Genomic DNA, 57,671 nt, shown 5'->3' with positions numbered 1-57,671 from the left:
CAGGCTGGTGACCGGGAGGTCCGTCACACTGTTCGGGTAGAACTTCAGGGGGTCGTCCGCGAGCCGGTATCTCACGTTCGCGCCGCCACCCCAGTACTCGTAGGTGAGCAGCCATTTGCCATCGGTGGTCTGGGCGATCGTGGTCATGCCGGGGCGGCCGTTGCCGATCAGCGTCTTTCCACCCAGGTTCTCGGTCGTGCCCGGGACATCGACGATCGGCTGGCTGCTCCAGGACGTACTGCTGGTGCCGTTCCAGGTCTTGTGCACGAGGATCTGGTTGTAGGAATCCGTGGCTGTGTCATCGTCCGGGTCACGAGTCGGTACACCGGTGTCGGCGTTGAATCCGAGGTAGTCGTGCTCGTCGGAGTAGTAGGCGACGAGCTGGCCGTTCCGGGCGATCAGGTAGGGCTCCCAGACCGGGTCGGACTGCTTGTTGGTGTTGGCGTTCGAGACACGACTTCCCGACCATCCACCGGCGGCGATGATGTTCTGGAAGCTCCAGGTGGCGCCGTCGTCGGTGCTGGAGTACAACGCGATCGCCACATCCTTGCGGTCGCCGTCACCGTCCGGTGTCCAGTTGGGGTCGGCGGCCTTGTGCTCCTTGTAGTAGTAGTCGTCCCCTGAGACGACGCTCGCCAGAAGCAAAGTGCCAGCCGTCAAGGATCCGACGTCCTGCGGGAGCACGTAGAGATACGGGTTCGTCCAGTTGCTCGTGTACTTCGCGTACTGGGAGTCGCTGGACATGTAGGCGGGGGCTTGGAGATCGGTCAGCTTCTGCCATGTGGTGCCGTCGTCGTCACTCTTGTAGACGGGCAGTTTCTGTCCCACCGGGTCGCCCTTGCTGTTCTCGAACGACGCCACGATGCGGCCGCTCGGGAGCTGGGCCGACTTCGGGTAGAGAACGCAGGGCTTCTTGTTGCACGCGGCGCTGTCCTGCGACACGTACAGGTTCGTCTGGCTCGGCTGATACGCCGACGCACTGCCTGAAGAGGCGATGGCCAATGCCACGCCGACCCCGACGGCTGTCGCTGTCGCAAAAGCCTTCCGCATGAATGTCTGAATCATTACGATTCCTCTTACTTTAAGCGGTCATTGAAGCCGGAAGATCGGCTGGACGACCGGGTGGGAGACCCTTCGTGACTCGCTCGCTGCGTGTTCGCGTGACAGAGCGGGGGTGAATTCAGGTAGCCGACGGCGGCTGTCGTCACGGATGATCCGACCGTGATTCAACCCGAGGCGGTCCCTGCCACCGGGCACAGCAAACCGTTTTGCGGGGCGTCATCGAAATACTCTGCATTGAGGGCCGGAATGCCGTGCACCTGTGGGGTGATCAGCAGTGGAATGTCCGCACCCGCTCTCGCCGTGATGGCGGTGAAACGGTTTCTCCTAGGTGCACATGCTGTTTCCTCGCGTTGGGTTCGTGCCGCAGGGCTGTGGCCGCCCGTGCACCATCTGATGAACGCTCGCTGGGCAATGCGCGGGTGAACCACCTGAGACTGGGTGAGATCAGGCCGCGGCAATTCCTCAGGGATACGCCTTGCGGTCGATGAGACGTGACCGGCTGGAGCAAGTATTAAGGGACGCGGCGGCTCCGTGTCACCAGTGTGTTTCCGAAAGTGTTTCGTACATTCGCCGTTCACGGGTGTTGACAGCCCGGAGCGAAAAGCACCTTCGTCGGATTGCAGGGTGACGAACCGCAGCAGCGCACTCCCGTCGGCAGGACCCGTCGTGGTCAGCATGCTGATATCGGCCGGGCCGGGGCGCGGCGCTCTGGCTGCATGTCGCGTCTCCGGGCGCGGCCTGTGCGAGATCTCATCTTCGTCCGCAGGAGCGCGACTCCGACGGCGGCCGGCCAAGACCGTTCCGGGCCGGCCGTGGGAGAGCAGGAAAGGCTGTGCCCCCTTCGGGGCTGACACGGGCATGAGACGCCTTCGCCGGCGAAGGCGTCTCATGCGGGTCCGTAGGGCATCGGATCCCACTGGACAGCGAGGGAGACATCAGTGCTTCTTTGCGAAGCGGGGGCGCTTTGAGAGTCGGCCGCTCCACCCTGTTAGGCGTCGGGAGTCGGCAAGGGACGGACGGTCAGGATCTGGTGGGCGTGTCCGACGGGGCCAGTGAGGTCATGCAGGACGGTACTGGTGACGCCCTGGCCGGTGGGGCCGAAGGTGACGGTGGTGTCGAGTCCGGTCCAGTGACCTTGGGGCTGACGGTGGAGGTGGATGGTGAGGTCGACGTTGGGGAACATCCAGGCGGTGGGTGGCTGGCGTACGGCGATGCCGTTGGCGGTGTCGACGAGCGCGATGTAGGACGACAGCGAGCCGACGGTCTGCCCGGCGACGAGGTCGAGGTCGGTGGAGATCCAGGCCGTCGTGCGGCCTGGCTGAGGGGGCGCGAGCGGGCGCATGTCCAGGGAGGCGATGTATCCGCCGGGCCATACGGACGTCAGCGGCCAGGCGTCGAGCGTCTCGGGAGGGGCGAGCGGGACGGCGGGGCTGCCTGCCACAGTGGCGGTGTCGGAGGGATTGAGCAGCCAGGCCCGAGCGCGCACGACAACACGGCCGGCGATGACAGCGACGGCTTCGAGCAGTTCGATGGTGCGGCCGGGTCGGATGGTCTCTACCCGGATCTCGCACTCCTCGAGAGCGAGGCGGCCGAGGATGTCGAAGCTGATCCGGTACAGATCCGGACGGGGGTCCGGCCGTTCGGCCACGTGACGGTCGATGGCGTGGACGATGAGACCGGCGAGCGGGCTGAAGTGCTGTTCGTCGGGGTCCCATGCGCCGCCGGCGTGCGAGGTGGGCTTGTAGCGGTGTTCGTCGATGGCCTCGAAGTAGCTGCCGGTGTTCAACTGACGCTTGCCTTCCTGGCTGGCGGGATCGGTGTGACAGTCGGCGTTGACACGCGCGGCGGAGTGTCCTGCGCGCCGATCGGGGTGCCTCAAAGGGCGAAGACAGTACCCAGGGCCGCCTGCACGGCGGTTCCGGCGAGGACGCTCACGGGGCGTTGCTGCGCCACAAAGCACATCGCCTGAATGTGGTCCATCGAGAAATTTTCAGGTCCTCTGCACCAGGACACGCGGCTGTCCAACGTCGAGCCGACCCAGCGGCTGGGCGCCTTCCCCGTCCCCGAGCCCTCACCGGGCAGAGCGCCTGGACGTGGCCTGTGCCCTCACCGGTCACCGGGCGGTCACCGATCCCAGATCGCTGGGGCGCGAGCAGGGGGCAAAGGCCTCACCGGACGGACGCCCGCGCACACCCATGGTGATCGCCTGCACCCTCGCGGTGGGGCCCTGCGCCTTTCATGCCCGAGCCGAACGACCCTGGATCGGGTGGTCTGACGGGGTGTCACCGTGGTCGGGGCCGGGACGCCGGGCTGAGGCCCCATGTGTTCGGGAGCGGACGCGGCGACGCCATAGGAGCGTGACCCCGAGGGCGGTCAGGACGACCAAGGCCAGGGTGGGGCCGCCCAGAGTCAGGACGGGTTGAAGGGACGCCGCGGCGGCGTATCCGACACCGGCTTCGGCGGTGGCCCACAGACAGGCGGCGATGATGCTGTAGGGGGCGATGCGCCAGTAGGGCAGACGGGTGGCGCCTGCGAAGTGAGGAGCGAGCGTGCGCACCACGGGAAGAAAACGGGCGAGGAAGACGGCTCGGCCGCCGTGGCGCGTCATCAGCGCCTCGGCTCGCCGCCAGGCGGCGTCCGGGATACGGCGGCCCACGCGACCCGCCCGCAGTTGGGCTCCGAGGAGCCGACCGGTGCGGTGAGCGAGGAAATCGCCCGTCACTACGGCTGCAACGGCCACGACAATCACGACGAGAAGGCTGACATGGCCGGTGCGGGCCAGCGCGCCGGCGGTCAGCAGCAGAGTGAGCGTGGGGACGAAGGCGCCGACCAGCAGAACGGACTCGGCCAGGACGGCTACCGCCACCATCGTGTAGGCCGAGGTGGGGGAAAGGTGGCCAAGGATGTCCGACAGTGCGTTCACCGCCGTGCTGCCTGTATGGACCGCTGTTGCTGCGTGGGCACGAGGGGGCCCTGCAGGTGCCAGGCGTAGGCGGGGGGCACGTTGGCCCAGACCGTCCAGCGGCCGACGGCATACCTGCGCTGGTAGCCGGTCATCACCTCGTCCACCGCCGCGTGCCGGCGTGCCTCCGTCCTCGAGGCGGTCAGCGCACGTGCCCTGCGCGTTCCCAGGTAGGCGAAATAGGTCAGGATGCCGCCGGGATGCAGCAGTTCCATGTAGCGCGACATGATCTGCTCCACCTGCGCGGGGGTGAAGTTCGTCAGCGGCAGACCGGAGACGATCACGTCGTAGCGCTCGTCGGTTGCGAGGTTCTCCAGAAGTGTCTGATGCACTGTCACCTGCGCGGGCCGGTCCGCCAGAGCCGGATGGGCGGCCACCAGGCTCCGCAGCCGGGTGGCGAAACGCGGGTTGGCCTCCACGATGTCCAGCCGGCTCCCCCGTGAGAGCTGCGGTATCAGTACACGCGTGATGGCCCCGGTCCCCGCGCCGACCTCCAGCACCGAGAGCGGGCGAGGGCCCTGGGCCCGTACGGGGTCTGTCAGGGCGCGGGCGAGAGCCTTGCCGCTGGGAGCTACCGCGCCGGTGGTCCGCAGGTCGCGGGCCGCTTCGGCCAGGAACATCCAGCCCTCGCCATGACGGGATGCCGGGACACGGTCGTCTGAGGTGATCCGGTCGTTCATGGTTTCGACGCTAGAAACCAGCTCCAGGCATCGGATCCGTCATTGTGCGACGCCCTCCCCCTACGAAAGTCGGGGGTGAACATCGCAGATCGTCCAGGGGAGGGCTCGTCCTGAACTACCTAGGATGACCAGGGTGAGCAGGAAAGAAGGTCGCAGGTGGGCTGCCTACGGGCGGGTGAGCCTGGTGTCCCTGTGCGTAGTGGCGGCACCGCTGAACGCGATGTCGCTCGGCGGCGGCGCTCCTCTCGTCGCAGTGACCCTCGCGGCTCTTCTGAGCGGCGTGTGCCTGCTCGTGCCCCGGCTCCGGTGGCCCGTGGCGCCTCTCGTGATCACCGTCGCCACCGCGTGGTGGGGGTGGCCGCTGCTTCCGCTGATGGTGCTCGCCCTGTTCGCGCTGGCCGTGGACCGCCGGGCACGGGCGGCGGTGGGATGTGCCGTGGCAGCGCTGGGGGGCAACCTCTTCAGCTACCGGAGCACATCTCTGTGGACGGCACAGAGCTACGCTTCCACGCTGCTCCTGCCGATACTGGCCGTCGTCGTCGGTCTGTGGCTGGGCAACCGGCGGCGTCTGCTGGAGGCCCTGGCCGCCGACGTCGAACACCTGCGGGTCGAGGCGGATCTCCGTGAGGAGGCGGCGCAGGCGGCGGAGCGGTCACGGATCGCCGCGGAGATGCACGATGTGCTCGCCCACCGACTGAGTCTGATCGCCCTGCACACCGGTGTCCTGGTCACCAGGAGCGACACACTGCCCGCCCCGGTCGCCGAACGGCTCGGGCTGCTGCGCGGCACATCGGTCGAAGCCCTGGCCGACCTTCGCGACGTCCTGGGCGCCCTGCACGACACCGCAGGCACGCAGTCCGGTGCCGGGCTCGCGCCCGTCCTCCGGGAGGTGCGGGAACTGACCGACGAGGCCCGCGCCGCGGGTCAACATGTCGACCTGGTCATCGAAGGCGTTCCCGGGCAGGCTCCCACCACTCACCGTCTGGCCGCCTACCGTCTCGTTCAGGAAGCGCTGACCAACGCCCGCAAGCACGCCGCCGGAGCCCCGGTCACCGTATGCGTCGACTACCGGCCCCCGGCCACTCTCGTCGAGGTCACCAACGCTCCCGGCACCCCCCGCACGGACACCGTCAGCTCCGGGTACGGCCTCGTCGGGCTGCGCGCACGTGTCACCGCCCTCGGCGGCCGCCTGTCCGCAGGGCCCGCAGGCGGCGGAGCCTGGCGCCTGACCGCCCGTATCCCCCACCCCACCGGCACCGGACAGAACGGCACCCCCACATGATCCGAGCCATGATCGTCGACGATGACGCCCTGGTCCGCCTCGGCCTGACCGACCTCCTCACCACGGACAAGGACATCGACGTGGTCGCCCAGGCCTCCGACGGCCTCCAGGCCATCGAACAGGCCACGGCCCACCGTGTCGACGTCGCTCTCGTCGACGTGCGCATGCCGGGCATGAACGGCATCACCGCCACGGCAAGGCTCCGAGCGCTTCCCCACCCCCCGAGGGTGATCACTTTGACCACCTTCGACCTCGACGAATACGTCTACAACTCCCTTGCCGCCGGCGCCGACGGATTCCTGCTCAAGGACACCGAACCCGCCGAGATACTGCGCGCCGTCCACCTCGTCGCCGACGGATCCGCCATGCTGCACCCCACCGCGGCCCGCCGCCTCATCGACCGCTACCACGCCGACAACCAGCCTCAGACAACCGCCGCCCAGTCCCTGCTCGGCCGCCTCACCCCCCGCGAGCGCGACGTACTCGCCCTCCTCGCCCAAGGCGACACCAACGCCGACATCGCCGCCCGTCTCGCCATGCGCGAAAGCACCGTCAAGGCCCACGTCAGCCGCATACTGACCGCACTGGAGGTCACGAACCGCGTCCAGGCCGCCCTTGTGGCCCGCGACGCCCAACTCGGCGGCTGACGGCCGGCTTGCCGTTTCCGGCGCTCCTGCGACGGTGCAGCAGTGAAAAAGCGGGGGGATTCCCCCTCCTTTCGGTGTCTGGATTACCCAGCAGCCAGACCGGTCCGAAGGCGGCAAACGCGCCTCGCGGAACGGGAATCTGTGGGTCAAAAATCCACTTCCCCTGAGATTACCGATAAGTTTCTGAATTTCGTCCGCAAGCATTAAAGGGCAGCCTGGCGCCCGTAGGTAATCGCTCAACGGGCCCGCAGGACGAAGGCAGCTAGTACTGCGGTACTAGTCGTCGGCGAAGGTTCGTCCCGGGGTGCCGGGGCCGGGCGGGAATCCGCTTCTAGTTTGAGACACGGGGCTTCCAGGCCCCTTCTCGTACCAATGTCTTCCCTGCTGGGAGTAACACCGTGGCTACGTTCCTCTACCGGCTCGGCCGGTTCTCGTTCCGGAGACGACGGCTCGTTCTGATGCTGTGGATCGTCGTCCTCGCCGCCATCGGCATAGGGTCCGTCAGCGTCGACAGCAAATCGTCGGACGCGTTCACTCTCCCCGGTACCCAGTCGCAGAGGGCGATCGACCTGCTGCAGAAGGAGTTCCCGCAGGCCTCCGCCGGCGGGGCCGCCGCGCGCGTGGTGTTCGAAGCTCCCAGCGGGGAGAAGCTGACCTCGGCCGCGAACAAGTCGCAGATCGAGGCGCTGGTCGCCGAACTGCGGACGGCTCCCCAGGTCTCGAGCGTCTCCGATCCGTTCCAGAGCCGCCAGGTCAGCAAGGACAGCACGATCGCCTTCGCCGGTGTGACCTACAAGGTCGCCCAGGCCGACGTCAGCGACGCGGCGCACGAGGCGCTGAACAAGATCGCGGAAGAGGGTGAGAAGAGCGGGCTCGACGTCAGCCTGGGCGGAAACGCCGTCAAGGCCAAGGAGGCCAGCAAGGCAGCCGAACTGATCGGCCTCGCGGTCGCCGCAGTCGCGCTGGTCATCACCTTCGGCTCGCTGCTGGCAGCCGGACTGCCGCTGCTGACCGCGGTTCTCGGCGTCGTCGCCGCCGTCTTCTGCATCACCATCGCCTCCTCGATCTGGGATGTCGCCTCCACCGCCTCAACGCTGGCGCTGATGCTGGGCCTGGCGGTGGCCATCGACTACGCCCTGTTCGTCGTCTCCCGCTATCGCAACGAAATCCGTGACGGCCACGATCCCGAAGAGGCTGCCGGGCGCGCCTTGGGAACCGCCGGCTCAGCCGTCGTCTTCGCCGGCCTGACCGTCGTCATCGCGCTCGCCGGACTGAGCGTCATCGGTATCCAGATGCTCACCTCCATGGGTCTGGCATCCGCCTTCGCGGTGGTGATGGCCGTCGTCATCGCCCTGACCCTGCTGCCCGCGCTGCTCGGATTCGCCGGCATGCGGATCACGAAGGGCAAACTGCTGACCCGCCGCATGAAGAGCCTGGAACGCGGCGAGGGCGAGGCCTGGGGCGTGCGCTGGGCGAAGCTCGTCACCGGTCACCCCGTCAAGGCGCTCCTGGTCTCCGTGATCGGGCTCGGGCTCCTCGCCATCCCCGCCATGTCACTGCGCCTGGCTCTGCCCGACGACAGCATGAAGGCGCCCGACAGCACACAGCGCCTCGCCTACGACACCATCAGCAAGGGCTTCGGGCCGGGCGTCAACGGCCCGCTCACCGTGGTCGTCGACGCCCGTGGCAGCGACGACCCCAGGACCGCCGCCGCCGACGCGGCCACCGCACTGGGCAAGCTCGACGACATCGCCTCCGTCCGCCCCGCCGCCTTCAACCAGGCCGGTGACGTCGCCATCATCGGCGTCATCCCGCAAAGCTCGCCCAGCAGCCAGGCCACCAAGGATCTGGTCTCCGCCATCCGGGACCAGAACAGCGCCCTGCACAAGGAGACCGGCGCCGAGCTGATGGTGACCGGCACGACCGCCGTCAACATCGACGTCAGCACCAAACTCGGTCAGGCGATGGTGCCCTACCTCGCCATCGTGGTCGGTCTCGCCCTCGTTCTGCTGCTGTTGGTCTTCCGCTCGATCGTGATCCCGCTCAAGGCGGCACTGGGCTTTCTGCTCAGCGTGGCCGCCACGCTCGGCGTGCTCGTCGCGGTCTTCCAGTGGGGCTGGCTCGCCGATGTCTTCGGCGTCAGCCAGACCGGGCCCATCGTGAGCGTCCTGCCCATCCTCCTCATCGGGGTGGTCTTCGGGCTCGCCATGGACTACGAGGTCTTCCTCGTCACCCGGATGCGAGAGGAGTACGTGCACGGCGCCGAACCCACCCAGGCGGTCATCGAGGGTTTCCGGCACAGCGCCCGGGTCGTCACCGCCGCAGCCGTCATCATGATCTCGGTCTTCTCCGGGTTCCTCCTCGACGACACCGCGCTCATCAAGTCGATCGGCCTCGGTCTCGCCTCCGCCGTCCTCTTCGACGCCTTCGTCGTCCGTATGACCATCATCCCCGCGGTCATGGCCCTCATCGGCCGCCGCGCCTGGTCGCTGCCCAAGTGGCTGGACCGCGTCATGCCCGACGTCGACGTCGAGGGTGAGAAGCTGCGCCACAAGCTGGAGGCGGAAAAGGCCGCGAGCACGCCGGAGGACCGCTCCGTGCAGACCGCCCGCGCAGAAGCCTTCGCCGCCGCCGCGAGCGGGCCGGTCGTCCGGTCGTCCGGCCGATCCACCGGGGAATCCCACGGCGGGGGCGCTGTCGTGGTCAGCGAACCGGCCGAGGCGGACACGCCGGCGGCACCGTCCACGCCGGAGCCCAAGGTCCGCGGACTGCGTGGCCGGATTCAGCAGCGCGGCTCAAGTACATCCGCCGCGAACGACGGGGACCCCGCATCCGAGGGATCTTCCGCCGGCGAACAACGCAATCCCCGTCGCACGGGGTTGCGCAAGAGGCTGTATCGCAAGAATTGACAGCGCGGACCCCGGTCCCGCTCCCGGCCCCGCCCGCCGGCCTCCACTCCCCCCGGGGCCCGGCGGGCGGTCCCCCACCGCACCGTGAAGGGCTTCCTCCCGTGACCGCATCGCACGCAGCCGCACCCACGCCTCACTCCGCCGAGGCTGCGGCACGGTTGCCGGAGCCCCTGACCAGCGACCCCGACCAGCGTGTCATCGTCTCGCTCATCACCCGGCTGGCCGGATGGCGCGCAGCCGACCGGGCCCATCCCGCGTTCCGGCGCTGGGGTGTTCCGGCCGCCTGCGCCGCGATGGGCGTCCCTTCCCTGCTCAACCCGGCCAACCATGCAAACGTGGTGGTGCAGATCGCGCTGATCGCCGGATTCACCGTGCCCTTGCTGTGGCGGGAGCGACGGCCCCTGCCGGTGTTCTGGATCACGACCGGGGTCTCCGTGCTCGCGCTCTTCCTGGGCGTCTTGAACGGCGCCGACTCCGCGCGTGTGGCAGCCCTGTTCAACGTGGGGCGCTGGTGCACGCCCCGTCAGTCGGTCATCGCCACCGGCGTGACGGTGGCGCAGCTCTCCGCGTGGGCCGCCGTCTTCTACACCGGCGGCCAGTTGCACTATGTGACCCGTCCGGAGGTGGTGACGTTCCTCGCCATGGTCACACTGGCGGCGTTCGCGGGGCTCGGCCTGGCGGGGAGGCTGGCCAACGCCTACATCGCCGCCCTGGAGACGGAACGGGACCAGCGGGCCCTCCTGGCGGCGGCGCAGGAACGGGCCCGGGTCTCCCGGGAGATGCACGACATCCTCGGTCACACCCTCGCCGTCATCGTGGGTCTCGCAGACGGCGCCGCCGCCCTGGCCGCGACCCGGCCGGAGCGCGGCGCCGAAACGCTCCGCATCATCGGTGACAGCGGTCGTGACGCTCTCGGGGAGCTGCGGCGTCTTCTCGCGGTCATCGGCGACGACGGCGTCGCTCGCAGCGACGCGCCGCTCGCCCCCCAGCCGGGTATCGCAGACCTCGAGGCCCTGCTGGACAGGTTCCGGGCCGCCGGCCCCTCCGCCGTCCTGCGCACCGAGGGTGACCTGAGCGGTCTGTCACGAGGGCTGCAGCTAGCCGTGTACCGCATCGTCCAGGAGGCCCTCACCAATACGCTCAAACACGCTGCCCTCGCGACGACCGTCTCCGTCACCCTTACCGCTGACGCGGAAGCCGTCCGCGTCGCCGTCGAGGACACCGGGCCCCCGCGGGCCAGGGGCTCCGACCGGCGGGGCAGCGGCAAGGGCCTTGTCGGCATGCGCGAACGCGCCGCCCTCTACCAGGGCGACGTCACCTCTGGCCCGAACCCCCGGGGCGGCTGGAGCGTCCGCGCCCGGCTCGTCCCCACCACCCCCGGCATCCCCGTCACCCCTTCGGAGAGTCACCCGGCATGACCACCGTTCTCATCGTCGACGACCAGACACTGCAACGCCTGGGCTTTCGCATGCTCCTGGAGGCCCAGTCCGACATGACCGTCGTGGGCGAGGCCACCAACGGCAGCGACGCCGTCCGCCTCACCGCCGAACTGCGCCCCGACGTCGTCCTGATGGACGTCCGCATGCCCGGCATGGACGGCATCGAGGCCACCCGCAGGATCGTCGGCTCCGGCGGCCGCTCCCGGGTCTTGGTCCTGACCACCTTCGATCTCGACGAGTACGCCTACGAAGCCCTGCGCGTCGGCGCCAGCGGGTTCTTCCTCAAGGACGCCCGCCCCGACGAACTCGTCGTCGGTATCCGCGCCGTCGCCGCCGGCGACTCCGTCATCTCCCCCGGCCTCACCCACAGACTGATCGACGCCTACACGACCCGGCTCGCCGGCCGTGACGCCGAGCAGGAACGCAGGCTGGCGGAGCTGACCGAACGCGAGCGCGAAGTGCTCGCCGTCATTGCGACCGGCGCCACCAATGCCGAGATCGCCGAACGCCTCCATCTCGCCGAGTCCACGGTCAAGTCCCACATCAGCCGCATCCTCACCAAGATCAGCGCCCGTGACCGCGTCCAGGCCGTGATCTTCGCCTATGACGTCGGTCTGGTCCGTCCCGCCTGAGCGAGCCGTACCGCTGCCCGCATCTGCGCGTCCATCGGGCGCGCCATCGCCCCCCGTCCCCTGCCGGTCCCACCGGTGCCGCTTGTGACACCTCCCCGGTGCGTGTCGTCCCGACACGCACCGGTCCCGGCCCGACGGTCGGGCATCCGCACCACAGACAGGACACAGCTATGGGATCGTTGGCGCGCACCGGCATGGCCGGAGTCATCTCCTGCGGCGTACTGCTCGTCGTCGTCGCCGTCGTCGGGAACGACGGCGGGGACAGTGGCACGCAGAGCCGCCCTGCTCCGGCCGTAGCGGCCGTGCGGGGCCCTTATGTGGCTCTGGGTGACTCCTACACATCCGGCCCGGGGATACCTGACCAGGACGCAGACCCGGCCGGATGCGACCGCTCCAGCCGCAACTACCCGGCTCTGGTCGCAGAAGGGCTCGGCGTCAAAGGAGCCGACTTCCGCGACATGAGCTGCAGTGGTGCCACCACCGCGGAGCTCACCACAGCGCAGTCCACCGACCAGGGCACCAACCCCGCTCAGCTCTCCGCCCTCAGCACGAAGACCCGCCTGGTCACGATCGGTATCGGCGGCAACGACATCGGATTCAGCTCGATGATCACCAAGTGTGTCACCACCGGCGCCCTCTACAAGGCGGCCGACAACCTCACGTCCGTGTCCGAACAGGATCCCTGCGCGCGCAGCTACCGCTCGAACAGCGCCGACTCGCCGCGCGAGAAGATCAGGGCGACGGGGCAGCGCCTCGACCGCGTCCTGGACGAGGTGAGCCAGCGCGCGCCGAAGGCCCGCGTCTACGTCGTGGGCTACCCCTCCATTCTTCCGGCCGACGCGTCAACCTGTGACGGGAAGATTCCACTCGCCCCGGGCGACGTGACGTTCCTGCGCGAGCAGGAGGAGCAGCTCAACACCATGCTCCAGCGGCGCGCGGAGGCCGGCGGCGCCGTCTACGTCGACACCTACAAGCCTTCCGTCGGACGCGACGCCTGCTCACCTGCGGACACGCGCTGGATCGAGCCGCTCGAGCCGAGCAGCCCGGCGGAGCGTGTCCATCCCAACGCGCGCGGCGAGCGCGGCATGGCCGACGCCGTACTCAAAGCCGTCGGAGCCTGACCAGACGCGCACGACTCCGGGCGCGCTTGTGAGCGGCACGTGCGCCCGGTCCGCACCGGCATCCGTGGGGACGGGCAGGCCGGTGCGGGTGAACGGCCCGGCCGTGACTGTTCGCCTCCCAGCGATCCGCGGCCGGGTCTTCGCCCTCGGCTCCTCCCCAGCACGTTCCTCCCGACCTGGAGAGTTCCCGCTATGGTCACGGCGCGCATCGTGAGCGAGCAGACACTCCAACGCCTGTGCTACCGCGTACTCCTAGAAGCACAGCCGGATCTTTCCGCGATCGGGGAAGCCGCGAACGGCGCCGAGGTCGAACGGCTCGCTGCCGATCTCGCCCCCGACGTGGTGCTCCTGGACAGCCGTGCGCCGACCGCGCAGAGCACCAAGACCATCGGCCGCATCGCCCTGCCCGGCCCACGGCCGTCGCCGTCCGCTCCGCCGGGACGGGGCGCGCCACCCGTTGTCGTCGTCACCGACGCCTACGCCTACGCCTACGCCTACGCCTACGCCTACGCCTACGCCTACGAGCATGTCTCAAAAGTCCTCACCGTGCGCGAACGCGACGTGCTGGCCGCGCTCGCCTCCGGAAGGAACACGGCGGAGATCGCCGAGCGGCTGCGCATCTCGCCCAACACCGTGAAACCCCACATCAGCAGCATCCTCGCCAAGATCGGCGCGAACACCCCGGTCCAGGCTGTGTGTTCACATACGAAACCGGCCTGGCGCGGGCTTCCTGACGCCGTACTCAACGACACCTCCAGTCGCCATCCCAGAGGAAGAGGCCATGCACGTTCTTCTCGTCGAGGACGACCCGTACGTCGTCGGCCCTCTGCGGCGCGGCTTGGCCCGTTACGGTTACGACGTCAGCTGGGTTTGCACCGGCGAGGCCGCCCTTGCCTCGCCCACGCTCGACCTGGTCCTACTGGACCTCGGTCTTCCGGACGTCGACGGCCTGGACGTCTGCCGCGAGCTACGGGCCCGCAGCGATGTACCGCTCATCGTCATCAGTGGGCGCGACAGCGAGGTCGACAGGGTCGTCGGCCTCGAACTAGGTGCGGACGACTACCTGGTGAAGCCCTTCCTCATACGCGAGCTCATCGCCCGGATGCGGGCAGTCCATCGCAGACACCCCGGTGGCAAAGGCGTGGCGGTCGCTCCTCGCCTTGAGGTGTACGGGCGCGTGGCCGTCGACCGTCGCGCGCACCGCGTCTTCCTCGACGGCACCGAAATACCCCTGCGGCCAAAGGAGTTCGCTTTGCTGGTCTTCCTTTCGGACCGGCTGGAAGCCTTGGTCACCCGGGAGGTGATCATGGACTGCGTCTGGGACAGCAATGGGTTCGGCTCGACCAGGACACTGGATGTACATGTGGCAGCACTACGCGGCAAGCTCAAGGACGCGCTGGCTATCGAGTGCGTGCGCGGGGTCGGCTTTCGGATGGTGGTACGCACTGCCCTCCCGTCGGCGTGAATTCGTGCGCCAGCGCCGGCTGGTTGTGCCGCGCGCCCGCTTAGCGGACCGGACGCGTCCGTGCCGACCTCCTCCCGGAGGCTTTGCCACATCGGGTCGGCCTGACACCGCCGCGTGCCTTCGCCGCGTGAAGCGGCTGGAGGCGAGTGTCATCACCGGCTACCGCGCGATGATCGATCCGATGAGCACAAGCCCGTCGCTGGAGGTCATCTTCGACGTCGACACCCCAGGCCGGCGACCGCAGCACGATCGAGGCGACGGTCGCCTCACGGGACAAGGTCACGGAGTGCCGCCGTTTTCCGGCCGCCGGACTGCTTCCTGCGCGTCGCCGTCCGCGACCATGCCGAGTCCATCGTCATGCGCAGGTCGAGTGAACTTCCGGCAGTTCTGCGGGTGGTCTCTCACCTCACCATGAAGAGGATCGAGAGCATCTGATCGCGAAACGCGCGCCGACACCTCCACCGGATGTCCTCCTCACTGCTCGGGAGCCGCCGCCGAGCCGTGTGCCGTGGGGGTCGGTTGCCTGCGTTCGAGCACCCGCCGTCGCCTTCTCACCATGAGGACGACCCCCACGACGGCGACCAGGACCAGAACGGCGGCCACCGGGCCGCCACGGGTGAGAGGGTTCTCGGCAGACATGGCGGCGGCGTATCCCAAGCCGGATTCGGTCGCGGCCCACAGGCAGGCCGCGCCGATGCTGTAGGGGGCGATACGGAGATAGGGAAGCCGGAGCGCCCCTGCGTAGTGGGGGACGAGGGTGCGGGCGAACGGCAGGAGACGTGCCACGAAAATGGCTCGTCCGCCGTGACGTGACATCAGCGTTTCGGCCCGCTGCCAGGCGGCGTCGGGAATCCGGCGGCCCGCCCGGCTGCCGCGCAGTTGTCCGCTGAGCAGCCGGCCTGTGCGGTAGCCGAGGAAGTCGCCTGCCACCGCGGCGCCGGCGGCGGCGACGACCGGGAGGAAGTCGAGGTGGTCGGTTCGAGCCAGCGCACCTGCGGTCGCCAGCAGGATGAACGAGGGGATGAAGACTCCGACCAGCAGGACCGACTCGAGTAGGACGGCGGCGGCCAGCATCGCGTAGGCGGATGACGGTGCCAGATGACCGAGAACGACGGACAGGGCGCTCACCGCATACCCCCATCGGATGAGGGGGCCACGGGAAGGAAAGGCCTCTGCAGACGCCAGACGTGGGCAGAGCGCAGGTTGGCCCACACCGTCCAACGGCGTGTGGCGTATCTGCGCCGGTAATCGGCCAGGATGTCGTCCGCCGCCGCGCGCTGGCGTCGCCCGGCCCGCGTCCGGCCTCGGCGGGAACCGAGGTAGCCGATGAGGGTCAGGGTTCCACCAGGGCTGAGTAGTTCCATGTACCGCGACATGATCTGCTCTACACGGGAAGGAGCGAGGTTCGTCAGTGGCAGCCCGGAGACGATCACGTCGTAGCGCTCGTCAGTGCTGAAGTCCTCCAGAAACGTCTGATGCACCGTCACCCGCGTGGGGCTGCCCGCCAGGTCTGGACAGGTGTTGACCAGCCGCCACAGCAGGGTCGCGAGACGTGGGTTCGCTTCCACGACATCCAGACGGCTGTCCGGGGGCAGCCGGGGAATCAGCGCCTGGGTGATCGCACCAGTTCCTGCTCCGACCTCCAGCACCGAGAGCGGCCGAGGCGCCAGCCATATCCGATCCGTCACAGCGCGGGCGAGGGCCTTGCCGCTGGGTGCGATTGCACCGGTCATCCGCAGATCGAGGGCCGCTTCGACCAGGAGCGCCCAGCCCCCGCCGTGGCGCGGGACCTGGACATGGTCGTCGGGGATGGTCCGAACGTTCATGGGTTCGACGCTAGAAGCCGGCGCCGATCTTCGAATCCGCCGTTGTGCGACAGCCTGCCAATACCAAAGTAGGCGTGAAAAACAATACTTTGCCCCTTAATGGCATAGTGGTCGCACAAATCGAACAGCTTCGACGCCGTCGCCGAAGCTGTCTTTCCGAGTTTGCGGGGCGGTCAGGCCTTGGTGCTCAGGGCGTGCCGTACAGCCTGGGGGGCGAGCCAGACCCCGTTGATCGTGATCGTGGGCAGCGCGCTCCTGAGCCTGAGGTAGGCGGCATCGCTGACCTCGACGCCGTCTCCCGAGACGGTCAGATAGGTCAGGCCGGTGAGTGCGGCCAGGCTGTCCACGGTGTCGTCGTCGGCCGCCGTGTTGTAGAGGCTGAGCCCGGACAGCTGTCGCAGCCGGGCGACTTCACGGACTCCGGCCGGTGTGACCTTGGGGGCGGTGATGGTCAGGTCTTCGAGCGCGGTGAGCGGGGCCAGGGCGGCGATGCCGGCGTCGGTCGTCTCTGTGAGGCAGATCCCCAGGTCGAACAGGTCGGTGAGGCCGGCGGCGACCTGGGCCAGTCCCGCGTCGGTGGCCTGGTGTGTGTCCAGATAGAGGCTGCGCAGGCCCGGCGCGTCGGCGAGCAGCGCCAGCCCCGCGTCGGTGACGCCGTCCGCGCACAGGTAGAGGCTGCGCAGCCGGGGCAGAGCGGCCAGGTCGGCGACGACGCGGTCGTCGGCTTCGGGCGTGTCCAGCCGCAGTTCGTCCAGTTGGCTGAGCGCACGCAGGGCGCCGTCGTACGCCTCGATGTCGATCAGTCGCTTGGTGTAGATGGCGAGCTTGCGCAGCCCTGTCTGGGTCGCGATGTCGGCCAGTGCCGCGGCGCTGACCTCGGGCGCCTGAACGACCAGCTTGTCGATGCCGTCGGCCGGGAGCCGGCGCAGGAACGTGAGGTCGATGGGTCCGGCCGGCGCGTCGCCTTCGGTCGGAGGGTGGACGAAGAGCCAGACGACCCGGCCGGCGGGCACCTCCACGACGCCTTGCGCGGCGATCAGTTCGTGATCGTCGGGAAGCCAGCCGCCGAACATGGCCAGCTTGGCCGTCACTTCGTCGGGGAACTCAAGCCGCCGAGGGCCCTGCGCCGTCCAGCCGGGAGGCGTCGGGTCGAGTCCCTCCCGCTCGCGTGGTCCCTCAACGGCGCTCACGCCCACCGGGCGGGCCTCGATCAGCGGCCTGAGCTGGGCGAGCAGTTCCTCCTTCGGCCAGGCGCCGACGATCTTCGCGAGCAGATCGCCGCCGTACAGCAGAAGCAGCGTCGGGGTGCCGGCGATGTCGTAGGCCGTGCGTACCGCGGGCGCCTGGTCGTGGTCGATCTTCAGGACTCGCAGGCTCTGGCCGAACTCGGCGGCCATCTCCTCGACGATCGGCTCGAGCATCTTGCATGGGCCGCACCAGTCGGCGGAGACGTACAGCAGGACCGGGACGGGTGAGGAGGCGACGACGGCGTCGAGTTCCTGCTCGGTGACGGTGACGAGGGCATTCGGGCTGGTCAAGGCAGATCCTCCGTGTATTTGGTAGCGGTCAGGAAGAGACAGGGGCCGAGTGGTCGCTGCGTTCGATGGCGGCCACGCTGCCGCCGAGGTAGGCGTCGGCGACGCGCTGGTCGGCGCGGATCTCGGGCCCGGTGCCGCAGCACATGACCTCACCGCTCGCCATCACCGTGACGCGGTCGGCGAGGGACATGATCAGCGGGATGTCGTGCTCGATGATCACGAGCGTGAGCGCGAATTCCTGTTTGAGGTCGCGCAGGAGGACGCCGAGTGCCTCGGTGTCACGCTGGGCAATGCCGGACGACGGCTCGTCGAGGAGCAGCAGTCTCGGCCTGAGCGCCATCATGCAGGCGAGTTCGGTGATGCGCCGGGTGCCGGTGGACAACTCCCGGATGGTCTTGTGCCGGTGGTCGCCGAGCCCGAAGTATCCGATCAGTTCGTCCGCGGCGACCCGGCGGCCACGCGCGGTGCGGTCCGCACCGAGCACGGAGGTGGTGACCGAGGTGGGCCGGTGGCGTTCCAGGGTGAGCGCCAGCACCTCCCGCACGGTCATGGTCGGAAAGAGCGCCGAATCCTGGAACGACCTGATCAGACCGAGCTCCGCACGCCGTTCCGGGGCGCGCTGCGTGATGTCGACGCCGGCGAAGGTCACCGTGCCGGAGTCCGGCCGTAGGAATCCGCTGAGCATCTCGAACGTGGTGGTCTTGCCCGCGCCGTTGGGTCCGATCAGTCCCATGGTCTCGCCCTCGACGATCTCGAGGGTGACGCCACGTGCGGCTTTGACCCCGCCGAAGCTCTTGACCAGCCGGTGGGCGGTCAGCAGCACCTCGCCGGGAGCTCGCTCGCCGTTCGTCGGCTCACGCCACGCGAGTGGCGCGGACGAGGTTGCGGGCGTTCGTGGCTCGGGCAGTGTGGCTGGCTGGGGCCGGCCCGCCGGGGAGGCCGGGTCGTGGTGGATGCCGTGGAGACGGCCGATCCAGAGGGCGATCCAGTCCCGCGCGGGGCGCAGGGCCGAGACCAGTCCGCCGGGCAGGCAGAGTGCGACGACGAGCACGCCGGTGGTGGTGGCGGTGGTCGCCAACCCCGACGACGGCATGATCAGCGGCACTCCGACCACCCACAGGGCACCCAGGAGAGCGCCGCTGAAGGAGGACAGGCCGCCGACGATGAGCGCCAGCGCGACCGCGATCGACAGATCCGGCGTGAACGTTCCGGCGTCCAGGAAGAGCTGGTAGTGCGCGTACACGGCGCCGCCGAGGCCGGCGAGCAGTCCGGCGACGAAGAACGCCTGGACGCGCACCCGTGTGGGGTGCACCGTGAACGTGCGTGCGGCGGCCTCGTTGTCCCGCACCGCCCGCAGCAGTCGGCCGAAGCCGCCCCGCCACACGTTGTGGGTCAGCAGGAGCACGACGGCGAAGACGCCGGTCGTGTAGAGCAGGTACGGCTCCCCCGGGGTGAGGGCGTGACCGGCGATGACCGGCTGGGCCGGGGTGACGCCGGTGCCCAGCGCCCAGGGCTGCGGCAGGATCACGTCGGAGAGGAGTACGGCGAAGCAGAGCGTGGTGACGGTGACCATGAGTCCCCGGGTGCGCAGCGCGGGCAGACCGAGGAGGAGTGAGCAGGCGCCCGCGGTCAGGGCTGCCGCCAGCAGACCGAGAGGGAAACTGGCGGTGTGGGCCACGACGTAGTAGGAACTCACTGCGCCGACGCCCGCGATGGCGTACTGACCGAGGGTCAGCTCGCCCGCGAGACTGGTCAGGATGCCTGCGGACATCGCCACCATGGCTCCCGCAAGTACCGCGGTGACGTTTACCGCCTGTGCGCCTGAGGTCAGTCCGAAGGCGACCATGCCACCGACAGCGGCGAGCAGTACCAGCTTCCCGCCGTGCCGTACGAGCCACAGCACGGCCAGGTGCGCGGGAAGCGGTGGCATCGCCGCCACGCCGGTCCAGCTCCCCTTGGCCTCCTCCCGGCCCGCGGTGCGCCGTTGGAGGGTCAGGGCGACGAGCAGGATCACGAAGATGACGACTTCGGTGGCCTGGGAGTCCGGGCTGTTCCACAGCATGACCTGCTGGATGACGCCGAGGAGGATCCCTGCGGCCATGGCGCGGGGCAGACTGCGCATCGCGCCGACCACCGCTGCACTCAGGGCCGGCAGGAGCAGTACCGGCGTGGTGGTGTCTCCTGCGGTGGCGAGACTCATGGTGAACAGGGTGGTGACGGTGGCGATGATGCCGGCGATCCCCCAGGCCAGCGTGGACATGCGGACCTCGGAGATGCCCGCCAGGCGCGCCGCGTCGGGGTTGGAGGCCACGGCCCGGATCGCCACGCCGTAGCGGGTGCGGGTCAGGAACAGGGTGAGCGCGCCCACCATCAGGGGGCCGGCGATCAGGAGCCCGGTGTAGTCCTGGGTGACGAGCAGTGGGCCGATGAGGAACTGGGGCAGTCCCGTGGGCAGTGTCGGGGCGCGCAGGTCGCCGCCGGCGTCCCGGGCGGCACCGAGGAACTGCGTTCCGCCGGAGGCGAGCAGTACACCGGCTCCGATCGTGGCTGCCGTCACCATGCCGCGCGGTGCCTTGGCGAGTCGGCGGACCACGCCCAGGTTGACTGCCGAGCCCGCGGCGAATCCGAGAGCGCCGCTGAGCACGAAGGCGATCCAGTAGGGAAGCCCGGCCACCTGGGTGAGCAGGGGCATGCTCGCCGCGGCGAAGATGCCGGTCTGGGGCAGTGCGAAGTCGATGACCTGGCTGGTGCGGAAGACCAGCACCAGGCATACGCCCAGCAGTCCGTAGCCGATGCCGATGATCGCGCCGAGGACCAGGACGTATGGCGGAGTGGCGTAGCCGAGCAGTCGGGCGGCGGACAGGCCGGCGGCGAGCACTGCGGCGCAGCCGAGTGCCCCGCGTGACCAGAGGGGCAGGCGGCCGAACGAGCCGGCGGCCCTGGCTCGCGACATCATGCTTTTGCTCCTTGCCCGGCCGCCGTGCCGGTGGCCGTTCCCGCGAGGTAGACCGCGCGCAGCAGGTCCGTCTGTTGCAGCAGGTCCCGGCAGCTGCCGTCGAACCTGATCTGGCCCTTCTCCATGAAGTAGGCGTGTTCGGCCAGGTTGAGCGCGACGTTGACCGACTGCTCGACGAGCACCACCGCGGTGCCGCGCCCGTTGATCTCCCGGACCATGTCCATCAGCTGGCCGACCACAGCCGGTGCCAGGCCCAGGGAGAGTTCGTCGATCAGGAGCAGCCGCGGGCGCAGGATGAGCGCCTTGCCGAGGCCGAGCATCTGCTGCTGGCCGCCAGAGAGCGTGCAGGCCCGCTGATTGCGCAGATTGGCGAGCGAGGGGAAGGCGGCGAACACCTCGTCGAGGGCCGCCTCCCGGGCCCGCCTGGATCGGTCCGCCGTGTATCCGTAACAGCGCAGGTTGTCCACGACGGACAGGTCACCGAAGACGGCCTTGCCGCCGGGGACCTGGGTGATGCCCAGGGTGGTCCTGCGTTCGGCGTCGATGTACGTGATGTCGTGGCCGCGGTAGCGGATGCTGCCGCGGTCCGGGAGGCCGAGACCGCTGATGGCCCGCAGCAGAGTGGACTTGCCCGCGCCGTTCACACCGAGCAGCGCCACCATCTCGCCCTCGTCGACTGCGAAGTCGACGCCGAACAGCACTTGCGTCTGGTCGTAGGAGTAGTCGATCCCCCTGCATGCGAGGGTCGGCAGGCGGCCGCCGCCGGCGTGGATGCGCTCGACGGTCTCCTCCTCGATCACCGCGTCGATCATGCTGTTCATGTCCGCCTGGACGTGCCGTCCGGCGCGCATGCTCAAGCCGATTCCGATGGCCGGCGGCAGCGCTCCGAGCGCGACGGTCAGCTGGAGGCCGATGCTGTCGGTGAGCCCGCCGATGAGGACCGTTCCTGCGATGGCCCCGCCGAGCGCGAACAGCGCCGAGATCGCGCCGACGTGTGCTCTCAGGTTCGCCGGCACCAGCGAGAGTGTCCCCACCTGCATCGCGGGCCCGCTCAGGCCGCCGAGTGACGCGCCGAGCAGCGCCAGGGTGGCCATGAACCCGACGGTCGGGGCGAATACCTGCGCGCTGTTGAGAACCAGGCCCACGAGGGACAGCGCGCCGGAGGCGTAGAAGATGTGCTTGGGGTTGCGCTGGAACATGCGGTCGCCGACGGGGGCGAAGACCGCGAAGGAAAGGAGTCCGACCGCGGCGGTCGCGCTCTGCAGCAGCGCCCGCTGCGAGGCGTCCATGTTGAACCGGTCGGTGTAGTAGAAGGTCAGGTACGTGGACACCGGCATGGCGACGGCGGTCACCATGCCGGAAAGGAACAGCAGCCGCATCGACCTGATCGTCAGAACACGCCGCAGCGCCTCGAAGATCGTGAGTTTGGGCGGCTCGACGGCGCGGGTGCCGTCCCCACCCGCGCCGAGGCGCTCCCGTACGGCCGCGCGGATCTGCTCGGTGTCCCTGGTGCCGTACCCCGGGTCGCGCAGCCACAGCGAGAGCAGGAAACAGAGCATCGACAACGCGGAGATCACCAGGAAGGACCCGCGCCAGGTGAGACCCAGCGGGCCGGCGAGCAGGGCGATGACCGCGGGCGCGGCAAAAGCCGCGGCCGTGGTGGCCATGGTGAGCACGGACACCACACGCACCCGGGCCCGCGGCGGGTACAGGTCGACCATGAGCGATCCGCTGACGGTGTTGTTCGCCGCCGTGCTCGCGGAGTCGACGACGATGACGCCTGCGAGCATCAGCGCGCTGGGGATGACGGCCGTGTAGCCGGTCAGGAGGCTCCACAGACCTGCCGAGACGAGCATCACCGTCGCGCGGGCGGGACGGTTCTGCACGAACCTGGCCACGGACAGCGGAACGACCAGCACGAGGGCCTGGGTGATGACGCTGATGACGGTGAAGAACTCCGGGCCGAGGCCGAAGGTGCGCGCGATGTCCGGCTGGAACACGCCGAAGGCCTGGCCGTGCAGCATCTGGCTCATCCCGAGCAGGAACAGCGCCAGCATGGGGTAGAGCGGGGCCTTCTCCTCCCGGAGCATGCGCAGCAGCGGGCGCTTGTCGACCTCTCCGTTCACACCGGCGATGGCCTTGCCCTGCTCGGCCATCGCCGCGGTGGAACGTTCGATCTCCTCGGCGAAGACGGCGACGGAGAGCGTCTTGGGTCCGGCGGCGGAACCGGCGGTCGGGGCGCTCACGAGGCGTCTCCGGCGACCGTGAAACTGACCGTCCAGGAGGACTCGCCCATGCGCTGGCCGGCGCCGTCGACGAGGATGACCGTCAAGAAGTGTGAACTGCTGTGTGCCACCCCCGACGTGGGAACAGCGTTGATCGTGTAGCTGGTCCGCGAGGTGACGTAGACATTCAGGTTCTCCGCCAGAAAGGCGGCGTCCGGACAGTTCTCCACCCCTACACAGGCATCGTTCGTGACGAGCGAGGCCAGGCTCTTGCCGGGTGCTACCGGGTACCTGTCCAGCAGAATCGCGTAGTACCCGGCCCCGCTACGCACCGGACTGCCGGGTTCCACGGCGGTGAAGTCCCGCATGGTCCAGTCGACGGTGAACGGTAGCCTTACCGTCTCCTCGTTGTGCGGGCTGACGATGGTCATCCGCTTGTCCTGCCTGAAGCTCATCTCGGACGGACTGGCGCACCCGGCGCTGACGGCCAGGACGCAACTCAGCGCCAGCGAGGCGCCGGCCGTGCGGCCGCGAGGTCGTCTCCCCACGGATTCCTCCTGCCTCAGGTACTAGACATGTGAACAGATCGGCACTCTACTCAGCCAGGATCAAGCAATGTTGCGGCATTGTAAATATCAGTTACACCACTTGTTCTGACCAATTTCTCTGCCTGATATTGGCAGCACGGCGATGCGCGCCGAGGACGACGGCCGCGGCAGCGGCACGGGAACCAGCCAGGAGGAACCCTTGATACCAGGCAGCTCACGCAGCATCGCCATGGCGGCGGTCGGCATGGTCACGGCAGGAGCGCTCGTCGGGTGCTCGGCGACATCCGCCGGCACCGACGACAAGACCGCGCCCGGAGGATCCGCAAAGCCGCTCGCCATCCCCGCGACAGACGGGCCCGGCGTGACCACGGACACCGTCACCGTGGCCGACAACGGCTACTTCGCGCAAAGCGCGGCCGTGTACAAGGCCGTGATCGCGGCCTACAACAAGGACGGCGGGATCGCCGGCCGCAAGATCGTCCTGGCGGAGACGCCGACGGGCAACGCGTCCGCCACGGCCAGTCAGACCAAACAGGCGCAGGCCACCTGTGTGGCCTTCGGCCAGCTCAAGAACAAGGTGTTCGCCCTGCTGAACGAACCGAACTCGGCCACGCTGGACAGCTGCCTCAACAAGCAGGGCACGGTCGTGCAACTCGGCTCCGGCGGCCTGACCGGGTCGACGATGTTCAAGGACGCCCCCTACACCGCGGGCGCCGGGTCACTGACCAACACCAGGCTCGCCGAGAGCTGGCCCGCCGTCCTGGAGAGCTCGGGCTTCCTGGCCAGGAAGGACAAGGTCGCCGTCGTCTCGGACGGGCTCAGTGACGACGACCAGGTCGCGAAGGACATACTCGTGCCGAAGCTGGCCGAGGTCACCGGGACCGGCCCGGCGCTGTACGCGATCGACAGCAACTCCCAGGACGTGAACGCGCTCAAGGCCCAGGGCCTGAGCATCGCCCTGAAGCTCAAGAAAGCGGGGACCACCCGTGTCGTCTTCTTCGGCACGGGCTACGCCTTGGGCCAGGTCCTGATGGGCGGCGGCGCACAGGGCCTGGAGGCGCGATACGCGATGATCGGCTCGGGCTTTCCGGCCGGCAACGGCCTCACCGCCGCCATGCAGCAGGCCACGACCGGCTATGCCTGGAACCTCACCGACTACGGTGTCACCGCCGCTCAGCAGAAGACCGTGCTGGCGGGGAACGCCGCGGCCGACACATGCCTGGCCATCCTCACGAGCGCCCGCCTGGACGTCGCCCAGAACGCTTCGACCGCCCTCGGGGTGTGCGACTCGCTCAACCTCCTGAAGGCCGCGCTGGAGGCGAGCGGCAGCAAGCACATCAACAAGGAAGCGTACGTCGCCGGCCTGGAGAAGCTCGGTGACTTCAAGTCGCTGACCACGTTCCGGAGTTCCTTCGCGGACAGCCGGCGCGACGGCGTCGCCGCGATCCGCAAGGTGGCGTACTCCGCGTCCTGCAAGTGCTTCCAGTACACCGGATCCGACCTCCCCGTCGCGGGGTAGGGTCTGAAGCACCCTGATTCGCGTGCTGGTCATATCAGAAGGAGAGGTCCATGGACTCGGGCAGTGGTGGATCGATGAGCGAGCGCGCGGTCAGCGAGATCCGTCAGCGCATCATCCACGGCGATCTGGCACCGGGCACCTCGTTCTCGGAGGGGGACGTCGCCGAACGGCTCCAGATGAGCAAGGCACCGGTGCGGGAGGCCCTTGCGGTGCTGCGAAGACTGGGCTGGGTCGAGGTGATCCCGCGGTCGGGCTACCGGGTCCCCCCGGTCACCCTGCGCGGGATGCAGGACCTCTTCCAGCTGCGTCTGTGGCTCGAGCCGGAGGCCGCCGCCCTCGCAGCGAGGCACTCAGTCCGCCGACTCGAGCAGATCACGGCGCTGCGGGAATTCTGCGACCGGGAGGAGGGAGGGGACGGCCAGGGCGACCCCGCCCTCTGGCTGACCGACCACTACCGAGCGCACCGCCGCATCGCCGTGCTGAGCGGGAACGCCGAGCTCGAGCGAGTGCTCGACGACGTCCTGCTGAAGATGCAGCGCTACCACGCCCTCGATCTGATCAGCCCAGCACCGGGATCCAGAGGCTCACACTCGGGGCACCGCGCGCTCGTGGACGCCATCGCCTCCGGCGACTCCGCCGCCGCCAGGGAGCTGGCCGTGCTGCATGTCGGTGAGGCCCGCGACCGGGCGGTCGCCGCCGTCCTGGACAGCGAGGCGCTGCAGGCCGTCGACCTGACCTCGCTGAGCCCGCCGCCCGGGCAACGCGAGCACACGTCCCAAGTACGCTCCGCATAGCACGATTCGGAAGGTGTGAGCATGTCGACTCTCCCCACACCGGCCCCCGTCCCGGCGGAATCCGACGGGAGGGTTCTGGCCCCCGTTGTACCTCTCCGCGCGGCGGGCGCGCGGCCCGCCGGGGCCAAGGCGGAAGGCCAGGACGCCTGTCTTCGCATCCGGCCCTGGCGTACGACCGGTCGGCTCGACTGCCTGTCCGACCTGGACTGCGATCCGGACAGGCTGTGCGTGGACAGCGAATGCATCTGACCCGATCACGTCGCGCACGCTGACGACAGCCTGAACATCTTCGCCGCGAGGTCCTGGCCGCCGGTTTCCGGAAGGCCAGGACCTCGTACTCGTTGGCTCTGCTCCGCTCGCCGACGACTTTGCAGCCTCTTTCACGCACAGGCATCTCGCCTCGGGCACAGCGTCGTGCAGCCCGAAGGACGTAGCAACACCTTCTTCTCTTGCCACTTCCCAGCAGTTACGAGCTACTGTTATGTTCAGTGTCGTGTTCTGGTATTTCCAAATGGAAGAGGCTAGAGGTGACCGTGACCGATACGCTCGGGATTGACATCGCCGAAGAACGCCTGGACAACGGGTTGCGGGTGTTCGTTGCCGAGAACCACACGGTTCAAGCGGTCACAGTGAACCTGTGGTACGGAGTCGGCTCACGACACGAACAGGTGGGCCAGACCGGTCTGGCCCACCTGTTCGAGCACCTGATGTTCCAGGGGTCCGCGAACGTGGCGGCCGGGGAGCACATGACGCTGCTCGAGTCCTTCGGCGCCGATCTGAACGCGACAACCTCGTTCGACCGGACCAACTACTTCCAGACCGTCCCGACCCGTGCCCTGGAACTGGCGCTGTGGCTGGAGGCCGACCGGATGGGCGGTCTGCCCGCCGCACTGGACCAGCGCAACCTCGACAACCAGCGGGATGTGGTGCGCAACGAGCGGCGTGAGCGCTTCGACAACCAGCCTTACGGCGACGCCTACGAGCGGATGCACGCGCTGCTGTTCCCGCCCGGCCACGGCTATCACCATCTGCCGATCGGTTCGATGGCCGACCTCGCCGCCGCGTCGCTGGACGACGTCCGCGCGTTCTTCGAGAAACACTACGAACCCGGCAATGCCGTCCTGTCCATCGTCGGCGACGTCGAGCCACGTGAGGCTTTCGCTCTGGCGGCCAGGTACTTCGGACACCTCCCTCCTGGAGACAGCCGGCACGAACGGCTGAAAGAGGTCCCCCCGCTCCCGGCGCTGGAGGAACCGGTCCACGCCGAGGCGTCCGCCGACGTCCCGGCCGAGGCCCTGATCTGCGGCTGGCGGCTGCCTGCGGACGGCACGGAGGAGTTCGACGCCGCCGCGGTGGCGCTTCGGATCCTCGGCGGCGGGGCGAGCAGCCGCCTGCAGGAGCTCCTGACCCGGCAGAACCAACTGGCCCAGGGCGTCTACGCGACGGCCCAGGACCTCACCGTGGGAACAGCCGCGGGCCTGGTGATGGTGCACGCCCACGACGACGTTTCGCTGACCGAGATCGAAGGCGTCCTCATGGCCGAACTGGGACGGTTCATCGAGACCGGACCCACCGAGGCCGAACTGGAGCGTGCCCTCGCCCAGGCCGAACGCGAGTGGCTGGAGAGCACCGCCACCCTCGACGGCCTGGCCGACGAGATCTCCCGTGCCGCGTGCCTGTTCGGTTCGGTCGACAGGGTCGGCGAGACCGTCGCCCGTATGCGCGCTGTCACGACGGAGCGGGTGCACTCCGTCGTGCGCGCCTGGCTCAACCCCCACCAGCGCGTTCAGCTCACCTACCGCAAGGAGCAGTCATGACCCTGCCGCCGCGCCCGGTGCCCGGACCTGCCACGGCGTGGCGATTCCCGGCTCCCCGTCGCACCACGCTCCGCTCCGGCCTGCGGGTTTTGCGATTCGACCTTCCCGGACAACGGCTGGCCTCCGCCGTGCTGTACCTGGGCATACCGCCGGAGGCTGAGCCGGCCGACGCCGAAGGCGTGGCCACGATCGCGGCCCGCACCCTGGACGAGGGCACCACCGAGCGCGACGGCGCCGCCTTCGCTGCCGAGATGGACCTGCTCGGGGCGGGATACAGCGCGTCGGTCAACACCTCCGGCATCTACCTCAATCTGGATGCACCGGCGCGGTTCTTCGGTCCGGCTCTCGGTCTGCTAGCCGAGGCAGTGACCCGCCCGACGTTCGCCGCCCACGAGGTGAACCGGTACGTCCAGATGCGGCTGGGCGAGCTGGCCCAGGAACGGGCCACCGCCTCGGACCTTGCCGACGTGGAGCGGCGCACTGCGTGTTTCGCACCGCAGAGCAGGTATGCCCGCCCGGTCGGCGGCACCCCCGAGACCGTTCGTGGCCTCGACCGGGACGCGGTCGAGCGCTTCTACCGGGACCACTCGGCCCCCGAGCGCGCCACGCTCGTCGTCGCCGGGGACTTCCGGGGCACCGATCTGGAGACGGCCCTGGAGGGCGCCTTCGGCGACTGGTCGGGGCATGCGGCGACCTCGACGGCCGACGACGGCGCGGACCCTGCCGTCGCTTCGCCCGGTGTCGTGATCGCCGACCGTCCCGGCGCGGTACAGAGCCATCTCTCCTTCGGTCTCGCCGCACCCGACCGGCGCACGCCGGGCTGGGCGGATCTGGTGGTCGCGGCCCGGGTCCTGGGCGGCGGAGTCAACTCCCGGCTGTCCGCCACGCTGCGTGAGGACAAGGGCTACACGTACGGCATCTACGCCGGGCTGACGCCGTTGCGTCGCGGCGCTCTGTTCACCATCGACGCAGCCGTGCAGACCGACGCGACGGCAGCCGCCGTCGCCGAGGTCCTGGCGGTCACGGAGAAGCTCCGGGCGGACGGCCCCACCGAGGCGGAGTGCACCGAGGCCGTCGACTATCTCACCGGCGTCCACCCGCTCCGCCACCAGACCGCGCGGGGCATCGCCTCGTCGGCCGCGACCCAGAGGGGCTTCGGCCTCGGGGACAGCTATCTGGACGACTTCCAGGAGGCGCTGCGCTCGGTGACCCCGGCCAGTGCCGCCGCCGCGTTCCGCACGCACGTCGACGCCGCCCGGCTCTGCCTGGCAGTGGCCGGCGACGCCTGCGCCGTCGCCGCGGACCTGAGCGAGGTCGTCCCGCACGAGGTCAGGGTCGTGCCGGCATGACGAGCCTGCGTGTCGTCTACGCCGGCCGTCCTGCGACCGCGCACACCGAGGGCTATCGACGACTGCTGGCCGAAGCGTTCGGGCAGCCGAAGGTGATCGGTGTCGACGAACTCACGACGGCCGATCTCTCCGGCGCCGACGTCCTGATCGTGGATCCGGGCCCCGGTCGCCTGGGAAACGTCGAGGAGCACCTGATCCTCGACGGCCTGTCGCTGAAGACCTTCGCCGTGCCGACCGTTTTGGTCGGCACGGCCGGAGGCCAGCTCGGCGACCGGCTGCGCCTCAAACTTGCCAGGAGTGCGGGGTGCGCCTGCCTCGGCGAGCACGTCCACCTTCCCAGTCCGCTCCACCCTGTGTTCCAGGGCCCTTTCCGCGTCGACCTCGGCACAGCCAGGCCTGTACGCACCCCTGACCAGTTCCTGCGGTACGCCCCCTTCATGCCGGTGCCCGCCAAGATCTCCGCGCTGCGTGTCATCACCACGCCACAGCAGGAACCAGGACTGGCCACCTCGGGACACTCCTTCCTCGAGGGCCCCGACACCGAGTTCATCGCCGGCGGGGACACCAGCAAGGGGCACGGGTACCCGGCCATCGGCCGGCACGGGAGATTCGTCCTGTGGGGTTTCAGCGCTCGGGCCGAGGACCTCACTCCTGCAGGCAGCGCCCTGCTGCGCAACGTGATCGCCTACACCGCGGGCCTGGCGGGGGAACAGGTGAACGTGCTTCGGTACGCCAAGCCGCGGACCATGCTCATCGAAAACGGACTCGGTCTGCTGAAAGACCCTCACACAGAGACCGGCGACGGGCAGCTGAAGACGGAGACCCTCAGGGACGTCTGGGGCGCCACTGCCCCGGCCGGCGCCGACGGCGACCTCGATCGCCGAAGGGCGTTCTGGCGTGAGAACCGCGGATACATCGCCTACAACGGTGACTTCGCGGGCGGCCACTATCTCGTCGACGAGGACACCAGAGCCTGGGGCATCGCGAACGACGACATCACCATGCTCCACCGCTGCCTCGACGCGCTGACGGCAGGCAAGGACGCCGAGCGTGCCGCCCGGCTGTGGACGCGCTACACCGGCCGGCCGATCGAAGACCTGGCCGCGGAGCGGCGCTGGCTGGCCGAGAACGAGGAAGCCCTCTACTTCTCGGACTGGGCCGGCTACCAGTGGCAGTCCACCCGCGAGCCGCGGCCCCGCGGCTACCGGCACGGCCCTCGCCGGCAGGACCGCGTCCGGGCCGACCTGCGGGCCGTCGGCACAATGCCGGGACGGGTGCGGGTCACGGTCGACGTCCTGGTCGAAGAGGGCTGGTACGTGTATGCGCCGGGCTCGGCGGAGGGGATACCGGTACTGCTCTCTGTCCGCGGAGAAGGGGGGCACGTCCTTGAGGACGTCCGCTGTCCCGAGGGGGCCGAGGGGCTGCTCGGCGGACGGTTCCAGATCGAAGCGGAGATGGCCACGGAGGATTGCGCCCTCTCCGTGCGCCTGCGGGTGCAGACCTGCAACAAGGTCATGTGCGAGCCGCCCCGGGACCTGTGGCTCACGGCGACGGTCACGCGACGCAACAGTGTGGAGCCCCTCCGGCAGACAACCGCGTGAGACAGCCGGCTCCGTCCTGGCCCCTCCTGGGCCGGAGCCGGTGTGCCGGGCTCGGTCGATGCTCCCCGTCGGCCGATTCGACTGCAGACCGCCCCACGTCTGTGAGCGTTGCGGGCTTCGGCAGCAACCGCCGCACGGCGCCGCAGTCGTCATGCGCGGGGCGGATTCGCGCCTCGCCCTCTACTTTCGTAGGGGGAGACGGTCGCACAACGGCCGATCTGGTGGAAGATTCACCTACCTAGTGTCGTGTCCATGAACGACTGGACCACCTCTCACGATCGCGTGCTCGCACAACGGCAGGCGGACGGCTGGATGTTCCTGATCGACGTGGCCAGCCACCTGTGGACCACCACGGTGCTCGCCCCTCGAGACAGAGCCTTGGCCCGCCTGTTGACCGGTCCTGTACGGCTCCAGGCATCCCGTCGGCCTCCGGCTGTCCTGCACACGGGCGCAAGCGGCGGCTCGGTCATCCGTGCGCTGATGTCCCGGCTGCCCGACGGCAGCCGCCTGGACGTCGTCGAAGCCGACCATGGGGCCGCCGGGCGGCTCCGGGGCCTGGTTGCCGGCTGCCTCAACTCGGTGGATACACCCCGCCAGGTTCAGGTGCAGGTGCATGAGACGGACATCGAGCGCTTCGCGACCGCGGAACGCTACGACGTGATCGTCTGCGGGCTGCCGCTCACCGCTCTCAGCCCAGTTGCGCTGGAGCGCGCCATGGCCCGGCACATGGAGCTGCTGCGGCCCGGCGGGACCTTGACCTACTCCGCAGGTATCGGCCCGGCAAGGGCTGTCCCGCCAGCATCGGGAAACGCGCGCTGTCACGCCGTCGGCATCAAGGTCATGGACGCCTATCAGCGCAGTTACGCCATCGGCCGGCGGACCGTATGGGCAGGTTGGCCACCGGCCCGGGTATGGCATCTGCAACGCCCGTCCGTCTCCCTCGCGGACCAGCCGCTCCCGCGCGACGGAGGGGGCCGGTGAACGACATGCCGGACACCCTCACGGCTCAGAAGCCGGAGGGGACATCGCCTTCAAGGCTGCAACGGATCATGCACGGCCCACACCCCGACGCAGTGCCCGCCCTGATCGCGCGGGCCTGCGCCTTCGTAGGACTGCTCGACGTGGTGGCCGGCGTCTTCACCCGTTTCCGGCACAGCCGGATCCATTCGATCATGGAGGTCCTGCCGGGCGCGCTCGGCCCGTTCGCCGCCGCCCTCTCGCTCAGTACCGGTCTGTTGTTGCTGCTGCTGGCGCATGGGCTGCGCCGCCGCAAGCGCCGGGCCTGGCGGGCCGCCGTGGCGCTGCTGCCGATCGGCGCGTTGACACAGTTCGTCTACCGGCATTCCGTCTTCGGCATGTCGATCTCGCTCGTGCTGCTGGTGCTGCTGGTCCGCCACCGTCGTGAGTTCACCGCGCTGCCCGATCCGCGCAGCCGCTGGCGTGCGCTCGCCAACTTCGTGCTCATGAGCGCCGGCTCCCTCGGTCTCGGAGTCGTCATCGTCAGCGCCCACGGCGGTCAGATCGTCGGCGATCCGGGCATCACGGACCGCCTCGCCCACGTCCTGTACGGATTGTTCGGCTTCGAGGGGCCGGTCGACTACACGGGGTCCGCCTCCTCCACCGTCGGCTTCTCGCTGGGGGCACTGGGGCTGATCACCGCCGTCACCACGATCTACCTCGCCTTCCGCCCCGAGCACCCGGCCGCGCGTCTCACCGAGGAGGACGAGAGCCGGCTGCGCGTCCTGCTGGACAAGCACGGCCGGCGTGACTCCCTGGGCCACTTCGCGCTGCGCCGGGACAAGGCCGTCGTGTTCTCCCCCAGCGGCAAGGCGGCCGTCACCTACCGCGTGGTCTCCGGCGTGATGCTCGCCAGCGGCGACCCCATCGGCGACGTCGAGGCCTGGCCCGGCGCCATCGAGCGCTTCATGGACGAGGCCAAGGCCCACTCCTGGACCCCGGCCGTCATGGGCTGCTCGGAGACCGGCGGCGAGGTCTGGACCCGCGAGACCGGTCTGGACGCCCTCGAACTGGGCGACGAGGCGGTGGTGGACGTCGCGGATTTCTCCCTCGCCGGCCGCGCGATGCGCAACGTGCGCCAGATGGTCAAGCGCATCGAACGCGCCGGTTACGAAACCCGGGTCCGACGTGTCCGTGACCTGGGCGAGGCCGAACTGGAGCGCGTTCGGCGGGCCGCAGAGGACTGGCGCGGCACCGACACCGAACGCGGCTTCTCCATGGCCCTGGGCCGCATCGGTGACGCCACTGACGGGGACTGCCTCATCGCCACCGCCCACAAGGCCGACGAGGTCCGCGGCGAGTACGACGACCTGAAGGCGATCCTGCACTTCGTGCCCTGGGGCCCGGACGGCGCCTCCCTGGACCTGATGCGACGCGACCGCTCGGCCGACCCCGGCATGAACGAACTCCTGATCGTCGCCGCCCTCCAGGCCGCACCGAAGTTCGGCATCACGCGCGTGTCGCTGAACTTCGCCATGTTCCGCTCCGCCCTGGCCCGCGGCGAGAAGATCGGCGCCGGCCCCGTGCTGCGCGCCTGGCGCGGACTGCTGGTCTTCCTCTCACGCTGGTTCCAGATCGAGTCCCTGTACAAGTTCAACGCCAAGTTCCAGCCCCGCTGGGAGCCCCGCTTCGTCGTCTACCGGGCCTCCGGCGACCTGCCCCGCATCGGCTTCGCCGCCATGCAGGCCGAAGGCTTCGTCAACCTCGCCCTCCCCCTGCCGCGCTTCCTGCGCCGCCGCTCCGCCGCCGCCCGCGTGTGCGCGCACACGGTGGCCGATGTCGGCGTACACGCTGGGCAGGACCTCGCATGGCACGCAGTGCAGCACGACAGGCCGCCTCGCACGTAGGGGACGCCTGTTCGCGGCCCCGGGCGACAGCGCTCAGGGCTGCCGTGGCCGCCGCCGCCCCCTCGCCGTGGTGCCGTGGGCCCGCGACCAGCGCGGCGGGGGCGTCCACTGACGGGGTAGGTACGGCGGCCCGGCGGCCGGGGATGAGTGCGGCCGGCACCCGGTTCCGGCGCACGACGTGAACCCACCGACGCAGAACGGTTTTCGCGTCGTGCTCGCTCCTGGGCACCGGCGGACGTCGGTGGCCATCTGGGCGGGGATCAGGCCAGCGCTGGAGACAGTCGTGCCGATAGCCGGCATCAGGGCGTTGCCTGCCGTTGGCGGCCTCGGTCTCAAAAGCCGACACCACACCTGTGATCAGCGCGGCAGCGCGCCGCGGGCAGAGCCGACGCCCGTCGCGATGACGCCTGCGACCACGATGACCTGCCAGAGCCGGGACAGTGCCATCATCAGCAGACGGAGGCGGCACGGGAGTCCCTCCGCCGCGCCGGAGACCATCTTCGGGTCGTGGATCCGCGTGAGTGTCTCGGGGGTGCAGCAGGGCGGGCGTGCCCAGAGCGATCACACACTCGTGGTGGTCTCGTGCTCCGCGTTGAGCAAGGTGAAGCTGTTCATCGCGACGCCTGCACCTTCCGCACGCCGGTGCCACACCGTCTGCGGACGCCTTCGGGGCGCGGCTAAGGGGCAGGGTCGCAGATGACGACCGGGATCTGCCGTTCGGTCCACGCCTGGTATTTCTCGAAGTCGGCGTACATCGCCACCAGGCGGGGCCACAGTTGTGCACGCTCGCCAGGGTCGGCCGTACGGGCACGCATACGCCGCACATTTCTGCGGATCTGGACGCCGACCTGCGGATCGGCTTGCAGATTCCGGTACCACAGGGGGTTCTCCGGCAGCCCGCCCTGTGACGCAACGAGGATCACCCGGTCACCGTCGGCCAGGCACAGCAGCGGCTGCGTCCGCGGCAGGCCGCTCTTGCGGCCCGTGGTCGTCAACAGGCAGACCGGCACGCCGCGGGGGAAGGCGCTGCCGATCCTCCAGGTGCCGCCGATCAGCCCGCCCGTCGCGCGATAGACAGCGACATTGGCCCTGGACGCCCATTTGATGATCTTGGGCACGATCGGTGAGTCGAGGCCCTCCGGCCGGTCGAAGGGCGCGCGCGGGGCGGATGGAGTGTCGGTCATGTGCTCTCAGCTCCCCCTCCAGCGGACAAAGTCACCTGCGGGCACATCCAGCGCAACGCCCCCCGGTACGGCGGCTGGCCGGCGCACCGCAGGGACGGCGACAGTGAAACGGAGGGCGTCGAAGACTGCAAGAGGCGCGGGCCGCCGATCGGCGGCGTTACGGTCCGCGCACGGCGGGCCCTTCGCCCTGCCGGGGGGCGTCGGGGTCTGTTTCTCTGCCGTCCACGAACGCGCTGCTGGTGCAGGTGGACAGCGGTGTACCCGCCGGTATGACCACCCGGGTGCGACAGCGTCTCGCTCCGCGGCACTGCACACACCGGCGCGGCGTCGAGTGCGAGGGCTCGACGGCCGAAGTGCGCAGCGATGTCCGCGTGGGTGAGCCCCTCGCCGGCAGCGCGGCCCCCTCGCCCTACGTACAGCACCTGGAGCCCCCGTGTCGGCCGCATTCGCACCGCGCTGGGGGCGCCCACCGGTCCAGGCCGCCCTCGTCCGCCCGCAACGCGGGACTCACCGCACCACCTGATCACTGGGCGAAGAGCGTGCTGGCGAGCACCACGCTCACCGCCGTCCCTCCGAAAATGCTGAGCAGCGCGTTGCGGCGCCACAGGTGCAGACCGACGGTCACAGTCAGGGCGACGAGCGGGGTCACGGCTCGGGAACTGGTCAGCGGCAGGCCGCGCAGGCAGTAGGCGACCAGGATCACCATCACGCCGACCGGCATGACAGCGCCCAGGTACTGCACGGTGCGGCTGGCCCGCAGTGGGGCGAGGGCCGCGAAGGGGAGGGCGCGCAGGCCCCAGGTGACGGCGGCGGAGACGAGAATCGCCGCGATGGCGTAGGGGGCGTCAGGCATGGTGGGGCCTCCTGCGGGTGGTGAAGCGGTGGCGCACGAGCAGCCCGGCCGTGAACAGGGCGAAGGCGGCCGGCAGCATCTGCTGGGGCATCAGGAACCGGGCGGTCACGGCGCTGAGCAGTGCGAGCACGGGCGTGGGCAGGTCGCTGTCGCGTTCCCGCAGGGCTTCGAGGGCCAGGACGGCGAACAGCGCGGTCAGGGCGAAGTCGAGCCCTTGGACGCTGCTGGGGATGAGCGAGCCGAGCAGAGCGCCGGCGACTGCGCCCACGGCCCAGTACATGTGCAGAAGAAGCTGCAGCCACAGGATGCGCGGGCTGGACCATGAGCGGGCGTCTTCCCCGGCGGTCAGTGCGTACGCCTCGTCACACAGCGCGAAGGTGCTGTACGCCTTGCCGAGCCGCCCGCGTACGCGGTGCAGCGGGAAGGACAGCGTGTAGAAGACGTGCCGCAGGTTCACCATGAAGGCACTCACGGCGACCGATGCCAGTGGGGCCGCCGCGGTGACCATGCCGATCAGCAGGAACTCGAACGATCCGCCGAAGATGAGCGTCGCCGACAGCCCCGCCCACCACCAGTCGAGGCCGGACTGGGTCGCCAGAGCGCCGAAGGCGATGCCGAGGGGCACGAAGCCGAGCCCTACCGAGGCAGAGTCCGCGAATGCGGCCCGGAACGCGGAGCGCTGCGATGCGACGGGAGTTCGGGCGGCCCGAAGCGGCCCATCGGCCATGGGTGGACTTATTCGCATGCCGGTATTTTATGACAATCCGGGCCACATTTAATTGCCAATCATGGCTCTACGATTGCCTAATGAGCAATGAAAGAGCGCTGGACTCGGTTGACCGTGACATTTTGTTGCATCTGGTTCAGGATGGTCGGCTGACCAACGTCGAGCTGGCCCAGCGGGTGGGCCTGACCCCGGGCCCGTGCCTGCGGCGGGTGAAGCGCATGGAGGACGAGGGCGTCATCAGCGGGTACCGCGCCGTCATCGACCCGACAGCGCTGGGGCGCGGGATGGAAGTCCTGATCGACGTCGAGATCTACGCCAACGACCGCAAGACCGTCGAAGAGTTCGAGGGCACGGTGGCCGCCTACGAGGAGGTCATCGAGTTCCGCCGCCTGTACGGGCGGCCCGACTATTTCATCCGGGTCGCGGTCTCCGGCCATGACGCCTACGAGTCCTTCGTGACGGACAAGCTCACCGCTCAGCCTGCGGTTCTGCGGGTGGAATCGCACCTGACCATGAAGGAGATCAAGGTCAGTTCCTGAGAGCCGCGCGAAGTCATCGAAGAACGCTGGACGCGCGGCACCCGGGCACGTCGCCGAAACGGCCCTCCTGCCGGTGGTTGAGGGCGGTCACGACCCGGCCGGCTCCGGACGCAACGGCTCACCGATCATGATTTCCGCTGCCGTACAACCGCCCAAGGACCGCAGCGTGAGCGCCGCGACGCCCACGCCGTCGGCGATCCTGACCTCGAGGTCATCGCCCGGACGCGCCGCCTGCGAGCCACACAAGAAGCGCACATGCGCATCGCAGGAGGTTGCGCGTTATCACGAAACTCCTCCGACCGGACAAGGCCGTGGACGGGGAGCGGACAGGATTCGAGGACAGCTCATGCGTGCCAGTCGGGGCGGCCCGGCATGGCGGGGACTTTCTCGCCGTACAGCCACGAGCGGAGGAAGGGGCCCAGGTCCTGGCCGGTGACGCGGCCGGCGAGGCGGATGTAGTCATCGGTGCCGGCGACGCCGTCTCGGTGTTCGCGGATCCAGGCGCGTTCGATGCGTTGGAAGTCGGTCTCGCCGACCTTCTGGCGCAGGGCGTACAGAGTCAGGGCACCCCCCTGGTAGGCGGTCCAGCCGTAGGGGGCCATCGCCTGGGGCTGGAAGGCTCGGCGGTGCGGCGCCGCGATCGGTCCTTCCTTGCGGAGGTTGGCGTCGGCGTCCTGGTACATCCCGCGCATGGCGTCCTCCACGCTGGTGCCGTGTTCGCGGGCCGTCCACAGGTTCTGGTAGTAGACGGCGTGGCCCTCGTTCAGCCAGGCGTCGCTCCAGCGGCGTGGGGAGACGCTGTTGCCGAAGTACTCGTGTGAGATCTCGTGCTCCACGACGGTGTCCGTGCCGTTGTCCACGTACGCCTTCGGGGCGAGTGAGTCGGCGGCCAGGAGGGCCAGGGACTGTGTTTCCAGCTCGCCGCCCAGCGGGGTGGCGTAGACACCGTAGGTGCGCAGCGGGAAGGTGCCCTGGCCCAGGCGCTGTTCCAGGAATCGGATCGCTTCGGGGACGGTCTTGTTGAGCTGCGGTTCGATGGATCGCGCCTGGTTCGTGGGGAGCGCGTAACGCAGCTTGATGCCGTGAGGGCCCTGCTGATGCACGACGGTGAAGGGGCCGATCCCGATCTGGAGCAGTTCGGTGGCGAGCTTCTGGCGGCTCTCGAAGCGACGTGTGGTGTACGCGCCGTGGTGACTGGTGGCGGTGAGCTCGCCGTTGGCGATGGAGTTCAGCTTCGTGGGTGCGGTGACGGTGATGGTGGCGGGGGTTTTCTGAGCGGGGTGGTCGGCCAAGGCGGCGATGCGGTGGGCCCCGGAGGGCTGGTTGCTGGTTTGGATCCACGAGCCGTGGCGGACCATGCCGTACGACGCGCCGACGTCGAGCTTCGTCACCTGCTCCGTGTCCAGGACGGGGGCCTGCACCCGGACCCGTACGGTGAACCGCTCGTCGCGCCGCAGCGGCACGTCCGGTGTCACCTGCAGTTCCTCGCCGGAGCGCGACCAGCGGGCCTTGCGGCCGTCGACCGTGACCTCGCGGACGGTGGCGCCGGTCAGGTCGAGGTTGAACCGGGACAGGGCCTGAGAGGCGCGCGCCTGGACGGTGGAGGTGGCGGTGTAGTGCTTCAGGTCCATCGCGAACCGCAGATCCAGGGCATAGTGGCGGACGTCGTAGCCGCCGTTGCCGAGGCCGGGGTGGATTCGGTCGCCGATTCCGGCAGTGCCGGGTTGGAGTGTGCCGGCGGTGTGTGGTGTGGGGGAGGCCTCCGCCGTGGTGCACGCCGTCAGGCCCAGCAAGGCTACGGCAAGTGCTGCCGCGGTCGTGGGGGTCGAAGTGTTCCGTGACATGCCGAGAGTTTCGCCCGCTGTACCGGCGCCGTTGATCGGCCGCGTGGCCGGTTGTCCGCCCCGGCCATCGGCCAGGAGGCCGATGGCCGTCCTCCTTCGGAAGTGCCCGTACCGCGAACCGGTCGAAGTCGTCGCCGTCGTGATGGGCACAGGCACAGTCACTCGGGCCGACGTCGACCGTAGGGACCCGGCAGCCTGCCGGGCCTGCTCGGTGCAGGGACGCGTTCATCGTCGCCGTTCGGAATCTCCGCTGACGTCAGGAGGAGAGGAGGGCTCCCAGCACGGCGAGCAAGGCGCACAACCCGATGTTGACCTTCCGGTAGTGCAGGAAGATCGCGGCGAACTCGCGGATGGTCGCGCTGGGCCAGAAGTAGGAGGCGGTGGGTGCGCCGATGACCTGTGCGTCGACGCCGGTGCGGCGGGCGGTCAGGGCGGCGCGGAAGACGTGGAAGTTGTTGGTGACGACGACGCAGCGGTAGTCCGGATCGCGCTCGCGCATGAGGGCTTCGCTGAAGCGCAGGTTCTCTTCGGTCGTGCGTGAGCGGTCTTCCCGTACGACGTGGTCTGCGGGGACACCGCGCGCGATCAGATAGGCGGCCATCGCGTCGGCCTCGGGCAGGTCCTCGTCACATCCCTGGCCGCCGGAGGTGATCAGCACCGGCGGTCTGCCCCGCGCAGCCTGCGCCTCGTACACCGCGCGTGCCCGCTCCAGCCTTCCCGCCAGCAGGGGCGGCACCCGGTGCCCGCCGACCAGGCCGGAGCCGAGGACGACCACGAAGTCCACGACGTGACGGACTCTCAGCCGGCCGTAGAGGAAGGCGTAGGCGAGAAACGAGAGGAAGACGTACGAGACGTAGCAGGCGGCCATGAGCACTGCCCCGGCGGTGCGTCGCAGCGGTACCGAGTCGGTGTCGTAGGCGATCAGGGTGAGCGTGACCCACCCGAGGACGGCCATCCCCGCAAGACAGGAGAGCAGGTTGGCGGGGCGCCGGCCTTCCTTGCGGACCATCTGCACGCCGTTCGCGATCAAGAAGAACGAGAGGGCGAGGACACCCAGGGCGAGGAGCAGCAGCGCGAGGGTCACCGCTGCGACGAGCGGCGCGGGGGCGTCGCCCTTGGCTGCCTGAGCGAGCAACGTGAGGGTCAGCAGGAGGAAGGTCAGGCCGAGGAGGACGGCGTTGCCGAAGCGGCGGGGGTCGCGCCGCACCCGGGCAAGGAAGAGGAAGAAGGACAGGCCGGCGAGGACCACGAACACGAGTGTCGGCATGACTTCGTCTCAACTTCCCTGCTGCAGATGGCTCTTCACATGTATGACGCGCGATGGACGGTTACTCGGGGCGCGAGCCTGTCTGCCCCGTGACCGACCTGAGCAGGGGGCTGCTGAGCGCACTCGCCCCCAGCAGCCCGGCGACGCCCAGGCCGAAGCACACCCCGAGCAGGGCGACGCCAGCGGTGTCGAGGGTGGAGGCGCCGCCGAGAAGGGTGAGCGGGGCGGCGGCGAAGAGGCCGGTCAGAACGGATCCGCCGGCCAGCACCGTCACCGGGATGAGGGTCTCTTTGCGGCGGGCGGCGTCCAGGACCCGCAGCGGGGTGCCGGCGAGCCGGAGCAGGCCGTAGGTACGGCGGCGGTCCAGGACGGAGGCGGCCGCGGTGATGCCCGCGGAGGCGATGGCCGTGACGAAGGTGACGCCGAGGACGGCCCGGGTGGCGGTGGAGAAGTCCTCCGCGAACAGCCGGCCGGACCAGTCGACGTCGCTTCCGGTGACCGGGTACTGGCCGGGCACGAGGGACGTGAGCGCGGTGCGGGCACGGTCCAGTTTCTCGCTGCCGCCGGGCACCCTAGTGATGATTTGGACGCTGTCCTCGCCGCCCCCCCACGGCGACCCAGTCGATGCCGGTGCTCACGGTGGCGGTGATCCCGGCGTGCTCCAGGCGGTGACGTGCCTCCTGCTGGACCACGGCGGACCGGCTCTTGGGCACGGCCACGGCGAGAGTGTCCGGGCTGCCCCAGGGGGAGGTGCCGGAGACGCTGAAGAGGGCGAAGAACCCGGCGACGAATCCGGCGAGGGTGAGCCCGGAGACCGTGCGCCAGCCGCTCTTGGGGTCGTCCAGGAGGCGGCGCCCGGCCAGCAGGGTCGCCGGAGTGCGGGCCTTCGCGCTGATGATTCGGCCGAGGACGCCGACCACCCAGGGGCCGATCACGGACAGGGCGAGGAAGACCGCCGCGAAGAACAGCAGGACGCCGTCGACCTCACTCTTCTTGTTCCGGGTGAACCACGAGTAGCCGATGATCACCGCGACGAAGGCCAGCGCCCGCAGGAAACTCATCCGGGGCGGCTGCGAGCGCCGGGCCACGCCGAGTGGGCCGACGACGACCTGGCGCAGGCCGAGCAGCGCGCTGACGACGACCATGGCGACGACACCGGCGGGTACGGCGAGCAGCACCGGGAGCCCGACCCACAGGTCGGCGAGGTACCAGGAGCCGCCCGCGACGGAGATCTGGGCGGCGGCGGGCAGCAGGAGCGCGTATCCGGCGGCGCCCAGCAGCGCACCGGCCGTGCCGGTGAGGGCGGCTTCGGCGGCGGTCATGGCGGCGACACGGCCGGGGGTGGCGCCGATCAGGCGTAGCGCGGCCAGGCGCTGGTCGCGTCGGGAGACGGACAGGCGGGCGGAGGAGGCGCCCAGGACCAGCAGCGGGATGACGACGAGGATGGTGGCGATCTTCGCGAGGTCCACGTACTGGCCGCCGATTCCGTACATCACGGGGCGACCGGTGAAGTCGGCGATGCGCGTGGGGGTGATGATGTCGCCGGGGCGGCGCGGGTCGTCCTCGCGCGCGGTGGTGACGGCCGCGTCGGTGGGTTGGTGGCCGACGACGGCGACCAGCTCGCCGGGGTGGGTCAGCGCCGCGCGGCCGAGCGTGCCTTCCGGGGTGCCGGTGACGGGGTGCCGGTCGGCAGGCAGGTGGTCGAGCAGGCCGGCCAGGGCCGGGGACACCCACACCTCGCCCGGCTTGGGGAAGCGGGACATGCCGGGCGGGGCCGGGGCCTGCTTGCCTGGGAGCCGCGCCACGTCGACGACGGTGACGGGTGTGCCGCCGGTGAAGGTGGTGCCAACCGCCTCTACGGCGACCGGGACCGCCGACTTCACGGGGTTGCGCCAGTCGGTGCGGTCGGCCCGCTGCTGGAAGCCGAGGTTGGCGGCCACGCAGACCAGCAGGAGCGCGGTACTGATGGCAGCGGCTGCGACGGCCAGGCCGGTGGCGAGCAGCCCGGTGCGTCCTCCGGCTCGGGTCAGCCGCCAGGTCAGGGTCCAGGTCGTGCGGTCCAGTGCCCTCATCGGTCATACCTCCCGTCCGCGTCACGTCCGGACGGAAACTCCGGGTAGCCGTACGCCTGGGCAGCGTGCGCGGTCGCGTTCCCCTTCTCGGTCAGGCGGCCGTCGCGGACGTGGACGGTGTGGTCGCACCAGCGGGCCACGTTCGCGTCATGGGTCACCACCACGAGGGCGGCGCCCTGGCTGCGGGCGATGTCGACCAGCAGGCTGATGGCCTCCATGCCGGTCGTCTGGTCGAGAGCGCCTGTCGGCTCGTCGGCGAAGATCACCTGCGGGCCGCCGACCAGCGCTCGGGCGATGGCCACACGCTGCGCCTGCCCACCGGACAGCTGTCCGGGCCGCCGGTCCTCCTTGCCCGCCAGGCCCAGCCGGGGGAACCACCCGCGGGCCAGCTGGACCGCCTGCCTGCGCGGCATGCCACCGAGCATCAGCGGCAGGGCCACGTTCTCGTCGGCGGGCAACTCGGGCAGCAGCTGACCGGACTGGAAGACGAAACCGAAGCGGGTACGGCGCAACTCGCTGCGCTCCGGCTCGCCCAGCTGGTCCACGCGCTCTCCGGCCAGGAGCACCTGGCCCTCATCAGGGCGTTCGATGCCGGCCAGGCAGTGCAGCAGGGTGGACTTGCCCGACCCCGACGGACCCATGATGGCCAGCGACTCGCCCGCCGAGACGGACACGTCGACGCCGGCCAGCGCGCGGGTCAGGCCGAAGGACTTCATCAGGCCCGTCCCTCTCAGGACGGGAGAAGCGGTGGCCGTGCCGTACGAACTCATCGGGACGCCTCCAGGGCGGCGTGAGGGCGGGAATCGGGGCCCGGCTCGACCGGGACGTCATGAAGGGGACGCTTCTGCATGCCGTCGACCATCCCGCCCCACCACCACAGCCCGCTTCGGCCGCCGGGCCGGTATGGGCGCCGCCGCATCGGCCCGCAGGCCGACCCTCTCATCGCCTCTCGTCTCTACCCTCGAAGGGTGGAACTCGACACCCCGCTCTCCCCCGCCGTCCGACGGATGATCACCGGCCTGGTCTGCGTCGGCCTGGCAGCACTGTGGCTGCTCGACCTGGCGGGCCTGGTCGACAGCGGCGACAGCCCGCTCCAGCTGATCATGCTGATCTTCGGTACGCTCACCGCCCTGGCCCTGCTCCTGCCCGACCGGCGCCCCCCTTTCGTGATGCGCGCCAGTGCCGCGGCACTGGGTTCGCTGGCACTCACCTCCGTGTGCCTCCTCGGCACCCCGGCGGAGTTCTCGTGGGGCCTGCTGGAAACCACGGCCCTGCTGGGTCTACTCGTCCGCACCGCGCGCCGCTTGCGGCGGCCTGCCGCCGCGGTGGCCATGTCGGCGGCGCTGAGCGTCGCGGTGATCGCCCTGCCGCTGCGCATGAGCACGGACTACGAGACCCTCACGTTCTCCTTCCTGCTGACCTTCGCCGTCGTCGGGGCCGCGGGCCTGGGCTGCTACCTGCGGCTGCTGGACGCCCGACGGGCCCGGGCCGTGACCGCCGTACGCCACAACGAGCGCCTGGAACTCGCCCGGGACCTGCACGACTTCGTCGCCCACCACGTCACCGGCATCATCGTGCACGCCAACGCCGCGCTGATGATCCAGAATTCCTCGCCGGAGCAGGTCAAACCGCTGCTGGAGGGCATCTCCCGAGCCGGCTCCGAAACTTTGGACTCCATGCGCCGCCTGGTGCGGGTCCTGCGGGAAGACGACCACCAGGCCGCACGCCCGGGCGAGCTGCTGACCGAACTCGACCGTCTGGTCTCCGCGTTCGCCGGGCACGGCACCGAAGCGACGCTGGACGCCGAGCCCGCGGTGCGCGGGGCCCGGCTGGCTCCCGAGGTGGAGACGTCCGTCCACCGGGTGGTGCAGGAGGCACTGACGAACGTACGGCGCCACGCCCCCGGAACAGACGTGGCCGTCCGCCTCGGCCTCGACCGCCACGCGGGCGCCGACCTGCTGCGGGTGGAGGTGCGCAACACCGCCCCGACCGTGCGCTCCGCCCTCCCGACCGGCGGCAGGAGCGGCTTCGGCCTCGTCGGACTACGCGAACGGGCGGAGGCCGTAGAAGGCGCCCTGACCAGCGGCCGGACACCGGACGGAGGCTGGTCCGTGACGGCCCGCTTCCCCGTTCTGGCGGCTGTGCAAGGATCACCGGCATGAACGGCGGCAGCAATGCGCACGAGGCGAGAGGGACCCGGACGAAGGTACTGATCGCAGACGACCAGGAGATGATCCGCACGGGCTTCCGGCTGATCCTTGGCACCCAGCCCGACCTGCACGTCATCGGCGAGGCCGCCGACGGGGCCCAGTGCGTCGAACTCGCCCGCAGGCTGCGCCCCGACGTGTGCCTCGTCGACATCCGCATGCCCAGACTCGACGGCCTGGAGGTCACCCGCGCCCTGGCCGGGCCGAGCGTCACCGACCCCCTGCGCGTGGTCGTGGTGACCACGTTCGACCAGGACGACTACGCCTACACCGCCCTGCGCAACGGCGCCTGCGGCTTCCTCCTCAAGGACGCCGCCTCCACTCTGCTGATCGAGGCCGTACGCTCCGCCGCCCGCGGCGACGCCCTGGTCTCCCCCGCCGTCACCGTCCGCCTGCTCAAACACCTCGCCGGACACCAGCAGGCGGCACCCGCCCCGCATCCGCTGTCCGAGCGGGAACTCGACGTCGTACGCCTCCTCGCGGTCGGCCGCACCAACCAGGAGATCTGCGGCGAACTGCACCTCTCCCTGGGCACCGTCAAGACCCACCTGGCCAACATCAAGGACAAGCTGAACGTCCGCAACCGCGTCGAGATCGCCGCCTGGGCCTGGGAGACCGGAACCATACGCGAACGCCACACCCCGCCCGCCTGACGCCTTCCCGCCAATCGACCCGGCAGGCCGACCCGGGCGGCGACCATCAGCCTGCGAGCCGAACCGGCACCGTCACTCCTCGGGTCACGCGACCCTGAAATGCCCTCGTCCTGGAACAGGGCTTTGTGCCTGTTTGCAAAGCCTCTCGGGCATTCGGTCAGGTCAGGATTCGAACATGGGGCTTCGCGGAACCTACGCTCGCGTGAACCCATGGCTCCGTTCCACTTTCGCCACGTGCAGCGTGTAGCTCTGGTACCACTCGGCTTGCCCACGCTTTTGCGCTGCTCGATGCTCGGCGTTGGTCCGCCACTCCGTGAGGGCGTCGGCGTCCCGGAAGTACCCTACGGTGATGCCCAGCCCGCCAGGAGTCTGTGCGTGGTCCATCCCCAGGAACCCCGGGACGTCCTTCACCAGGTTTTCCATGCGGGCGTTGGTCTCGCTGTAGCCGCTCTGTTCCTGGGCTCGCACTGTAGTGAAGACAGCTACGTAGTAGGGGGGTTCATAGGCTTCGACGGGCCTGACAGACGCTTCCGGGTGATCGCTCATGGCGTCACCGTAAGGCGGGACGTGCCCAACGATCCAGCGTCTTTCCTGACCGGGATGCATGAGGGATCGGGGTTCTTGACCGAAGGCCGTACGAGCAATGCTCATGACCTGTGGATCGGCCTCGGGTTGGACGCGGAGGGCGTACCTTCCCGAGTGATCGACTTCTGGTCATCGAGAAGGCCGGCGTTGCACCGTCGGCAGGGAAGGCACGCCCGTGCTGAGCGTAGTGAATGCCGATGGAACGACCGGGACCGGTTCTCTGATTGACGGCATCGTCCGCGAGGGCGCCCGGCGGATGCTTGCCGCTGCCCTGGAAGATGAAGTTAACGCCTATATAGCCGAGTTGGCCGATCAGCGTGACGAGCGCGGGCACCGCCTGGTCGTCCGCAACGGCTATCACCAGCCACGGAAGGTCACCACTGCGGCCGGGACGGTCGAGGTGAAGGCCCCGCGGGTGAACGACAGGCGCGTCGACGAGGCGACGGGCGAGCGCAAGCGGTTCTCCTCGGCGATCCTCCCGCCGTGGTGCCGCAAGTCCCCGAAGATCAGTGAGGTGCTGCCGCTGCTCTACCTGCACGGCTTGTCCTCCGGCGACTTCGTGCCCGCCCTCGAGCAGTTCCTGGGCAGCTCCGCCGGACTCTCACCGGCGACCGTGACCCGACTGACGACTCAGTGGCAGGCCGACCACACCGCGTTCGGCGAGCGCGACCTGTCCGGCAGCGACTACGTCTACGTCTGGGCCGACGGCATCCATATGCGCATACGCCTGCGGGAGGTGAAGTCGTGCGTCCTGGTACTGATGGGCGTGCGAGCGGACGGCACCAAGGAGCTGATCGCCATGGCCGACGGCTACCGCGAATCCGCCGCCTCCTGGGCCGACTTGCTGCGCGACTGCCAACGGCGCGGCATGCGTGCACCCGTCCTCGCGGTCGGCGACGGCGCCCTGGGCTTCTGGAAGGCCCTGGCCGAAGTGTTCCCCGAGGCCCGCCATCAGAGGTGCTGGGTTCACAAGATCGCCAACGTCACGAACGCCCTGCCGAAGTCCGCGCACCCCAGCGCGAAGAAGGCGCTCCAGGAGATCTACAACGCCGAGGACCGCGACCACGCGCTCAAGGCCGTCACCGCGTTCGAGAAGGCGTACGGAGCCAAGTTCCCCAAGGCCGTCAAGAAGATCACCGACGACGTGGATGAGCTGCTGGCGTTCTACGACTTCCCCGCCGAGCACTGGATCCACCTGCGGACCACGAATCCGATCGAGTCGACCTTCGCCACCGTCCGGCTGCGGACCAAGGTCACCCGGGGCGCCGGCAGCGCGGCTGCCGCCCTGGCCATGGTGTTCAAGCTCGTTGAGTCCGCCCAGGTCCGCTGGCGGGCCGTGAACGCACCCCACCTCGTCGCCCTCGTCCGCGCCGGAGCCCGCTTCGAACGCGGACACCTCGTCGAACGCCCCACGGTTCACGCAGCCTGATCCGAGATGGCTGGAGACCCCACTCGCTGACTACGGAGGTCTACGGATGTGGGCCACCGTCACCGTCCATCATGCCGAGTCAGACGCCTGGCCGGCGCTCGTCGGGGCGCCGGCCAGGCACTGCAGGGCACGGACCAAGCGCGTGGCGTCTGCACTGGAGAGCGGGGCGAGGAAGTGGCGTTCCATCTCCTGGCGGGCGAGTTCGGCGTCGTGCAGCCGCTCCCGTCCGGCCGGTGTCAGCTGCGCGATGTTCTTGCGTCGGTCCTGGGGGCTGCGGCGCCGCTCGACGAGTTCCTTGTCCTCCAAGGCGTCCACGAGGGCCACCATCGTGGTGCGGTCGATGCCCAGTTTGCCCGCCGCTTCCAGTTGAGACAGCTCGTCATGCGCGTCGAGGACTGCGAGAACCGCCAGTTCGCGGCCATCGATCCCATGCGGCGCCAAGGCCCGCGAGGACTCCTCGGTCAGCCGCAGGTATGCGTGCTTGAGCAGATAGCCGAGGCGGGAGGAGAGGACCTCCGGCGGCGCGTCGCGAGTCATGGCCGCAGCGTATCCGGAGACTGATAGTCAGCCATGCTGACGATCCACTACGGTGACGGTAGCGTCGCCGTCCACGGTGGCGCGTCGACTCGAAGGACGCGTGGCAACCATGTCCGACCAGCACCTCCCCTCCGTAACGTTCGGAATCAAGACCACCCCGATGCGGGTCCCCTACGAGGACATCCTCCGTGTGTGGCAGGAGGCCGACGATCAGCCCGAGATCGCGGACGCCTGGCTGTGGGACCACCTCATGCCGATCGCCGGCCCGAAGGACGGGCAGATCCTCGAAGGGTGGACGCTGCTGAGCGCCCTGGCCGCCAGAACCCAGCGGCTGCGCCTGGGCCTGCTCGTTACGAGCAATCGGATCCGGCCGCCCGCCGTCCTCGGCAAAATCGCCACAACAGTCGACGTGATCTCCGGGGGCCGCCTGATCATGGGCATCGGCGTGGGCGGCACCGTGCAGCCCCCCAACGCGGGCGGAATCGCCGGCGAGAACCCGGCCGCCGCGGAGTACGCGGCCTACGGCCTCACGCTCGTCCCGCCCGCCGAAGGCATCGCCCGCCTGGAGGAGACCATCGCCATCCTCCGCGGCATGTGGACGCGGGACGTCTTCGACTTCCATGGGCGCTACTACACCCTGACCGGCAACCGCAACGAGCCGAAACCCGTCCAGCAGCCAGGCCCGCCCCTGCTGATCGGCGGCTGGGGAAACCGAACGCTCCGCCTGGTCGCCGAGCACGCCGATATCTGGAACATCCCCGGACCGCCGCACAACACACTGGACTACATCACCGAGCGCAGTGCCGTTCTGGACGACCACTGCACGGCCATAGGCCGTGATCCGCGGACGATCACCCGTTCCGTGCAGTACATCGTCTCCTACGACGACCCAACCGCCGACCGCAAGGCCATCACAGAGCTCATAGCCGCAGGCGTGACGCACATCGTGCTGAGCCTGCGAAGCCCCTATCCCTCCCAGGTCGCGCGATGGCTCACCGACGAAATCATCACGCCCGTGCGCAACACAAGAGAATTCTGACCCACAAGTCTTGACTATTCCTCACGCGGCGTGCGGCACGGGGAAGACCGTCATGGCTGCGGCGTCGGCGAGGCGGCTTGTGCCCAGGGGGCGTGTGCTCGTGTTGGTGCCGACGCTGGATCTGCTGGCGCAGACGGTGAGGGCGTGGCACGAGGCCGGGCACAGGGGGCCGGCGGTGGCGGTGTGTTCGCTTCAGGACGATCCGGAGCTGTGGTCGTTGAGGGTGCGCTCCACGACGAATCCGATCCAGTTGGCGCTGTGGCACGGGCAGGGGCCGGTGACCATCTACGCCACCTACGCGTCTTTGGGTGTTCTGGCGGAGGCGTTCGAGGGTGTCTACGGCCAGAAGTTGGATCCGGTGGACCTGGCGGTGGTGGATGAGGCGCACCGGACGTCGGGGTCGATGGGTAAGGCGTGGGCGGACATCCACGACCAGAGCGTCATCCCTGCCTCCCGGCGGCTGTACCTGACGGCCACACCGCGGATCTGGGAGGAGCGGCTGAGCCGGGACGTTGCCGAGGGGGTGCGGGATCCGCTGCCGCGGGAGATGGCAGCGTCCATGGATGACGAGAAGGTCTTCGGGCCCGTCCTGTACAAGCTCTCGCTCGCCTCGGCCGTCTCCCGGGGCCTGCTGGCGCGGTACCAGATCATCGTCCTGGAACTGAAGGACCCCGTCGTCACTCCCGAGCGGCTGATGGGCGAGGAGCGGCACAGCGAGGAAGTGCGCGGGCAGCGCCTCGGAGCCCTGCAGGCCGCGTTGCTGCACACGATGGCGCAGCACGACCTGTCGACGTGCATCACCTTCCACCACCGCACCATCGAGGCGCAGGCGTACGCGGAGGGCCTGGAGCGCGTCGCGGCCAAGCTGCACGCCGACCAGCCCGAGACCTACCCCAAGCGGATCTGGGCCAACTGGCTCTGCGGCGAGCACGTCCCCGAACACCGGCGAGAGGTCCTCGGCTCGTTCGGCAGCACGGCGCAGCGGGCCGTGCTCTCGAACTGCCGGGTCCTGGGCGAGGGCGTCGACATCCGCGCGGTGGACTCCGTGGCCCTGCTGGACCCCAAGGGCGCGCCGCACGACATCGTCCAGGCCATCGGCCGGGCACTCCGGCAAAAGCCCGGACAGGGCAAGCTCGCCTCTCTGATCGTGCCCGTATTCCTCCAGCCCGGAGAGCAGCCCGAGGACATGTTCACCTCTGGCTCCTACCGGCCTCTGGTGAAAGTCCTGGAAGGCCTGCGGGCCCACGACGAAGAAGCCATCGAACTGCTCGCGATTCCACAGGAGCCTCAGAAAGACGTCGCGCAACCGTCCGTGAACATCGGTGTCGCCCCAGAGGAAGGCGAAGACGAATCCCGCCTGCTGCTCCGTTTCGCCGCCCCCAGGGATCCCGTGATGGTCGCCAACTGGGTCTCCTTCAACGTCATCGACACCGAGCGCCAGGACTGGGCCCGCGGCTGGGCAAAACTGAAGACGTACGTCGAGCGAGTCGGGAATGCCCGCGTGCCCTACGGACACCGCGAAGGCGCGACACCGCTTGGGCAATGGGTGGCAGAGCAGCGGCGGGCCTTCTCGGCTGGGGAGATGAGCGGGCTGCGTGCCCGTCGGCTCGAGCAGCTCGGCATGGTCTGGAGCGTTGCTGACGAGCGCTTCCAGGAGAACCTGGAGGCCGCAAAGGCGTACTACGAAGACCACTGGACCCTCTGCGCTCCCAGGTCCGCAGGGATGCTGGACCGGCCGGTAGGGCAGTGGCTGAGCAACCTGCGCCGCGCGGGCGCGCTGGACGGGCACCCAGAGTGGGAGACCGCGCTCAAGGAGATCGACCCCGACTGGAACCCGCAATGGCCGGCGGACTGGCAACGCCACTACGCCGCCCTACGCGAGCTCGTGGCCGACGAAGACGGACAGGCTGGTGAGACCGAGGTGCTGCCCGGGTTCACGGTCCACGGCATGGACATCGGCAAATGGCTCGCCAAGCAGCGGACATCGAAGGTCTGGGAGGCCTTGACGGACGGGCAGCGCGAGCGCCTGGAACAACTCGGCATCACCCCGCTCGCCGCCGCCCCGGCCCCGGCGGAGCCCGTCAAGGCGTCCACGGCGCCCATGAGCCCCTTTGAGAGAGGCGTTGCGGCCCTGGCGCAGTACAAGACCCGCACCGGCTCCCTGACCGTCCCAAGGGGGCACGTAGAGGCGTTGCCGGACGGATCGAAGGTCAAGCTCGGAGTGTGGATCATGAACCAGAAGGGACGCAGGGGGAAGCTCACCACCGAGCGGCTCGCGCAGCTCGCCGACCTCGGACTCGACTGGGCGAGGAGTGAGGGCGTTCGAGGGGGCACGACAGCGTGAGGATCATGCTCGACAACAACGTCTGGTCCTATTTGGGGGATGCGCGGGCTGGGAGCCGGTTCAAGACGGTCGCTCATGCCCTCGGCCATCGAGTGGTAACCGCGCCGAGCGTCCTGTTGGGGGTGCTGCAGCACCCCCACTCGGACATGCGGGCAGCCATCATCGAGGCCATCACGACCGCGACGGACGAACGGCTGCGCAGCGAGGCTGACCGGGAAGGCGCCGAAGTCGTCTCCGAGGTACATCGTCTGCACCCGGAGTGGATGCGAGCAATGCCCCACACCGGACGCGAGGCGACATGGCGTACGTACTGGACCAAGAGGTTCTGGCGGGAGGCAGCGGAGCACCACGACCGATTGCGCGACGCAGAGCCGGCCCGGCGAACCGCGCGCACGGCCCGCTTCCTCGTGGATGGCGAAGGACGGGCCGGCCATCCTGGAGAACAGGCGTGGATCTATAACATCGCGGTCGCTGCCGCTGAGCGGCGCAGCGGTCTCGGACGGGCCCTGCTGACCGAAGTTGCCCGGCAGGCTCAGGAAGCCGGTCGCACATTCCTCGCCCTGGCTCCTCAGGACGGCGACGATGTTCCCAGCCGCCGCACGTTCTTCCAAGCGTGCGGGTTGAGGATGATCGAATCCGAGACGCCAGGAGCAGCCTGGGGATGTCCAGTCACCGACGTCTTGCGCGGACTCTGAACACGCCCGATCTCTTCACTCGCTCTCGCGGTCAGATGTATGTCCGGTCCGGCCCTCCTGCGTGGGGCCCGGGCCCGATGGCCACGTACCGCCTCAGAGGGCGTTTCGGCGAGCATGGGGTGGGTTGTCGATGACGCTCCCGCCACTTTGGTCACCGGGGCCAGAGGTGCCGTGAAAGCTCTTCCTTGAGTCGGTTGGTGAGCTGCTCACCTTGCTGCAGGTCCTCCACGGGCAGGCGGACAACCTGGATCCCGCAGCGCTGCCACTGGAGGTCTCGGTTTCTGTCATCGGCGTACCGGCGGCGGTCTCGGTGGTGAGGTCCGTCCACTTCATACCCCCTAGGGGTATTCCCTACACTCATGCCGGTGAGAACGCCGCGCCCCTCCCGTGCCCGCCCGGGGCCGTACGGCATCCAGCGGGTGAGTGGACGGCGACCGCGAAGCAGCGGCAATACGGTGCGTCGGTATCAGCAGGCAACCCTCAGACCCGGCGCAGGATGGCCCACGATCCCCAGCCGGCTGCGGCTTCAGTTGCCTGCCAGCTGCCGGGCAGGGCGGCGGCCACGTCATCCGCCGGAAGGTACAAGGGTCCGTCTTCACCGAGCTGGTTGATCCACAGCAGGACGCCCTCGGGGGCGAGGACGCGGGCGGTCTCGGTCGGAAAGAGCAGCATGTCGATGGCGGCGACAGCTGCCACTGAGGCATCGGGGAGAGGAAGCTCGCTGGCGTCGGCGCGTACCCGGCGAGGTGAGCGGCCTGCGGCCTGGCGGAGCATCTGCTCGGACAGGTCCAGGCTGATCACCGTCGGGAAGGCGGCGGTCAGCAGGGGGGTGAACAGTCCGGTACCCGAGCCGAGTTCCAAGCAGGGCCCCGCGGGGAGCGGACCGCCGCGGTCGATGGCGTCGCGCACGGGGTCGTCCCGACCGGTGGCGCGTGTGGCGTCCCAGTCGGCGGCCAGCTGGTCGAACTGGTCAGTGATGAACGCGGCGGCTTCGGCCGTCCAGGGCCGTCGGCCGGCAGCCAGGTCACGGGCGAAGGCCCGGAAGACGTCGGCGGTGCCGGGCGGCGGGACCGGTTTGCCGTCCGGGCTGGGCAGGATGCGCGGCAGGGTGGCAGTCACAGCGCTACTCCAGCATGTCGACGGCGGTTCACGGATCGGCCCGTGGGCAGAGCCGGCCCTCCACCCACGGGTGGAGGGCCGCGCTTCAGTGGTGGTGCCCGCCGTGCGCATCCCCTGTCGGGTGCCCGTGCTGCGGGTGGCCGGTGTGATCGTGGCCGGTGTCGGGTGAGCCGCCCATCATGCGGAGCATGGACAGCCCGCCGGTGAGCACGAAGCGCACCAGGAGCACTGCGGCCAGGAGGAGGAAGGCGATGTTGAGCCAGGTGGTGTAGTTCCAGCTCACGCCCGCCATGGGGATCTTCGCGTCGGCCTGGTCGGGGATCAGACCGAGCCCTCCGAAGGCGAGTTCGACGATGTACCCGGCGATGACCATCGCGAGGTAGAAGGTGCCGAGCAGGAAGGCGGCCGTCCTGGCGCCGTAGTACTTCTGGTAGATGTTGAGGATCGGCAGGATCAGCAGGTCGGCGAAGATGAACGCCACCACGCCGCCGAAGCTGATGCCGCCCTTCCACAGCACCACCGCCAGCGGCACGTTGCCGATGGAGCACACGAAGGAGGCGATCGCCACCAGCGGGCCGACGATCGGGCCCCACAGCTTGGCGGCGAGGGGGTGGCCGTCGAAGAAGAAGGTGCGCCAGAAGGAATCGGGAACCCAGGCGGCGATGGCACCGGCGATGAGGAGCCCGACGACCAGGTCGCGCAGGATCGCCGCCCACTCCATGACGAAGACGTGCGAGGTCGAGGTGAAGCCCTGGCGGGAGAACAGGCGCCGGGCGAAGGAACCCTCGCCTGCCACGGACATGTCCATCGCGGCGTGGCCCTCCATCGAGCCGGCAAGGCCCCTTTCGGCCTGCTCGCGGGCGGTGCGCAGGAGTTTGTCACGCAGGAAGATCCGGAACAGCACCGCCAGCACGATGATCATGATCGGGCCGCCGACGAATTCGGCGGCGGTGAACTGCCAGCCCATCAGCAGGGCCAGGATCACGCCGAGCTCGACGACCAGGTTGGTGGAGGCGATCTCGAAGGCCATCGCGGCGGTGAAGTTCGCGCCCTTGCGGAACAGTGAGCGGGCCAGCGCAACCGCCGCGTACGAGCAGGATGACGACGCCGCGCCCAGGCCGGCGGCGACGGCGAGGGTGCGGGGCCGGTCATCGCCCAGGAGCGAGACCACGGTGGACTTGCGGACCACGGCCTGGACGACAGCGGACAGGGCGAAACCAAGAATCAGGGCCCAGGTGATCTCCCAGGTCATCGACCCGGCAATCGACAGTGCGTGCAGTACTGCGTGCATCTGTGAAACCTTCCTCCGTAAGGACGGGACCCGCCGCCCACAGACACGTCCTCTTGGGGTGCTTGTCCGTCGGACCGGGGTGCGGGGCGCCGCCGCGTGGGCGGCGCCCCGCCGGGGTTCAGCCGACGCGCAGGGTCAGGGCGGCGGTATGGAGCCTGCCGCCGGTCTGGAACTGCAGGAACAGCCGCCAGTTGCCGGAGCTGGGCAGCTCGGCATGGAAGGACAGGTCCGGGCCGCCGTTGTCGCCGCTCACCTTCGTGGTCGGGTGGAGGTGGGCGAACGCGGCGTCGCCTTCGTGGAAGGCGGTCAGGTGGGCGTAGGTGTCCAGGTAGGGCTCAAGGTCGGTGACGGGCTTTCCGTCCTTGGCGATCGAGACGGTCAGCGGGTGCGCCATGCCCGCCATGGGCTCGCCCTCGACGGTGACGGTGTACCCGTCGACCTGCGTGCTGGTGGCCGGTGCGGGCAGCGGGGTCTTCGCTGCCTTGCCGGGCACCGTGACGGTGCGCGAGAGCACGAGGTCCGTGCCCTTGCCGGTGTTCGGGGTGAAGGAGGCGAACATGCGCCAGGAACCCGGAGTGAGGGAGGACAGACCAGCGGTCCAGGTGCCGTCGGCGGCCATGGTCGGGTGGACGTGCTGGAATCCGGTCAGGTCGGAGCGGATTGCGTAGAAGTGCATCCGCTTGGTCTGGTCGACGGCGAAGTCGGTGACCGCCTTGCCGTCCGGGCCGGTCACCGTGAACCGGTACGCGGCCTGCTTGCCGGACGGCAGTGTGGAGTCCTTCGAGGTGAGGCGGTAGCCGTCCTGGCCGTTGGACAGGCCGTTGCCGGAAGCCATGTGGTCCATGGCGGGCATGTCGGCCATCGAGGGCGACGCGCTGGACGAGGACGATGCGGAGGACTTGCTGCCGTGGTCCATGCCCGGCATGGAGGCGGAGTCGCTGGAGGAGCCGCAGGCGGCCAGGGTCAGGGCGAGAGCCGCTGCGGCACCGGTCGCGGCGATCGCCCGGCGGCGGGCAATGAGACGGGAAGAGGAGATCATCGAAGCGGGGGTCTTTCCGGGTGGGCGCACCACACCGGTGGCGCGCGGAGAGGGCAGGGCACGGTGCCGGTCCCGGCCGGTGGCCGGGTTTCGGCGGGTGCCTGTCACGCCCGCGCGATGCACGCCTTCAGCAGGTGATCTCTTCCGCCGGACGGTGGCCCGCGCAGCCAGCTCCCGCCTAGTGCCCGCAGCCGGGCCGGCGTCCATGCGGCCAAAGCCGTGACGGCCACCGCGAGGAGGCCGGGCGCCGGCAGGGGGATCCGCTCGTGGGCCGGAGTCGCGACGCACAGCACCCCGGACACGCCGGGAGCCCCGGCGACCTGGAAGGCCTCGGCCGAGCCTGGGTGATGCGTGGCGGGCGCGTGAGCCGTGGTCATGGGGGAGGCATCGTGGCCGGCGGGCATCGGTGCGGGTGCGGGCATGGAGCCGTGGCAGCCCTCGGCGGCACTCGCCGGGGAGCCGTGCATGAGGAACAGGCCGAGGAGCACCGCGCACACGGCCAGCAGCCGGGCGATGCCCCGTCTGCCTGCCTGTCCGCTGCCCACGTTCCGTCCCCTTCTCTTCCTTCACCGGTCGGCGCGCCGACCGGTGACGCGCACCTCACCATACCGGGGCGGGGTATAAACCGCCTCAGGCACATCGAGTCCCGGCCGACCCAGGGGAGGCAGCGGGGCGGGTGGTGTGCCGCAAGCTCGGAGTGTGGATCATGAACCAGAAGGGACGCAGGGGGAAGCTCACCAGCTGACAAACTCGCCGCGCTCGCCACGCTGGGACTGGAATGGGCACGGTAGGGTTAAAGAGTGGGATAAGTTGCTGGTTAAGAAGTCTCAGGTTCTGACGTGAAGGTGCAGGGAAATGGCATCTGAGGAAGAGCTGTTCGCGTCCGTCGACGCTCTGCTGAACGAGGAGCCACACCTGCCGCCGCCGGCGGAGCGGGCCCGGCTGCGGGAGGCTGCCGGCATCACGCAAGCCCGTCTCGCCACCGCGTTGAAGACTACGACCCAGTCGGTGAAGAACTGGGAGAACGGCCGCAGCGAGCCGAAGTCGCCGCGCCTGGACGCCTACCAGCGGCTGCTGAACGGATGGGCGGCGAAGTACCCCGCCCCCGGCGCAGCCCCGACAGCCTCGGTTGCCGCAACAGCGCCCGCGGCATCTACCGAACCGGCTGTGTCCGCGGTGGAGACGGCACACACCCCGCAGACGCCCGCTGTCCCAGCTGCGGGGCCGGCGCGTCCCGCAGCCCGGCCGGCCGCGGCATCGCGGCGTCCGGCCCCGAAGAAGGCGGCGCAGCCCGCAGCCGACCCGCGTTTCCCGCACGGCCCGCTCGCCGTGCTGGACGGCGACGGCCGCGCGTACGCCACGGGCGGCATCGTGCTCGACTGCCCGGCGACAAGTGTGGTGGAGCTGGTGGAGTGGACGCTGCGCGAGTCCGGGCTCGGTGCGCCGCGCCTGCACCGCAACGGCAAGGACAGCGACCCGCTGATCGTGCTCACCGCCGCGGCCGCCGTGAAGCTCGGACTGCCCGAACGCCTTGATGGCCATGAGCAGCGCCGGTCCCTTCGGCTGCCCGAGGATCACCCGGTGGTCAAGCAGGTGGTGAAAGCGAAATGGCGCCTCACCCAGCGCGGGTTCGGCCCCTGGGCAAGGATCTACCGCAAGGTCCAGGGGCGCGAGCGGCAGTGCGTGCAGCTGGCGATCCTGTCCTGGGACGCCCTCGATGAACGCTCCTGGCCCGGCGTTGCGGAGATGGAGCCGGCCGACATCGCCCGCGTCCTGGGCGTGTACGCCCAGCGGGTCATCACCCCGCGCGGTTCCACGGCCGTGTCCGGGCTGGAGCTGATGACCGCGCTGCGGCCACCCACCCGCGCGGTGCAGGACCCCCAGACGGGGAACTGGGTGCCGGGCCACAATCCCGGCTCGCTGGGCACGGAGCCGATGGACCCGGCGCCGCCGGAAGCCACCCCCGAGCATCCTGTCGTCGTGGACAGCGGCTGGACTGGTGGCTTCCTCGACGAGGAGGCGTACCAGTGGGTGCGCGACGTCAGCCTGCTCAACGATGAGGAGTGCACGCTGCCGTACGCGGTCGGCCTGGATCTGAACACTGCCTTCCTCGCGGCCGCGGCCCGCCTCGTCGTCGGTCTCAGTGCCCCTGACCACTTCCACGCTCCGGGGTTCAACCCGAAGATCCCCGGGAGCTGGCTGGTCGATCTGTCCCACGTCGAGGTGGACCCGCGGCTGCCATCGCCCTTCACGCCGGACGGCACCCGGCCAACAGGTCCGGCTTGGTATCAGACGCACACCGTCGCCTACGCCCAGGAACTCGGCTACAACGTGGCCCCGCTGGAGGGGTATCTGCGGCGGGAGACCGGCGCGTACCTGGACCCGTGGCACGACCGTCTCAAGGCCGCCTACGTAGACACCCTCTCCGACCTCGGCGTCACCAAGGACCTGACCGACGCGGAGTTCCTGGCGGCGATGGAGCAGCACAAGGACGCCGACCCGGCGATGGCGGCCGTTCTGGCTGCCATCAAGGCCACGGTGAAGGGCGGCATCGGCAAGCTGCGCGAGCGCCCCCAGGGCAAGAAGTACAAGGAGGGCGAGCGGTGGCCGGCTCTGCAGCGCCCGACCTGGCGCCCCGACATCCGCGCCGCCGTCATCTCCAAAGCGCGCGTCAACATGCACCGCAAACTGCGCAACATGGCCACCATGACGGGCCTGTACCCGCTCGCCGTGCTCTCCGACTGCGTCGTCTACCCCTCACCCGGGGAGAGCCCGCTCGACTTCCTCCCCTACGCCGCCTCCGGCAAGCCCCAGCCCGGCGGCTTCCGCCTCGGACCCACCCCCGGCCTGGCCAAGCTCGAAGGCGTCCAGACGATGCTGTGGGCGGTCGACCTCATGGAGAAAGGGCTGAATCCGGCCCGCCACATCAAAGGCGGCGACGCCGTCCACGACGAAGGCGAGTGAGCAGGTGGCTAACGACGCCGGCAGCGTCCGGTCACTGCGGGCCTGCG

General features: G+C 69.5%; 48 protein-coding genes and 1 pseudogene (1 of these 49 running past the window's edge). 24 read left to right on the top strand and 25 right to left on the bottom strand.

The window, feature by feature from the left end:
- From ABZT06_RS39930 to ABZT06_RS39915, 4 genes are all read right to left on the bottom strand, one after another.
- Window positions 1-1,050 carry the 5' portion of an RICIN domain-containing protein gene (locus ABZT06_RS39930; RefSeq protein ID WP_355752522.1) on the bottom strand. The gene continues 1,131 nt to the left of window position 1, outside the view, so the window shows 1,050 of its 2,181 coding nt (coding positions 1-1,050); its start codon is at window positions 1,048-1,050; the stop codon falls past the left edge of the window.
- A gap of 1,000 nt (window positions 1,051-2,050) precedes the next feature.
- Window positions 2,051-2,848, bottom strand: a complete 798-nt coding sequence (locus ABZT06_RS39925) for a thioesterase family protein (RefSeq protein WP_355752520.1) — start codon at window positions 2,846-2,848, stop codon at window positions 2,051-2,053.
- 450 nt (window positions 2,849-3,298) lie between these two features.
- Window positions 3,299-3,985, bottom strand: a complete 687-nt coding sequence (locus tag ABZT06_RS39920) for a DedA family protein (RefSeq protein WP_355752518.1) — start codon at window positions 3,983-3,985, stop codon at window positions 3,299-3,301.
- A complete protein-coding gene (locus ABZT06_RS39915) occupies window positions 3,982-4,704 on the bottom strand; it encodes a methyltransferase (protein WP_355752516.1) in 723 nt (240 codons plus the stop codon). The genes ABZT06_RS39920 and ABZT06_RS39915 overlap by 4 nt, the downstream gene beginning before the upstream one ends.
- Window positions 4,705-4,837: 133 nt before the next feature.
- Between ABZT06_RS39915 and ABZT06_RS39910 the strand changes: the two genes are divergently transcribed.
- From ABZT06_RS39910 to ABZT06_RS39875, 8 genes and pseudogenes are all read left to right on the top strand, one after another.
- The gene (locus ABZT06_RS39910) at window positions 4,838-5,986 is read left to right on the top strand and encodes a histidine kinase (RefSeq protein ID WP_355752514.1); all 1,149 of its coding nucleotides are present in this window, start codon (window positions 4,838-4,840) and stop codon (window positions 5,984-5,986) included.
- Window positions 5,983-6,633 carry a response regulator transcription factor gene (locus ABZT06_RS39905; RefSeq protein WP_355752512.1) on the top strand — a complete coding sequence of 217 codons (651 nt, stop codon included), beginning with the start codon at window positions 5,983-5,985 and terminating at the stop codon, window positions 6,631-6,633. The genes ABZT06_RS39910 and ABZT06_RS39905 overlap by 4 nt, the downstream gene beginning before the upstream one ends.
- A gap of 398 nt (window positions 6,634-7,031) precedes the next feature.
- The gene (locus tag ABZT06_RS39900) at window positions 7,032-9,542 is read left to right on the top strand and encodes an MMPL family transporter (RefSeq protein WP_355752510.1); all 2,511 of its coding nucleotides are present in this window, start codon (window positions 7,032-7,034) and stop codon (window positions 9,540-9,542) included.
- Window positions 9,543-9,643: 101 nt separating this feature from the next.
- Complete coding sequence (locus tag ABZT06_RS39895; protein ID WP_355752508.1) at window positions 9,644-10,960, top strand: histidine kinase; 1,317 nt, start codon at window positions 9,644-9,646, stop codon at window positions 10,958-10,960.
- Window positions 10,957-11,613, top strand: a complete 657-nt coding sequence (locus ABZT06_RS39890; protein ID WP_355752506.1) for a response regulator transcription factor — start codon at window positions 10,957-10,959, stop codon at window positions 11,611-11,613. The genes ABZT06_RS39895 and ABZT06_RS39890 overlap by 4 nt, the downstream gene beginning before the upstream one ends.
- A gap of 170 nt (window positions 11,614-11,783) precedes the next feature.
- Complete coding sequence (locus ABZT06_RS39885; RefSeq protein ID WP_355752504.1) at window positions 11,784-12,734, top strand: SGNH/GDSL hydrolase family protein; 951 nt, start codon at window positions 11,784-11,786, stop codon at window positions 12,732-12,734.
- 192 nt (window positions 12,735-12,926) lie between these two features.
- Window positions 12,927-13,373: pseudogene (locus ABZT06_RS39880) on the top strand (LuxR C-terminal-related transcriptional regulator); the annotation flags it as partial.
- Window positions 13,374-13,515: 142 nt separating this feature from the next.
- Window positions 13,516-14,199 carry a response regulator transcription factor gene (locus ABZT06_RS39875; RefSeq protein WP_355752502.1) on the top strand — a complete coding sequence of 228 codons (684 nt, stop codon included), beginning with the start codon at window positions 13,516-13,518 and terminating at the stop codon, window positions 14,197-14,199.
- A 474-nt stretch (window positions 14,200-14,673) separates the two neighbouring features.
- On the opposite strand, the gene ABZT06_RS39870 is transcribed toward ABZT06_RS39875, so the two are convergent.
- The 6 genes from ABZT06_RS39870 to ABZT06_RS39845 all read right to left on the bottom strand — a co-directional run bounded on the left by ABZT06_RS39870 (window position 14,674) and on the right by ABZT06_RS39845 (window position 23,292).
- Entirely contained in the window at window positions 14,674-15,327 is a 654-nt protein-coding gene (locus tag ABZT06_RS39870; RefSeq protein WP_355752501.1) for a DedA family protein, read from the bottom strand.
- Window positions 15,324-16,025: a methyltransferase gene (locus tag ABZT06_RS39865; protein WP_355752499.1), complete on the bottom strand. Its 702-nt coding sequence runs from the start codon at window positions 16,023-16,025 to the stop codon at window positions 15,324-15,326. The genes ABZT06_RS39870 and ABZT06_RS39865 overlap by 4 nt, the downstream gene beginning before the upstream one ends.
- Window positions 16,026-16,198: 173 nt before the next feature.
- The gene (locus tag ABZT06_RS39860) at window positions 16,199-17,563 is read right to left on the bottom strand and encodes a thioredoxin domain-containing protein (protein ID WP_355752497.1); all 1,365 of its coding nucleotides are present in this window, start codon (window positions 17,561-17,563) and stop codon (window positions 16,199-16,201) included.
- Window positions 17,564-17,591: 28 nt separating this feature from the next.
- Window positions 17,592-20,519, bottom strand: a complete 2,928-nt coding sequence (locus tag ABZT06_RS39855) for an ATP-binding cassette domain-containing protein (protein ID WP_355752495.1) — start codon at window positions 20,517-20,519, stop codon at window positions 17,592-17,594.
- The gene (locus tag ABZT06_RS39850) at window positions 20,516-22,765 is read right to left on the bottom strand and encodes an MFS transporter (RefSeq protein WP_355752493.1); all 2,250 of its coding nucleotides are present in this window, start codon (window positions 22,763-22,765) and stop codon (window positions 20,516-20,518) included. Before ABZT06_RS39850 ends, ABZT06_RS39855 begins: the two co-directional genes overlap by 4 nt.
- Window positions 22,762-23,292, bottom strand: a complete 531-nt coding sequence (locus ABZT06_RS39845; RefSeq protein WP_355752491.1) for a hypothetical protein — start codon at window positions 23,290-23,292, stop codon at window positions 22,762-22,764. Before ABZT06_RS39845 ends, ABZT06_RS39850 begins: the two co-directional genes overlap by 4 nt.
- 199 nt (window positions 23,293-23,491) lie before the next feature.
- On the opposite strand from ABZT06_RS39845, the gene ABZT06_RS39840 reads away from it, so the two are divergent.
- The 8 genes from ABZT06_RS39840 (at window position 23,492) to ABZT06_RS39805 (ending at window position 33,236) form a co-directional block, all read left to right on the top strand.
- Window positions 23,492-24,811: a hypothetical protein gene (locus ABZT06_RS39840; protein ID WP_355752489.1), complete on the top strand. Its 1,320-nt coding sequence runs from the start codon at window positions 23,492-23,494 to the stop codon at window positions 24,809-24,811.
- Between the two features lie 50 nt (window positions 24,812-24,861).
- Window positions 24,862-25,605, top strand: a complete 744-nt coding sequence (locus tag ABZT06_RS39835; protein ID WP_355752488.1) for a GntR family transcriptional regulator — start codon at window positions 24,862-24,864, stop codon at window positions 25,603-25,605.
- Window positions 25,606-25,626: 21 nt separating this feature from the next.
- A complete protein-coding gene (locus ABZT06_RS39830) occupies window positions 25,627-25,854 on the top strand; it encodes a hypothetical protein (RefSeq protein WP_355752486.1) in 228 nt (75 codons plus the stop codon).
- Window positions 25,855-26,132: 278 nt separating this feature from the next.
- Window positions 26,133-27,422, top strand: a complete 1,290-nt coding sequence (locus ABZT06_RS39825) for a pitrilysin family protein (protein WP_355752484.1) — start codon at window positions 26,133-26,135, stop codon at window positions 27,420-27,422.
- On the top strand, window positions 27,419-28,771 hold the full coding sequence (locus ABZT06_RS39820) for a pitrilysin family protein (RefSeq protein ID WP_355752482.1): 1,353 nt from the start codon (window positions 27,419-27,421) through the stop codon (window positions 28,769-28,771). Before ABZT06_RS39825 ends, ABZT06_RS39820 begins: the two co-directional genes overlap by 4 nt.
- On the top strand, window positions 28,768-30,372 hold the full coding sequence (locus ABZT06_RS39815; RefSeq protein ID WP_355752480.1) for a hypothetical protein: 1,605 nt from the start codon (window positions 28,768-28,770) through the stop codon (window positions 30,370-30,372). Before ABZT06_RS39820 ends, ABZT06_RS39815 begins: the two co-directional genes overlap by 4 nt.
- A gap of 252 nt (window positions 30,373-30,624) precedes the next feature.
- Entirely contained in the window at window positions 30,625-31,353 is a 729-nt protein-coding gene (locus ABZT06_RS39810) for a class I SAM-dependent methyltransferase (RefSeq protein WP_355752478.1), read from the top strand.
- A gap of 5 nt (window positions 31,354-31,358) precedes the next feature.
- A complete protein-coding gene (locus ABZT06_RS39805) occupies window positions 31,359-33,236 on the top strand; it encodes a phosphatidylglycerol lysyltransferase domain-containing protein (protein WP_355752573.1) in 1,878 nt (625 codons plus the stop codon).
- A 357-nt stretch (window positions 33,237-33,593) separates the two neighbouring features.
- On the opposite strand, the gene ABZT06_RS39800 is transcribed toward ABZT06_RS39805, so the two are convergent.
- From ABZT06_RS39800 to ABZT06_RS39785, 4 genes are all read right to left on the bottom strand, one after another.
- Window positions 33,594-33,734, bottom strand: coding sequence for a hypothetical protein (locus ABZT06_RS39800; protein WP_355752476.1), 141 nt, complete (start codon window positions 33,732-33,734; stop codon window positions 33,594-33,596).
- A gap of 179 nt (window positions 33,735-33,913) precedes the next feature.
- Window positions 33,914-34,420, bottom strand: a complete 507-nt coding sequence (locus ABZT06_RS39795) for a nitroreductase family deazaflavin-dependent oxidoreductase (RefSeq protein WP_355752474.1) — start codon at window positions 34,418-34,420, stop codon at window positions 33,914-33,916.
- Between the two features lie 523 nt (window positions 34,421-34,943).
- Window positions 34,944-35,273, bottom strand: coding sequence for an AzlD domain-containing protein (locus ABZT06_RS39790; RefSeq protein ID WP_355752472.1), 330 nt, complete (start codon window positions 35,271-35,273; stop codon window positions 34,944-34,946).
- Window positions 35,266-36,018 (bottom strand): AzlC family ABC transporter permease, encoded by a 753-nt coding sequence (locus tag ABZT06_RS39785; protein WP_355752470.1) that lies wholly within the window; start codon window positions 36,016-36,018, stop codon window positions 35,266-35,268. Before ABZT06_RS39785 ends, ABZT06_RS39790 begins: the two co-directional genes overlap by 8 nt.
- A gap of 62 nt (window positions 36,019-36,080) precedes the next feature.
- Between ABZT06_RS39785 and ABZT06_RS39780 the strand changes: the two genes are divergently transcribed.
- Window positions 36,081-36,539 carry an Lrp/AsnC family transcriptional regulator gene (locus ABZT06_RS39780; protein WP_355752468.1) on the top strand — a complete coding sequence of 153 codons (459 nt, stop codon included), beginning with the start codon at window positions 36,081-36,083 and terminating at the stop codon, window positions 36,537-36,539.
- 344 nt (window positions 36,540-36,883) lie between these two features.
- On the opposite strand, the gene ABZT06_RS39775 is transcribed toward ABZT06_RS39780, so the two are convergent.
- The 5 genes from ABZT06_RS39775 to ABZT06_RS39755 form a co-directional block, all read right to left on the bottom strand.
- The gene (locus tag ABZT06_RS39775; protein WP_355752466.1) at window positions 36,884-38,383 is read right to left on the bottom strand and encodes a M1 family metallopeptidase; all 1,500 of its coding nucleotides are present in this window, start codon (window positions 38,381-38,383) and stop codon (window positions 36,884-36,886) included.
- 256 nt (window positions 38,384-38,639) lie between these two features.
- Window positions 38,640-39,650 (bottom strand): YdcF family protein, encoded by a 1,011-nt coding sequence (locus ABZT06_RS39770; RefSeq protein ID WP_355752464.1) that lies wholly within the window; start codon window positions 39,648-39,650, stop codon window positions 38,640-38,642.
- 61 nt (window positions 39,651-39,711) lie between these two features.
- The gene (locus ABZT06_RS39765) at window positions 39,712-40,221 is read right to left on the bottom strand and encodes a hypothetical protein (protein ID WP_355752462.1); all 510 of its coding nucleotides are present in this window, start codon (window positions 40,219-40,221) and stop codon (window positions 39,712-39,714) included.
- 1 nt (window position 40,222) lies between these two features.
- Window positions 40,223-41,722, bottom strand: a complete 1,500-nt coding sequence (locus ABZT06_RS39760; RefSeq protein WP_355752460.1) for an FtsX-like permease family protein — start codon at window positions 41,720-41,722, stop codon at window positions 40,223-40,225.
- Window positions 41,719-42,492: an ABC transporter ATP-binding protein gene (locus ABZT06_RS39755; protein WP_355752458.1), complete on the bottom strand. Its 774-nt coding sequence runs from the start codon at window positions 42,490-42,492 to the stop codon at window positions 41,719-41,721. The genes ABZT06_RS39760 and ABZT06_RS39755 overlap by 4 nt, the downstream gene beginning before the upstream one ends.
- 198 nt (window positions 42,493-42,690) lie before the next feature.
- Here ABZT06_RS39755 and ABZT06_RS39750 point away from each other — a divergent pair, with 198 nt between their 5' ends.
- Entirely contained in the window at window positions 42,691-43,884 is a 1,194-nt protein-coding gene (locus ABZT06_RS39750; RefSeq protein ID WP_355752456.1) for a histidine kinase, read from the top strand.
- Complete coding sequence (locus ABZT06_RS39745; protein WP_355752454.1) at window positions 43,881-44,582, top strand: response regulator transcription factor; 702 nt, start codon at window positions 43,881-43,883, stop codon at window positions 44,580-44,582. The genes ABZT06_RS39750 and ABZT06_RS39745 overlap by 4 nt, the downstream gene beginning before the upstream one ends.
- Before the next feature lie 192 nt (window positions 44,583-44,774).
- On the opposite strand, the gene ABZT06_RS39740 is transcribed toward ABZT06_RS39745, so the two are convergent.
- The gene (locus tag ABZT06_RS39740) at window positions 44,775-45,128 is read right to left on the bottom strand and encodes an antibiotic biosynthesis monooxygenase (protein WP_355752452.1); all 354 of its coding nucleotides are present in this window, start codon (window positions 45,126-45,128) and stop codon (window positions 44,775-44,777) included.
- Window positions 45,129-45,342: 214 nt separating this feature from the next.
- Between ABZT06_RS39740 and ABZT06_RS39735 the strand changes: the two genes are divergently transcribed.
- Window positions 45,343-46,596 carry an IS256 family transposase gene (locus ABZT06_RS39735; protein ID WP_355752451.1) on the top strand — a complete coding sequence of 418 codons (1,254 nt, stop codon included), beginning with the start codon at window positions 45,343-45,345 and terminating at the stop codon, window positions 46,594-46,596.
- Between the two features lie 69 nt (window positions 46,597-46,665).
- Here ABZT06_RS39735 and ABZT06_RS39730 read toward each other — a convergent pair whose 3' ends face one another.
- Complete coding sequence (locus ABZT06_RS39730) at window positions 46,666-47,133, bottom strand: MarR family transcriptional regulator (RefSeq protein ID WP_355752449.1); 468 nt, start codon at window positions 47,131-47,133, stop codon at window positions 46,666-46,668.
- Window positions 47,134-47,242: 109 nt separating this feature from the next.
- Between ABZT06_RS39730 and ABZT06_RS39725 the strand changes: the two genes are divergently transcribed.
- Genes ABZT06_RS39725 through ABZT06_RS39715 form a run of 3 tightly spaced genes read left to right on the top strand, consistent with a single transcriptional unit; the run spans window position 47,243 to window position 51,211 of the window.
- A complete protein-coding gene (locus ABZT06_RS39725; RefSeq protein WP_355752447.1) occupies window positions 47,243-48,172 on the top strand; it encodes an LLM class flavin-dependent oxidoreductase in 930 nt (309 codons plus the stop codon).
- Window positions 48,173-48,182: 10 nt separating this feature from the next.
- On the top strand, window positions 48,183-50,516 hold the full coding sequence (locus ABZT06_RS39720) for a Helicase associated domain protein (protein ID WP_355752445.1): 2,334 nt from the start codon (window positions 48,183-48,185) through the stop codon (window positions 50,514-50,516).
- 5 nt (window positions 50,517-50,521) lie between these two features.
- Window positions 50,522-51,211 (top strand): GNAT family N-acetyltransferase, encoded by a 690-nt coding sequence (locus ABZT06_RS39715; RefSeq protein ID WP_355752443.1) that lies wholly within the window; start codon window positions 50,522-50,524, stop codon window positions 51,209-51,211.
- Between the two features lie 480 nt (window positions 51,212-51,691).
- Here the strand turns inward: ABZT06_RS39715 and ABZT06_RS39710 are convergent, their stop codons facing one another.
- From ABZT06_RS39710 to ABZT06_RS39695, 4 genes are all read right to left on the bottom strand, one after another.
- Window positions 51,692-52,330, bottom strand: a complete 639-nt coding sequence (locus tag ABZT06_RS39710) for a class I SAM-dependent methyltransferase (protein ID WP_355752441.1) — start codon at window positions 52,328-52,330, stop codon at window positions 51,692-51,694.
- 85 nt (window positions 52,331-52,415) lie between these two features.
- A complete protein-coding gene (locus tag ABZT06_RS39705) occupies window positions 52,416-53,621 on the bottom strand; it encodes a permease (RefSeq protein WP_355752439.1) in 1,206 nt (401 codons plus the stop codon).
- Between the two features lie 118 nt (window positions 53,622-53,739).
- Window positions 53,740-54,660, bottom strand: coding sequence for a hypothetical protein (locus ABZT06_RS39700; protein WP_355752437.1), 921 nt, complete (start codon window positions 54,658-54,660; stop codon window positions 53,740-53,742).
- Between the two features lie 104 nt (window positions 54,661-54,764).
- On the bottom strand, window positions 54,765-55,205 hold the full coding sequence (locus ABZT06_RS39695; protein ID WP_355752435.1) for a hypothetical protein: 441 nt from the start codon (window positions 55,203-55,205) through the stop codon (window positions 54,765-54,767).
- A 310-nt stretch (window positions 55,206-55,515) separates the two neighbouring features.
- On the opposite strand from ABZT06_RS39695, the gene ABZT06_RS39690 reads away from it, so the two are divergent.
- The gene (locus ABZT06_RS39690) at window positions 55,516-57,624 is read left to right on the top strand and encodes a helix-turn-helix domain-containing protein (protein WP_355752434.1); all 2,109 of its coding nucleotides are present in this window, start codon (window positions 55,516-55,518) and stop codon (window positions 57,622-57,624) included.
- The last annotated feature ends 47 nt before the right edge of the window (window positions 57,625-57,671 follow it).

Source organism: Streptomyces sp. NPDC005483 (assembly GCF_040606035.1).
Classification (GTDB): Bacteria; Actinomycetota; Actinomycetes; order Streptomycetales; family Streptomycetaceae; genus Streptomyces.
This window is presented reverse-complemented; position numbering and strand designations above follow the sequence as displayed.

Excerpts from the sequence above, each read along its gene's own strand:
- ABZT06_RS39795 (WP_355752474.1), bottom strand. The coding sequence starts at position 34,420 with ATGACCGACACTCCATCCGCCCCGCGCGCGCCCTTCGACCGGCCGGAG.
- ABZT06_RS39755 (WP_355752458.1), bottom strand. The coding sequence starts at position 42,492 with ATGAGTTCGTACGGCACGGCCACCGCTTCTCCCGTCCTGAGAGGGACG.
- ABZT06_RS39890 (WP_355752506.1), top strand. The coding sequence starts at position 10,957 with ATGACCACCGTTCTCATCGTCGACGACCAGACACTGCAACGCCTGGGC.
- ABZT06_RS39785 (WP_355752470.1), bottom strand. The coding sequence starts at position 36,018 with ATGCGAATAAGTCCACCCATGGCCGATGGGCCGCTTCGGGCCGCCCGA.
- ABZT06_RS39780 (WP_355752468.1), top strand. The coding sequence starts at position 36,081 with ATGAGCAATGAAAGAGCGCTGGACTCGGTTGACCGTGACATTTTGTTG.
- ABZT06_RS39820 (WP_355752482.1), top strand. The coding sequence starts at position 27,419 with ATGACCCTGCCGCCGCGCCCGGTGCCCGGACCTGCCACGGCGTGGCGA.
- ABZT06_RS39885 (WP_355752504.1), top strand. The coding sequence starts at position 11,784 with ATGGGATCGTTGGCGCGCACCGGCATGGCCGGAGTCATCTCCTGCGGC.
- ABZT06_RS39740 (WP_355752452.1), bottom strand. The coding sequence starts at position 45,128 with ATGAGCGATCACCCGGAAGCGTCTGTCAGGCCCGTCGAAGCCTATGAA.
- ABZT06_RS39830 (WP_355752486.1), top strand. The coding sequence starts at position 25,627 with ATGTCGACTCTCCCCACACCGGCCCCCGTCCCGGCGGAATCCGACGGG.
- ABZT06_RS39875 (WP_355752502.1), top strand. The coding sequence starts at position 13,516 with ATGCACGTTCTTCTCGTCGAGGACGACCCGTACGTCGTCGGCCCTCTG.
- ABZT06_RS39745 (WP_355752454.1), top strand. The coding sequence starts at position 43,881 with ATGAACGGCGGCAGCAATGCGCACGAGGCGAGAGGGACCCGGACGAAG.
- ABZT06_RS39705 (WP_355752439.1), bottom strand. The coding sequence starts at position 53,621 with ATGCACGCAGTACTGCACGCACTGTCGATTGCCGGGTCGATGACCTGG.
- ABZT06_RS39915 (WP_355752516.1), bottom strand. The coding sequence starts at position 4,704 with ATGAACGACCGGATCACCTCAGACGACCGTGTCCCGGCATCCCGTCAT.
- ABZT06_RS39855 (WP_355752495.1), bottom strand. The coding sequence starts at position 20,519 with ATGATGTCGCGAGCCAGGGCCGCCGGCTCGTTCGGCCGCCTGCCCCTC.
- ABZT06_RS39700 (WP_355752437.1), bottom strand. The coding sequence starts at position 54,660 with ATGATCTCCTCTTCCCGTCTCATTGCCCGCCGCCGGGCGATCGCCGCG.
- ABZT06_RS39690 (WP_355752434.1), top strand. The coding sequence starts at position 55,516 with ATGGCATCTGAGGAAGAGCTGTTCGCGTCCGTCGACGCTCTGCTGAAC.
- ABZT06_RS39800 (WP_355752476.1), bottom strand. The coding sequence starts at position 33,734 with ATGGTCTCCGGCGCGGCGGAGGGACTCCCGTGCCGCCTCCGTCTGCTG.
- ABZT06_RS39760 (WP_355752460.1), bottom strand. The coding sequence starts at position 41,722 with ATGAGGGCACTGGACCGCACGACCTGGACCCTGACCTGGCGGCTGACC.
- ABZT06_RS39865 (WP_355752499.1), bottom strand. The coding sequence starts at position 16,025 with ATGAACGTTCGGACCATCCCCGACGACCATGTCCAGGTCCCGCGCCAC.
- ABZT06_RS39810 (WP_355752478.1), top strand. The coding sequence starts at position 30,625 with ATGAACGACTGGACCACCTCTCACGATCGCGTGCTCGCACAACGGCAG.
- ABZT06_RS39725 (WP_355752447.1), top strand. The coding sequence starts at position 47,243 with ATGTCCGACCAGCACCTCCCCTCCGTAACGTTCGGAATCAAGACCACC.
- ABZT06_RS39790 (WP_355752472.1), bottom strand. The coding sequence starts at position 35,273 with ATGCCTGACGCCCCCTACGCCATCGCGGCGATTCTCGTCTCCGCCGCC.
- ABZT06_RS39835 (WP_355752488.1), top strand. The coding sequence starts at position 24,862 with ATGGACTCGGGCAGTGGTGGATCGATGAGCGAGCGCGCGGTCAGCGAG.
- ABZT06_RS39730 (WP_355752449.1), bottom strand. The coding sequence starts at position 47,133 with ATGACTCGCGACGCGCCGCCGGAGGTCCTCTCCTCCCGCCTCGGCTAT.
- ABZT06_RS39775 (WP_355752466.1), bottom strand. The coding sequence starts at position 38,383 with ATGTCACGGAACACTTCGACCCCCACGACCGCGGCAGCACTTGCCGTA.
- ABZT06_RS39815 (WP_355752480.1), top strand. The coding sequence starts at position 28,768 with ATGACGAGCCTGCGTGTCGTCTACGCCGGCCGTCCTGCGACCGCGCAC.
- ABZT06_RS39905 (WP_355752512.1), top strand. The coding sequence starts at position 5,983 with ATGATCCGAGCCATGATCGTCGACGATGACGCCCTGGTCCGCCTCGGC.
- ABZT06_RS39770 (WP_355752464.1), bottom strand. The coding sequence starts at position 39,650 with ATGCCGACACTCGTGTTCGTGGTCCTCGCCGGCCTGTCCTTCTTCCTC.
- ABZT06_RS39805 (WP_355752573.1), top strand. The coding sequence starts at position 31,359 with ATGCCGGACACCCTCACGGCTCAGAAGCCGGAGGGGACATCGCCTTCA.
- ABZT06_RS39715 (WP_355752443.1), top strand. The coding sequence starts at position 50,522 with ATGCTCGACAACAACGTCTGGTCCTATTTGGGGGATGCGCGGGCTGGG.